Annotated in this window: 25 protein-coding genes, 1 tRNA gene and 1 pseudogene (1 of these 27 running past the window's edge); 11 read left to right on the top strand and 16 right to left on the bottom strand. The window is 63.9% G+C overall.

Annotated features, from left to right (window positions below):
- Positions 1 to 122: 122 nt before the first annotated feature.
- Entirely contained in the window at positions 123 to 1,202 is a 1,080-nt protein-coding gene (locus GGR62_RS16185) for a hypothetical protein (RefSeq protein ID WP_184408875.1), read from the top strand.
- A gap of 113 nt (positions 1,203 to 1,315) precedes the next feature.
- Positions 1,316 to 1,797, top strand: a pseudogene (locus tag GGR62_RS16180) (IS5 family transposase); the annotation flags it as partial.
- A 63-nt stretch (positions 1,798 to 1,860) separates the two neighbouring features.
- On the opposite strand, the gene GGR62_RS16170 reads toward GGR62_RS16180, so the two are convergent.
- The 4 genes from GGR62_RS16170 to GGR62_RS16155 all read right to left on the bottom strand — a co-directional run bounded on the left by GGR62_RS16170 (position 1,861) and on the right by GGR62_RS16155 (position 7,640).
- Positions 1,861 to 2,954 (bottom strand): IS3 family transposase gene (locus GGR62_RS16170; RefSeq protein ID WP_184408873.1). Its coding sequence is split into 2 segments (ribosomal slippage): positions 1,861 to 2,693 and positions 2,693 to 2,954, totalling 1,095 coding nucleotides; the frame shifts between segments, so codons are not numbered across the junction.
- Positions 2,955 to 3,401: 447 nt separating this feature from the next.
- Positions 3,402 to 5,930: a tetratricopeptide repeat protein gene (locus tag GGR62_RS16165; RefSeq protein WP_184408872.1), complete on the bottom strand. Its 2,529-nt coding sequence runs from the start codon at positions 5,928 to 5,930 to the stop codon at positions 3,402 to 3,404.
- 718 nt (positions 5,931 to 6,648) lie between these two features.
- The gene (locus tag GGR62_RS16160; protein WP_260306183.1) at positions 6,649 to 7,467 is read right to left on the bottom strand and encodes a 4'-phosphopantetheinyl transferase superfamily protein; all 819 of its coding nucleotides are present in this window, start codon (positions 7,465 to 7,467) and stop codon (positions 6,649 to 6,651) included.
- Positions 7,468 to 7,556: 89 nt separating this feature from the next.
- Positions 7,557 to 7,640 (bottom strand) — tRNA-Leu (locus GGR62_RS16155).
- A gap of 144 nt (positions 7,641 to 7,784) precedes the next feature.
- Between GGR62_RS16155 and GGR62_RS16150 the strand changes: the two genes are divergently transcribed.
- Entirely contained in the window at positions 7,785 to 9,077 is a 1,293-nt protein-coding gene (locus GGR62_RS16150) for a nucleotide sugar dehydrogenase (RefSeq protein WP_184408871.1), read from the top strand.
- Here GGR62_RS16150 and GGR62_RS16145 read toward each other — a convergent pair.
- Together GGR62_RS16145 and GGR62_RS16140 are read right to left on the bottom strand one after the other, a co-directional pair.
- Entirely contained in the window at positions 9,061 to 10,323 is a 1,263-nt protein-coding gene (locus tag GGR62_RS16145; RefSeq protein ID WP_184408870.1) for a TIGR03862 family flavoprotein, read from the bottom strand. The genes GGR62_RS16150 and GGR62_RS16145 overlap by 17 nt on opposite strands.
- Before the next feature lie 11 nt (positions 10,324 to 10,334).
- On the bottom strand, positions 10,335 to 10,766 hold the full coding sequence (locus GGR62_RS16140; protein ID WP_184408869.1) for an FKBP-type peptidyl-prolyl cis-trans isomerase: 432 nt from the start codon (positions 10,764 to 10,766) through the stop codon (positions 10,335 to 10,337).
- A gap of 61 nt (positions 10,767 to 10,827) precedes the next feature.
- Between GGR62_RS16140 and GGR62_RS16135 the strand changes: the two genes are divergently transcribed.
- The 3 genes from GGR62_RS16135 to GGR62_RS16125 all read left to right on the top strand — a co-directional run bounded on the left by GGR62_RS16135 (position 10,828) and on the right by GGR62_RS16125 (position 12,847).
- On the top strand, positions 10,828 to 11,193 hold the full coding sequence (locus GGR62_RS16135) for a DUF6164 family protein (RefSeq protein ID WP_184408868.1): 366 nt from the start codon (positions 10,828 to 10,830) through the stop codon (positions 11,191 to 11,193).
- A 35-nt stretch (positions 11,194 to 11,228) separates the two neighbouring features.
- The gene (locus GGR62_RS16130; RefSeq protein ID WP_184408867.1) at positions 11,229 to 11,990 is read left to right on the top strand and encodes a sulfurtransferase; all 762 of its coding nucleotides are present in this window, start codon (positions 11,229 to 11,231) and stop codon (positions 11,988 to 11,990) included.
- Positions 11,991 to 12,199: 209 nt separating this feature from the next.
- A complete protein-coding gene (locus tag GGR62_RS16125; protein WP_184408866.1) occupies positions 12,200 to 12,847 on the top strand; it encodes a response regulator in 648 nt (215 codons plus the stop codon).
- Positions 12,848 to 12,957: 110 nt separating this feature from the next.
- Here GGR62_RS16125 and GGR62_RS16120 read toward each other — a convergent pair whose 3' ends face one another.
- Together GGR62_RS16120 and GGR62_RS16115 are read right to left on the bottom strand one after the other, a co-directional pair.
- Entirely contained in the window at positions 12,958 to 14,520 is a 1,563-nt protein-coding gene (locus tag GGR62_RS16120) for a DUF1963 domain-containing protein (RefSeq protein WP_184408865.1), read from the bottom strand.
- A gap of 404 nt (positions 14,521 to 14,924) precedes the next feature.
- Entirely contained in the window at positions 14,925 to 18,452 is a 3,528-nt protein-coding gene (locus tag GGR62_RS16115; protein ID WP_184408864.1) for an Rne/Rng family ribonuclease, read from the bottom strand.
- Positions 18,453 to 18,855: 403 nt separating this feature from the next.
- Between GGR62_RS16115 and GGR62_RS16110 the strand changes: the two genes are divergently transcribed.
- Positions 18,856 to 19,842, top strand: coding sequence for an RluA family pseudouridine synthase (locus GGR62_RS16110; RefSeq protein ID WP_184408863.1), 987 nt, complete (start codon positions 18,856 to 18,858; stop codon positions 19,840 to 19,842).
- Positions 19,843 to 19,875: 33 nt separating this feature from the next.
- Here GGR62_RS16110 and GGR62_RS16105 read toward each other — a convergent pair whose 3' ends face one another.
- The 4 genes from GGR62_RS16105 to GGR62_RS16090 form a co-directional block, all read right to left on the bottom strand.
- Entirely contained in the window at positions 19,876 to 21,645 is a 1,770-nt protein-coding gene (locus tag GGR62_RS16105) for a DUF3300 domain-containing protein (protein WP_184408862.1), read from the bottom strand.
- A 130-nt stretch (positions 21,646 to 21,775) separates the two neighbouring features.
- Entirely contained in the window at positions 21,776 to 22,594 is an 819-nt protein-coding gene (zupT, locus tag GGR62_RS16100) for a zinc transporter ZupT (RefSeq protein WP_184408861.1), read from the bottom strand.
- 260 nt (positions 22,595 to 22,854) lie between these two features.
- Positions 22,855 to 23,277: an energy transducer TonB gene (locus tag GGR62_RS16095; protein WP_184408860.1), complete on the bottom strand. Its 423-nt coding sequence runs from the start codon at positions 23,275 to 23,277 to the stop codon at positions 22,855 to 22,857.
- Positions 23,274 to 23,630: a 4a-hydroxytetrahydrobiopterin dehydratase gene (locus GGR62_RS16090; RefSeq protein WP_184408859.1), complete on the bottom strand. Its 357-nt coding sequence runs from the start codon at positions 23,628 to 23,630 to the stop codon at positions 23,274 to 23,276. Before GGR62_RS16090 ends, GGR62_RS16095 begins: the two co-directional genes overlap by 4 nt.
- Before the next feature lie 87 nt (positions 23,631 to 23,717).
- Between GGR62_RS16090 and GGR62_RS16085 the strand changes: the two genes are divergently transcribed.
- On the top strand, positions 23,718 to 24,317 hold the full coding sequence (locus tag GGR62_RS16085; RefSeq protein WP_006450396.1) for an NfuA family Fe-S biogenesis protein: 600 nt from the start codon (positions 23,718 to 23,720) through the stop codon (positions 24,315 to 24,317).
- Positions 24,318 to 24,330: 13 nt separating this feature from the next.
- Positions 24,331 to 26,148: a transmembrane repetitive protein gene (locus GGR62_RS16080; protein ID WP_184408858.1), complete on the top strand. Its 1,818-nt coding sequence runs from the start codon at positions 24,331 to 24,333 to the stop codon at positions 26,146 to 26,148.
- A 322-nt stretch (positions 26,149 to 26,470) separates the two neighbouring features.
- Here GGR62_RS16080 and GGR62_RS16075 read toward each other — a convergent pair whose 3' ends face one another.
- Positions 26,471 to 27,721, bottom strand: a complete 1,251-nt coding sequence (locus GGR62_RS16075; protein WP_184408857.1) for an aspartate aminotransferase family protein — start codon at positions 27,719 to 27,721, stop codon at positions 26,471 to 26,473.
- A gap of 315 nt (positions 27,722 to 28,036) precedes the next feature.
- Here GGR62_RS16075 and GGR62_RS16070 point away from each other — a divergent pair, with 315 nt between their 5' ends.
- The gene (locus tag GGR62_RS16070; RefSeq protein ID WP_184408856.1) at positions 28,037 to 29,173 is read left to right on the top strand and encodes an alpha-hydroxy acid oxidase; all 1,137 of its coding nucleotides are present in this window, start codon (positions 28,037 to 28,039) and stop codon (positions 29,171 to 29,173) included.
- 123 nt (positions 29,174 to 29,296) lie between these two features.
- On the opposite strand, the gene GGR62_RS16065 is transcribed toward GGR62_RS16070, so the two are convergent.
- Together GGR62_RS16065 and GGR62_RS16060 are read right to left on the bottom strand one after the other, a co-directional pair.
- Complete coding sequence (locus GGR62_RS16065; protein WP_184408855.1) at positions 29,297 to 30,613, bottom strand: PLP-dependent aminotransferase family protein; 1,317 nt, start codon at positions 30,611 to 30,613, stop codon at positions 29,297 to 29,299.
- Positions 30,614 to 30,643: 30 nt separating this feature from the next.
- Complete coding sequence (locus tag GGR62_RS16060; RefSeq protein ID WP_184408854.1) at positions 30,644 to 31,150, bottom strand: VOC family protein; 507 nt, start codon at positions 31,148 to 31,150, stop codon at positions 30,644 to 30,646.
- Between the two features lie 498 nt (positions 31,151 to 31,648).
- On the opposite strand from GGR62_RS16060, the gene GGR62_RS16055 reads away from it, so the two are divergent.
- The gene (locus GGR62_RS16055) at positions 31,649 to 32,659 is read left to right on the top strand and encodes a helix-turn-helix domain-containing protein (protein ID WP_260306181.1); all 1,011 of its coding nucleotides are present in this window, start codon (positions 31,649 to 31,651) and stop codon (positions 32,657 to 32,659) included.
- 703 nt (positions 32,660 to 33,362) lie between these two features.
- Here the strand turns inward: GGR62_RS16055 and GGR62_RS16050 are convergent.
- On the bottom strand, positions 33,363 to 40,792 hold the end of the coding sequence (locus GGR62_RS16050; protein ID WP_184408853.1) for a non-ribosomal peptide synthase/polyketide synthase. 15,241 nt of this gene lie beyond the right edge of the window; 7,430 of the gene's 22,671 nt are visible here — the last part of the coding sequence; the start codon falls outside the window, past its right edge — the gene reads right to left on this strand; it ends in the stop codon at positions 33,363 to 33,365.

Raw genomic sequence — 40,792 nt, 5'->3', positions numbered from 1 at the left:
ATGACACCGGCTGCGTATGCCCAACATCTGGCAAACACCGATATCATCAGCCCTGGACTCTAAACCAGGCCGCTACTCAGGGCGGGGGGATGTCGTGATAAATTAAAAATAAGGAGCGAGTAATGGAAAGAGATTTTTTGGCGAAAAATGTGGAGGCAGATGTCTTGCAAAAGATAAAAAGCATCTATGCCCTCGCCAGTCAAAAAAAATCAACTCATGAGGTATGCTTAGATAATTTTTTAAAGTTCAGAAACTCCAGCTCCGATAAGGAGGTGGAAATCCTGGATCAAGCTCTAAATGACGCCCTCTTGAACTCAATGGCGACGCTGATAGACTACTATTGCATTTATTGCATGATAAATATTGGAGTTGATTTTGAAAAAATAACAAGAGTTCAGTACCGCCTCATCGGAAAAAAATATTTGATAGAAAATAGCACTCTAGAGAAAGAAGAAAAGGATATTCTATCATTAGATCTCTTCAGGCGAAAATTTGAAGAACGACTGTCTGCTTCATGCGGAATGGATATTGGTCAAGTTAATTTACATGACTATTGGACTGGCTATGTGGCGGATGCCATCTCAACAACACTCAACGCATACGGAGTTCTGAAAAATAAAAGAATTGAGCTTAAATTCGATCAAGTTAATAATTGTTTCATTTTTGATGATAAGATATCTGAGTATCATCATTGCATGAGATTCCTGTACTGCAATCCATCGTCTAACACTGGTGTAAGATATAATATTTACCTTGATATAAATAACTATCTTAAGCACAACTCTATTCCTAGAATTATGCGTAGGATAGAAGAGTTTCCAGATCCTCAAGAACGGAGAATTTATTCCTTTTTTGAAATTAGCAGCTATAAGTCAATTTTTTTGAAGGATGGGTTTTTGCGGGATATATTGGAAATGGACTTCGACAGCCTTGGTGAGAATTTAAAAATCAAATCAATTGAGGGGCGTCTTGAGTTATGCCCTTTGGAGCGGCGCTGGGAGATAGGCCCAATTATTGCTGTCGACAATAGCAATGGCTTCATCAGTGATGATGGTGAAACATTATTTTTCTTTGTTGATAGTGTTTTTCTTGCAAAAACAAAAAAATCAATATTGATTGACTCTGAGTCAAGCTTTAGAAGTGTTTTGGGTTGTTTAATTGAAGGAATAGAAGGAGGGCTTGAGTACTTCAGGCGGAAATGATTTATATTGAAATTGCCTAGGAGTTGTTGAGAATCAAATCAATTGCGTGGAAAGATGTGATGCAATCGGAAGATGACATCCGATGGGTATTAGCAGGCGCGCAGTGGGCAAAGATGGAGCCCAATTGCCTAGGCAAAGCAAGCGATCCAGATCGCAGTGGAACGGACAAACGGCGTTTCGTGGAAGCGGTGCTGTGGATTGCCCGAACGTGCAGTCCGTGGAGAGACCTGCCTGAGGAGTTCGGAAAGTGGAACACGGTGTTCAAGCGCTTTCGGGACTGGGTCAAGGCGGATGTATTCCAAGCTCTGTTTGATGCGGTGAGTGAGCAGCCGGATATGGAATATGAGATGGTGGATGCCACCATTGTGAAAGTGCATCGACATGGCCAGGGTGCAAAAGGGGGACTTCGGGCCAAGCCATTGGTCGTTCACGCGGGGGGCTGACCACGAAGATTCTGCCCTTGACGAATGCGTTGGGCAATTTGGTGAAGTTCATCCTGATGCCCGGGCAGCGCAACGACATCACCGGGGTGAAGGCGTTGATCGCGGACGTGCGCTTGGATGCATTGCTGGCTGACAAGGCCTTCGATGCAAATTGGCTGATCCAGGAGTTGCAGCGACGGGGCACACAGGTGGTGATCTTGTCGACTCCCCGCAATTCAATGCCAGCTAAAACTAGAGGTCTGCGGTTGATGTTGATCGCGGAACTCGGCGGGCGTTAGCCCGCCCAGGCTGCCGTGCGGTATCTGTTGGTTGTAGTCGGCCAGCCAGTGCTCGGGCTGTTCGCGGACCTCGCTCAGGGTGCGGAAGAGATACATGTCCAGCACGCCGTGCCGGTAGCTGCCGTTGAAGCGTTCGATGAAACCGTTTTGCATCGGCCGTCCCGGCTCGATGAAATCCAATGCGATGCCTTTGCGCTCAGCCCACTCGGCCATGGCCAAAGCGACAAATTCCGGGCCATTGTCCAGACGAAGTTTGCTCGGATAGCCGCGCCACGCCGCGATACGTTCCAACGTGCGGATGACTCGAGCAGCCGGGAGGTTGAGGTCGACTTCGATGGCCAACGCTTCCCGACTGAAATCGTCGATGACATTGAACGTGCGGAAACGCCGACCATCCCACAGCGCATCGGACATGAAATCGATCGACCATCCAGCATTGGGTCGATCATGTGAATGACGCGTCGTTACCCGGCGCTTGCTGCGGCGACGTTGATTGAGTTTCATCAAGCAGTACACGCGCCAGACCCTCTTGTGATTCCACAGATGTCCGCGACGACGGATGATCTGAAAAAGCTTTCCAAATCCGTGCTCGGGAAAACGCTCGGCCAACTCGGACAACAGCGCAATAACCTCCTCATCCCGATCGGGACGGCGCCGATAACGTGCTGTCGAGCAAGCCACGCCAACCACCGCACAAGCCCGGCGCTCGCTCCAGCCATGCTGCTCGATGAGCCAAGCAAGAAGCGGGCGCTTATGCGCCGGGTCTACAGCTTTTTTGCGATGACATCCTTCAATGCATGGTTTTCCATCGCGAGATCGGCGTACATGCGTTTGAGCTTGTTGTGCTCAGTCTCCAGGTCGCGGAGGCGTTGCACGTCAGCGGCCTCCATGCCGCCGTACTTGGACTTCCAGACGTAGTACGTCGCATCGGAAATGCCCAGCTCGCGACAGACATCCTTGACCTGGCGACCGCCCTCGACCTGCTTCAGCGTGGCGACGATCTGGCTCTCGGTGAACTTGCTCTCGCGCATTGGTGGTCTCCTTGGTGGCTAGTGCGCCGGAGACCTCTAGTTATGGCTGGATCAATTTTACGGGAGGCTGACAATTCCTATGGGGTGGAGTCCAGGGACAAGGGCAACCTAGAATTGAAGCGCAACGCGCCACCGGTCATTGTTACCGTTAGCATTGATTGCCGTTTGTCAGATGACCGTTGACGTCGCTCCTCGGTCTTGGAAGCCATATCGAGTCGCCTACTGTTGCAGAAGTCCGGAATAGCCGCACGTGAGGCGCGTACTCCAGCGAAGCCGACGATCAAACCCAGCAACATAAACATCGTGTCAGTGATCGGCCTATATCTTCCTGGTATGGGCCAGAAGTTCCCATTAGTACTTGAATGGTTGTCACACAGGTGTGGGCCGAGGAACCGTTCCAATCCATCATTTGCAGCGGTCGTTGGGCAGTATGCTAATTTTGGAAGACTACAGCAGGGTATATACCTGGTACGCGCCGTAGCAAAACGGCTGCTGCCGCAATGTATCCATCTGCAACACCAAACCCGGCGAGAGTTGCGTCCCCGTTGGTAATGCGCGAAGCAGCAGGGCCGCAAGCTCTTGGACTGGGAGGTCGACGAGCTTGGCCAGTGCGGTACTCGCGGCCTGCGAGGGATGAACGTCGCGCAGCCCTGGTGCGAAGAGCGAAGTGAACAATAGGTTGAATCGGTCCATGATCGCCCACGACGCGGCCAGGGCTTCCGAGCGGCCATTCAGGAGGAAAACGACCGGAAAGCCCATCAATTCGTGCGCGCGAAATCGCTGCTGCTGGTTGCGGTTGACGAGGCTTCCGCTGTGGCAGGTGCCCAGAACCGCGAGGCGATGGGGCCACCGAAAGGTCGCGCCCTGGAGTTTCATCAGGCTCATGACGCTCTTTTTGCCATGCCCTGCCATGTCCGCGAAGAACGGATCCGTGTACAGGCCGACGGAGACGCCGTGATGGGACAGAAAAAGCGCATCCGTCGAGGCCATCCGATCCGCGAACGCATCCCACCCCGGATTCTCCAGCACAGTCCCGGCTGTGCCGGCGCCCCGGAAGAATTCCTCGACGTCCGTGCGGTCGTATTGAAGGTCGGAATCGCTTCCGACAATGCCCAGGCAGGCATCGGGCGCACTGGCAACGCGCTGAGCGGGATACAGCGCGATGCAGGTGCGCACATCGAATCCACCAGCAGCCATTCGGGCCCGAATCCGCGGATCGCCCACCATCACTAGGTTGATCGGCGTCAAGTCCATCCCATCTGGAAGGAAAATGACACCTTTGCAGTTGGACACCGCTAGTTCGTCCAGCACGGGGGCGAGTGCGTCCAGCAGCGCTGTTTGGTAACCGTCGATGGTTTGGCCGAGCGCCTTTGTGGTTGCCTTGCCCGGGTCTTGGCGGTGCCGCGCCAGCGCCTCGTAGAACTCACGGGTCTGCACCTCTGGCAACGTGCACAGGACATACCGTTCTCCGAGCAGCAGCAGCAGCTTATGGTCGGCGGTGAGCAGGTTTACGAGGAGGGCGTAGCCTTCGTTCAGCCTTTGCACAATGACGGCTACGCTGCGCTCGGACGTCGCGTTTTGAAAGGGCCGGCCGATGCCATGCCTGGCACTCGCCCTGTCCGCGTACTCGGCGATGTCGCGCCAGGGATCGGGCTTCGCAATGGCCGACATCGGATCGTCGTACTTCTCGTGATAGCCCATCAGGTGTGGCGACCCATGGTGTGCGAGGTGATCAACCAAGCGCTCGAGTTCTTCGCGCTCGTGCGGGGCGAGCTTGGCAGCCAGGGCCGCCGCCCATTCTAGGAAGTTCAGCCAATCCGACACGCGGTTGGCGCGCGTGGCGGCGATCACGCCGACGACATCCGCGGCACGACCGGCGACGGGGAGGTCGGAGAGCAGCCGTTCCATTCGTCGGATATAGCGGTCGCGGAATCCGCGCCGGTAATGCAACTTCTCGGCCAGGGCAACCCCCGCCTCCAGATGTGCAGCGGCACGCTGTAGGCATGCGACGGCCTCGGCGGGATCGCCTCCGGCAATGGCATTCCGTGATGCGATCAGCTCCATCTCCAGACGATGCTCAGGATCAACGTTATCGAGCGACAACATCAGCGTGCGTGCATCGCACATCCGCGCTCTGGCGAGACCGGGCTCGTCCAGGTCGCGAAGGCATGCCGACAGGTTCATGAGCACAGCGGGCCGCGCGGCATCGCGCGACGACATCGCTGCGAGGATATCCTCATAGGCTATCCGGGCCGCGGCAAGGTCTCCGGTCTGGAACAGAGCCGTTGCGCGATTGACGGCCAGATGTGCCGGCACGGGCGTTCCCAGTTCGGCGTACTTTTGCACCAGCGTCGGCCAGACCTTTTCGGCGTAGACGTGGTCCTCCTCCTGCAGGCAGATCGCGTGAAGCGCACCGATGGCATCCGCATACGGCTGGAGCAAGCGGTAATCGCGCGCCAACTCCTCCGCTTGCCCCAGGGACTGGTAGGCCGGCTGGAATGCGCCGAAGTCGGCGAAAAGGTTCGCAGCGGCAATGAGGTTCTTGATGGCCTTGTCAATTTGCCCCAGTTGCTCGTACAACCGAACTACCTCGTAGAGCACGTGGGGCACGTGGTCGGCCTTGGCGTTGCCCGGCAGCAGGCGGCCGACGTTCTCCGCAGCCGATAGCGCCGCCATGTCGACGCCGCCCACAATGGTCAAGTCGACGAGTTGTGCAAGGTATCGCCTGACGCGCTCGGTGTCCCCGGACATGCAACTTGCGCACACGGCAGTGTTTAAAGCGTAGGCCAAGGCCTCTGGACGGTTTTCGCTTGATAGCACTTCGACGGTAATGTACGCGCAGGCTCTCGCGTCCTCGGATTCAACCGTTGCCTGCTGGAGCGCATCGTCAAGCTCGTCCAGTTCGAGATCCGAGTCGGGATGGGCCACCAAAGCTCGGAAATGGAGTTCGAAGGTCGCGGGATTGAAATCGATCATCGGCGGTGAACTGTGGCAGAGTTGTGAGCGATCTATGGCTTGGGATGGAACATTGCGAGTTGACCTTCTTGTCTTCGGTGACCAACAGCGTCACGCCTGAACAAGCGTTTCGTTGAGCATCAGATTGCCTTTAGGTGCAAATCCTTGTCTTAAGCCACGAATCGGTACCGGGCAACGCGCATGAATAACAAAGTATTGACTCCCTTGCCCAGCGGTTTCAGCGATTCCCGCCTCCTTGCGCGAACACTTGCCGACCGTGGAGGCGGCGCAGCGCCCCGTCCAAGATAGGCTGGACCAGTTGGAGTCGATCAACCAACGCCGCGCACTGGAGCTGCAGGCCACGGATCAGCAACGTACGCAGGATCAGCAGCGCGCTCCGCAGCTATCTATGTAATGAGAAGTGAGGCACGAGGCCTCAGCTTGTAGTGAATTTGAGCCCGAGGCGGGGTGCGTCGAATAGATTTGATCTGGTGAGTTGGCCAGTCTCGCAAAAGTAGTACATAATAGAGGTCTTCCAAAGGAGGGGTGTCTGACAAACCTCTTATGGATCAAGGAGTTAGGTCGGGAGCGAGCATCTCGTTTCCCGCTCCAAATCAGAACGACTGAATTTGACGATTCAGTTGATCACTCAAAAGGGCCTCACGGCCCTTTTTTGTTGCGTCGGATTTGTGCAGGCACTCTGTTCCCGCGCCTGTGGCTCGACGTTCTTCGGCCAGACTCACCAGACTCGATAGGTGATCACCGTCTGCGAATCGACAAAACCGAAACTGATATCGCACAGATGCCCGCTCGGTAGATCCGGGCAGAGCTGCTCGCTGAGCTGAAAACGGACGACTCCCGCAATGGGATCCAGTGCCACCAGGTGCGCACAGGAAAAATCGAAGTAGCGGCCTACTGCAGAAAAACTCGCCTTGAACAGACTCTCCTTGGCAGAGAAGACGATGGTCAGCAACACTTCCAGCGGCACGTTGGTGGACGCGCAGATCGACTGCAGCAACACCAGCTCCGAGCTATCCACGACAGTGCTCAACAACGCCTCGCGTGCGTCAGCGCCGACCACGTGCTCCAGGTCGATGCCGATCCCGCGCCATCTGCCAAGTGGTGCAACCGCCGCTGCGGCCAGCTGATTGGTGTGCGAGATGCTGCCGATCACCTGCGCTGGCCATAACGGTTCGCGCGAGCTGCCGGTGGCGATATCGGGACACGTGCCGGCGGCGATCAATCCCTGATGCTGCAAGGCCTGTCGCGCAGCCAGCCGGCCGAAGAAATACTCGGCCTGGCGTTTGCGAACGCTACGCGCAATCGTGTCAGGGCATGCGATGTTGCAGATACCAAATGCTTCGAGCGAAAACTGCTCGAGTTCGAATGCCAGCATCTGCACGATCAATCTGCCGCCGTCCAGGCAGGGCAGGGCATATTGCCAACGCGCGCGTAATGCCTCGATCGAAGCGATGCCTTGATCGCCGGCCGGAGGCAGGCCTCTTGTCAACATGGCGAACTGCAGGCTGTCATCGGGCTGGTCGCCTCGCGTGGACATCCTCGACGTCTCCAACTTAGTCCGACCTAGCTGTCCTAGCGACATGTGCCAACGTCTTCGTGCCAACCAATGGAGATGGATGAAGCGTGTGCCCGGGGCGGGAATCGAACCCGCATAGCCTTGCAGCTGAGGGATTTTAAGTCCCTTGCGTCTACCAGTTTCGCCACCCGGGCATAGCGATAGCGTGCCTGATTGCGCGCCGATTGTGAATCTCCATGCGGGGGGGCGTTGCTGCACTGACGGCTGGATTGCCGCCTGCGCTATGCTGCCGCCGCACAGCTGCGCGGTAACCGACCGCGCGCGACCGAAGGAACCGCATGTCCAGCACCACGCTTCTCGCCCCGCTTCAGTCACGCATCGCCGTCATCGGGCTGGGCTATGTCGGTCTGCCGCTGGCTGTTGCATTCGGTGAGCGGCGCGACACGCTGGGCTTCGATATCGATGTGCAGCGGGTCGGACAGTTGCGCGAGGGCCACGATGCCACGCTGGAGCTGGACGACACCGAGTTGGCCGTTGCAACACAGTTGCGCTACAGCGCAAACGCTGCCGATCTGGCGACATGCAGCATCTTCATCGTCACCGTGCCGACGCCGATCGACAGCTTCGAGCAACCGGATCTGCAGCCGCTGCGTAGCGCGACGACATTGATCGCTGCAGCCCTGAAGCCGGGCGACTTGGTGATCTACGAATCCACCGTCTATCCGGGCACCACCGAAGAAGTCTGCGTGCCCTTGCTCGAAGCAGCGTCCGGGCTGCGGTTCAACCAAGATTTTTTTTGCGGCTACAGCCCCGAGCGGGTCAATCCGGGTGACCGCCAACGGCGTCTGCGCGATATCCGCAAGATCACCTCGGGCTCCACCGCCGCTGCCGCCGATACGGTCGATGCGTTGTACGCCAGCATCATCACCGCCGGCACCTGGCGGGCGGCTTCCATGCGCGTGGCCGAGGCCGCGAAGGTCGTTGAAAACATCCAGCGCGACGTCAATATCGCGCTGGTCAACGAGCTGGCGCTGATCTTCGACAAGCTGGGCATCGATACGCTGGATGTGCTGGAAGCCGCAGGAACCAAATGGAATTTCCTGCCGTTCCGGCCTGGCCTGGTCGGTGGTCACTGCATCGGCGTTGACCCGTACTACCTGATGCACAAGTCCGAAAGCATGGGCTATCACCCGGACCTGATTCACACCGCGCGGCAAGTCAATAATCGCGTGGGTCGGCACGTGGCCGAGCGTGTCTGCGGCATGCTCGCCACACGCGGTGTGGTACTTGCGCAGGCGAGGGTGCTGGTGCTGGGCGCCACGTTCAAGGAGAACTGCCCGGACCTGCGCAATAGCCGTGCGCTTGAATTGGTGCAGTTGCTGCAGGCCGCTGGTGTGCAGGTCGATACCTGCGACCCCTGGGCAGACCCGGCGGAGGCGTTTCAGCATGCGGGCGTGCACCTGTGCGAGGCAGCGGACGAGGGCGCCTACGACGCAGTGGTGCTGGCGGTGGCGCATGCACAGTACCGCGACTACGACGCGCAACGCATTGCCGCGCTGGGCAAGTCCGGCGCTGTGATCTACGACGTCAAATCGGTCTGGCCGCGCGAAGCGGTCAACGATCGTCTGTAACGCACCCGTCTTGCTGCTGCAGCCAGTGCACCGCGCCATGTGCGGCACGTAATCCGCTGGCGAAGCAGGCGGTCAGCAGATAGCCGCCGGTCGGTGCCTCCCAATCGAGCATTTCTCCGGCGCAAAACACGCCAGGTTGTGCGATCGCCATCAGCCCATCGTCCAGCGCTTCCAGCCGCACGCCGCCGGCCGAACTGATCGCCTCGGCAAGCGGGCGCGGCCTGAGCAAGCGCAACGGTAACTGCTTGAGCGTGCGTGCCACCTGCACAGGATCGTCGCCGGCCTGTTTGCCCAGGTGTTCGTACAGCAGTGCGGCCTTGACGCCGTCGATGCCGACCTGTCGGCGTAAATGCTCGCTAAAACTCCGTCCCTTGCGCGGCTTGTCCAGTTCGGCGCTCACGCGCTCAAGGGAACGTCCCGGCACCAGATCCAGGCCAAGTTCGGCCACGCCTTGCGCATCGATCTGCTCTCGCAAGTCTGCAGCCACCGCATAAATCAGGCTGCCTTCGATTCCGGTGGCGGTGGCCACGCATTCGCCCTGCAGTTCGTGTTGCACGCCATGGCGATCATGCCAATGCGCCACCACCGGCTTGAGCGGCGCACCGGCATGCCGCTGCACAAAATGCGCGCTCCAGTCGATGTCGAAACCGCAGTTGGCCGGCACCAAGGGCGCAACCGCGATGCCGCGTTGCTGCAGTGGCGCTTGCCACAGACCATCCGAGCCAAGCTGCGGCCAACTGCCGCCACCGAGCGCCAACACCACCGCGCCTGCAACGCGCTGGATGTCACCGGTTGGTGTGTCGAAGCGCAACGTACCGTCATCGCTCAACCCAAGCCAGCGATGCTGCACATGAAACGCGACGCCTTGTTCCTTGAGTCGACGCACCCAGCCACGCAACAACGGCGCCGCCTTGCGATCCATCGGGAACACCCGTCCGGAGCTGCCGACATAGGTGTCCACCCCGAGATCACGCGCCCAGGCGCGCAGCGCTTGCGCATCGAACTGCTGCAACCAGGATGCGACAGCATCGGTACGTTCACGATAACGCTGCGCAAAGAGCGGCATCGGATCGGAATGGGTGAGGTTCAAGCCGCCCTTGCCGGCGATCAGGAACTTGCGACCGACCGATCCCTTGGCTTCGTACAGATCCACCGCAAGACCTGCCGCACATGCCACCTCGGCCGCCATCAAACCAGCCGGCCCGCCGCCGATCACCGCCAGCCGTCGCTTGCTCACGTCCGTCATTGCAACGGCACTCAGCGCGGCTGCACGCCAAGCAATTCCACATCGAACACCAGCGACGCGCCGGGCGGAATCACCCCGCCTGCACCGTTGTCGCCGTAGCCGTACTCCGGCGGAATCATCAGGGTGCGCTTGCCGCCCACGCGCATGCCGGCCACGCCATCGTCCCAACCGCGGATCACCTGGTGGCCGCCCAGCACGAACTGGAACGGCTCGGCGCGATCGACCGAGCTATCGAACTTCTTGCCATGCTTGTCGGCGGCTTTTTCGTCGTACAGCCAGCCGGTGTAGTGCACGGTGACCATCGCGCCGGGTGTGGCTTCTGCGCCGGAGCCGACATTGCGGTCGATCCGCTCGAACGTGGCGATGGTGCCCCCGGACGGCGGCAGGGCAGGCGCACAGCTTGCGAGCAGCAGCGCGGCACAAAGCGTCAACAGAAGGCGCATGGGATGGTCCGTCAAGGGAAGTGCGCCATTATCGCACCTGGCTCCCGGTATCATCGCGCCCATGGCCAAGCTGCTGCTCAATCTGCGCAATGTTCCCGATGACGAAGCCGACGAGGTGCGGGCGCTGATGCGCGAGCATCTCGTGCAGATCTACGAAACCCGGCCCAGCAATTGGGGCATCTCCGCTGGTGGCATCTGGCTCAGCGACGATGCCGACTACCCGCGCGCCAAGGCGGTGATGGATGCGTACCAGGCCCGGCGCGGCACGGTCGCACGTGCACAGCGCCAGGCAGCGCTCGCGTCCGGCACTGCCGAAACCTTCGGTGCGCTGCTGCGCAGGCGTCCGCTGTTCGTGATCGCCACGCTGATCGGGATGCTGGTGGTTGCGTCGCTGGTATTGCTGCCGTTTCTGCTGTTGCGCGGCTGATCGCACCTGCGGCGGCATCGGCTTAAAATAGCCGCATGATCACCAATACCGCTGCCTACCAGTTCGTCACCATCCAGAACCCACAGCAACTTGCCGACGCCGTGCTTGCGCATGCCGAGCAGCAGGCATTGAAGGGCTCGGTGCTGGTGGCCGAAGAGGGCATCAACCTGTTTCTGGCAGGCGATGCGGGGCAGATCGGCGCGTTCTACGCTTGGTTGCAGGCAGACCAACGCTTTGCGCAGATGCGCATCAAGTACAGCCTGAGCGCGTTGCAGCCGTTCGCGCGGCTCAAGGTGAAGGTCAAGCCGGAGATCATCAGCTTCCGCCGGGACGATGCGTCTCCGCTGCAGGGCCGTGCGCCGACGGTGACGCCCGCCGTGCTGCGCGAGTGGATGCGCAACGGGCGGGACGATCGCGGCCGCCCGCTGGTACTGCTGGACACGCGCAACGCGCAGGAAGTGGCATACGGTACGTTCCAGGGCGCGTTGACGCTGCCGATCGACAAGTTCACCGACCTGCCACACGCGCTGCAGACACACCGCGCCGGGTTGGCCGATGCCACTGTGGTCAGCTTTTGCACCGGCGGCATCCGCTGCGAAAAGGCCGCGTTGTGGATGCAGGCCGATGGCATGGACAACGTGCTGCAACTGGAAGGCGGCATCCTGGGCTACTTCGAAGAAGTCGGTGGCGAAGGCTATGAGGGCCGCTGCTTTGTCTTCGACGAACGTGTCGCAGTCGATTCCGAACTGCGTCCGCTGGTCGATGCCGAGCGCAGTAGCGAGACGGGAAAAATCTGACCAAGCGCGAGTGAATTGCCCGATATTCGCGCACTTACCTGGCTTGCATCATCTGATGACGCCGCGATGGTGCTTCCAATGCCTGCCATGATAGACAGCGGTAGAACGCTATGGGCTCTGACTCAAAGGTAATACGTCGCATCGAGCTTGCCCTGAATTATTCACGCAGCTAGGCTGCATCAGCCAGCCGCACAGCGAGGACAACAAGGATGACCATCAGAGTTTTTCTGATTGACGATCATGCACTCGTGCGCACAGGCATGAAGATGATCCTGTCCAAGGAAGTGGACGTCGATGTGGTTGGCGAGGCGGAGAGTGGCGAGGCGGCATTGCCGCAGATTCGCCAGCTCAAGCCCGACATCGTGCTGTGCGATCTGCATCTGCCTGGCGTTAGCGGGCTGGAAATCACCGAGCGCATCGTCAAAGGCGATTACGGCACACGCGTCATCATCGTATCCGTGCTCGAAGATGGCCCATTGCCCAAGCGTCTGCTAGAAGCGGGTGCCTCGGGCTATGTCGGCAAAGGCGGCGATGCGAACGAACTGCTGCGTGCGGTGCGCGAGGTCGCGCTGGGTCGGCGTTATCTGGGCAACACCATTGCGCAGAACCTGGCCCTGTCAAACCTGGAGGGCGGCGGTTCGCCCTTCGATGCCTTGTCGCCCCGTGAGCTGGAAGTCGCTTTGCTGCTGACTCAGGGCCTGCGCCAGGAGGATATCGCCAAGCGCTTGAGCCTCAGCGCCAAGACCGTCAATACGCACAAGGCGCGCCTGTTCGAGAAGGTCGGTATCCAGGACAACATCGCATTGGCGCGCCTGGCCAATCAGTACGGCCTGACCGATCCGTCCAGAACCTTGTAACGCGCAGCCTTGAATGCGGCACAGCCGTCGTGCTGCGCAGTCGCATCGACGGCGCTCCGGGAGCACGCGGTTGCTTGCCGGAGCGTAGCGCTCGCCAGCCCGGCGGGGCGTCAGCCGGATTCCACGAAGGCATACACCCGCGAAAAGTCACCTTTCGCGGCGTCCTTGCGATGTGCCATGAAGATGTAATCGCCGTGGTCGGAAAAGCTGAAACCGGCCTGGCCGCCTGACGCCAGCTTGATCAGGATGAACCAGTCGTCAGGCGTCGCGATGTCCGACCAGCCCTGTCTGCTCGCATGCTCGGCTGCCAGCTGCTGAATGGCGGACAGGCCCCGTATGCCGCAAATGCCGAACATCTGGTGCTGCGGGCCGTCGCCGACCTGGAACCGTTCCGCAATCGCCAGCGCGAAATCGGAGAGATCGTCCAGTTCCGCATCCGCGTCGATAGTCGGACGGTTGCTGCCGGAGAGATCGAACGGGGCGCTGAGCGATCGCTCCAGGCGCAATCCCTGTGCCGATTGGCTGATCTCGTATTCCGAGGCGAACACCATCACCGCCCGACCGTCACGCTTGAAGGTCATGCGTCCTTGCGCATCGGTGTCCACCGACAGCCCATCGACGCTGACTCCATTCGCGACGAAGCGGTCCTGGTCACGATCCCATTCGGCCATGCGCAACGCGGACTCGGTGGTGTCGATTGCATCATCGGGCAGGGCATGGGCCACCAGTGCGGTGCCGGGCGGGGTGAACAGCACGCGCCAATCGGAATAGTCAGATCCCGTGAAAAAGGCGAGCAGTCCCGCTTGCGGCAGGATCTCGGCACGCTCCGGCAGCTCGGCGAGTTCGATCTGGGCGAGAAAGTTCAGATGGAAGCCGCTGGCATCGCGTGGCCAGTCCATTCCCTCGGGTAGATCGGGACCGCCGCCAATACGGCTCAAGCCGATCGCGTTCTTGTCCGCCACATCGATTTCGGTGAGGGAGACAGTGGGCACTACGATTTGACGCAAGAGCTCGCGCTTGTCGTCCAGACCGAGCATGGCCACGGCCTTCTCGAAGCGCGTCTCGACGTCGGCCACGGGCGCGCGGGCTCGGGCATCGCCGGTGGCTTTTGCCAGGGCGTTTTCCCGCTCCAGCTGCACGACTGCGGCCGCATCCAGAGCTTTCTTCACCTGCGACAACACGGCGTCCTTTTGTTCGTCGCCCGCCATTCGCGCCCCGCTGGCCGCAGTGCCATCCAGCTTCACCTGGATGGAGCCGAGCAGCCGCTCGAAGTCTGCCTCGATTGCCGCAAGATCGGCATCGCTGGTCATCGCCGTGGCGTGATACCAGGTGCCGCCATCGGCGGCGACCAGCAAAGCCCGCAGCCGGTACCAATCCCGCGCATGCGTCGTTTCCCAGTCCTCGAGGCGACCCTTGAGCTTGACCATCTCACCGTGCATTCCGGCGAAAGCAACGGCTTTGCGTTCGACGAGCGGGTCGTCGTCGCGTACTACATTCGTCAGCCAGTCCTGCGGCGACACGTCCTGCTCCGCATCCGCCGTCCACACGCTCATCTGAGGGGAGAACGTGGTCTGCGGCTGGCATTTGAGACTGATCGAACCGGCGAACACGCGCGCGTTTTCGAACATCGGATTGGCTTGGATGGAAAACTCCTGCGTTTCGACCAGTCGCATCGGCATTCTCCTGTGATGACGCCCGCTGCCACAGAGGGTGGCTCGGCGCGCAGAGCCAGATGATAGCGGTGTCCAGCAGCGGCGGACACTCTGTCCTGGCGGTTGCCCAGGATGATCGATGCTGTGCGCACGGGTGATTTTGCCGCCATGGTTGTTGCGCGGTCGGCGAGATATTGCGCGCGTCTTCACGCTGGTCGCAGCGACGGCTGCGGTCCATTGCAGGCGGTCCACATGCGCGTCTCGACGCATCGTCAATGAACGTTGACCGGAGAGCGAGCTTTCAGACGGTTCGAGGAGACCTCGTTGCGGGCAGGCCGCACCCAAAAAAACAGCGGCCCGAAGGCCGCTGTGTCTGATGCGCATCTTGCCCGAGCACTCGGGCGAGATGCTTCATGCCCAACCGATCAGTGATCGCTACGCGGCTTGCCTGCTTCGTCCTTCGATGCGTCCACTTCAGCATCACCCGGTTGCGGAGTCGTCGGCTTGATCGGCTCGGAGACAGCGACCGCCGGCTTGGGCTGTTCGGCCTGTGCCTGCGTATTGACCGGCGTTGCGGTCGCGCTTCCGGTCGGCACCGCCGCAGTGTGCGTGGAGATCGGCGCTTGCGCCTGCGCTGGCGACAAGGCATCGAGCAGCGTCGTCTGCACCGGGGCATACGGCGTGCGTACCGGTGCTGCGGGGGCGGCCTCGGTGGTCGGCAGGCTCTGCGGCGACGTCGCCGTGGAGCTCATCGCACCCTCGGAATCGGCATCGCCGGACGTCGCTGCATGCGGCGCGGTGACGGTCGCCACGGCGGCATGCACCGCCGGGGCGTTTGCCGATTGCGTCGGGGGCGGCGTCTGGACGTCGGACGGCCTGGCTGTCGCCGTGTCGGCTTGCACAGGCTGCGTCGGTCCATGGGACGTTGCCGCAGGCGCTGCCTGCTGCGGGCCGGTCGAGATCGGTGCCTCAGGTGCGGGCGCAGCCACCGGTGCAGCCTGGGGCTGTGCGACAGGCTCGGAGACTGAGGATGCCGGGTCGGCACGCTCGGCTACGGACCTCGGTGCTGCCATCGGAGCAGCAGGAGCCGCCACCGGCGCGACCGGTGCCGTTGTTGCAGCGCGTTGTGTCGGCTCGGCTGCAGCGGTAACCGGCGCAGTCGCAACATGCTGTTCCGACGACGGCGAGGTGTTGGACACCGGCGCAGTGGTCGCTGTCGCGTCATCGGCCCCCCGAACTTCCTGACGTTCCTTGGGGATCGGACGCGGCTTCACTGCGACCGGCGCACTGTTGTCGGCCTTCGAGGGCGCCGAGGTCACAGGCGTGGTGGCGTCATCGTCGAAGTCGAACTCCGGCTGTCCGGCGCGCGGCGCAGCAGCGGACGACGACTGCGTCGCGGCCTCGTCGTTGTCGCCGTCCAGATCGCCCTCGCCATCGCCGTCCAGATCGTCCGTCTCCAGAACATCGGCACCGGTGCCGCCTTCGCCATTGGCACCTGCGCCACGACGACGACGACGACCGCCACGACGACCGCGACGACGACGGCTTCCGCCTTCGCCATTGGCCGAATCATCGCCCGGGGCATCCGGCGTCTGGCCATCCGCGATTGCGTCGCTGCCGCGATCGGCATGCGACTCGCTCACGATGCCATCGACCGGGTGTGCCGGCGTTGCTTCGCTTGCGGCTGCCTGCGCTGCGACAGGCGCAGGAGTGGAGGCCATTGCCAACACTGCACTCTCGGTTGCGGCAGTGGCGGTCAGCGTCTGTGCGGAGGCGGTGCCTTCGTCCTGACGCGCAGGACGCGGCTGACGCTCGGGCGTCGCACCATCCTGCTGCTGTGCGGGTGCACGCGGCGGACGCGGGGTCTGGTTCTGCGGCTTTTGCTTCTGCTGCTGGGGTTGCTGGGGTTGCTTCGGCGCCTGCGGGTCATTGCGCGGCGGCTTGGGCACCTGCACCTGCTGTGCCTGAGCGCCGTTCTGCGCGTTCTGGCCGTTGCTCGGCTGGCGACGCTCGTCACGACGTTCCTTGTTGGCGCCATTGCCGTTGCCATTGCCGCCATTGCCACGCTGCTGATTGCCAGCGTTGCCAGCGTTGCCACCGTTGCGGGCATCGCGGCCGTCACGACGTTGGCCGCCGCGATCGCTACGCTCGTTACGGTTGCTGCGGCCGGCATCGTTCTGGCGCGGGCGCGGGGTCGATTCCGGGGCTGGAGCGACCGGCTCGACGCCACCGAAGATCCGCTTCAGCCAACCGACCACGCCGGTGACCGGGGCCGGAATCGGCAACGCGACGACCGGCGTCGGTGCGGGTGCCGCAGCGACCGGGGCAGGGGCTTCCTCACGCACCGGCGCCGGCTGGCTCGGCTTGATCGAGGTCACTGCCGGAGCGGCCGGGATATTCAACTGCGCCTTGGTCAGCGCATGCACCGGCAGCTTGCGCGGGGTGCCGCGCTGGTAGCTCGGCTTGCCGCTGTCTTCGCCCAGCTCGTTCTCGCGCAGGCGGGTGACTTCGTAATGCGGCGTACGCAGCTGCTCGTCGGCGACGATGATGATCGGCGAATCGTGGCGCTGCTCGATCTCGCGCAGCGCGCTGCGCTTTTCGTTGAGCAGGTAATTGGCGATCTCCACCGGGGCCTGGACCAGCACCTGTCCGGTGTTTTCCTTCATGGCATGTTCTTCGGCCACGCGGATGATCGACAACGACAGCGATTCCACGCTGCGCATGCGGCCGTGGCCATCGCACAGCGGGCAGACGATCTGGCTGGACTCGCCCAGGCTCGGACGCAGGCGCTGGCGGCTCATTTCCATCAGGCCAAAGCGCGAGATGCGGCCCAGCTGCACGCGCGCGCGGTCGTACTTGAGCGCGTTCTGCAGCTTGTTTTCGACTTCGCGCTGATGCTTGGTCGAGGCCATGTCGATGAAGTCGATCACCACCAGGCCGCCGAGATCGCGCAGGCGCAACTGGCGCGCCACTTCTTCGGCCGCTTCCAGATTGGTCTGGAAGGCGGTCTCTTCGATATCGCTGCCCTTGGTGGCGCGCGAGGAGTTCACGTCGACGGCAGTCAGCGCTTCGGTCTGGTCGACCACGATCGAGCCGCCCGACGGCAGTCGCACGTTGCGCTCGTAGGCGCCTTCGATCTGCGATTCGATCTGGAAGCGGTTGAACAGCGGAATGTCGTCGGTGTAGTGCTTGAGCTTGCGCAGGCTCTGCGGCATCACCTGCTGCATGAACTCCTGGGCGTCGGCGTACAGCTCCGGCGTGTCGACCAGGATTTCGCCGATGTCGGCGCGCAGGTAGTCGCGCAGGGCGCGGATGATCAGGCGCGATTCCTGGTAGATCAGGAACGCGGCCGGCTTGCTCAGCGCCGCCTCGGCGATCGCCTTCCAGGTCTGCAGCAGATAGTCCAGATCCCACTGCAGTTCTTCGGCGTCGCGGCCGACACCGGCAGTGCGGATGATCACGCCCATGTCGTCGGGGATGTCGAGCTTGTCCAGCGCTTCCTTCAGCGCGGCACGGTCTTCGCCCTCGATCCGGCGCGAGACGCCACCGGCGCTCGGCGAATTGGGCATCAGCACCATGTAGCGGCCGGCCAGCGAGATGAACGTGGTCAGGGCGGCGCCCTTGTTGCCACGCTCTTCCTTGTCCACCTGGACCACGATTTCCTGGCCCTCACGCAACAGTTCGCGGATGGTCGACTTGTTGTGGTCGACGCCGGCCTGGAAATAGTCGCGGGAGATTTCCTTCAGCGGCAGGAAGCCATGGCGCTCGGCGCCATAGTCCACGAATGCCGCTTCCAGCGAGGGCTCGAGCCGGGTGATACGGCCCTTGTAGATATTGGACTTCTTTTGTTCCTTGGACGGCTGTTCGATGTCGATGTCGTACAGGGTCTGGCCGTCCACAATCGCCACGCGCAGTTCTTCTGCCTGCGTTGCGTTGATCAGCATTCGCTTCATTGTTGCGTTCCTCACGCGCTCTACCGCGCGGAACGCCGTGACGTTTCGCCTCTGGAACAGCTTGTCGGCCCTTCGCGCAACGCGCGGACAGGCCTGACCAGGGTTTCCAGCGCTGCAACACCACGGCAGGCCGCGGGAGCGCTTGTCTTTAAGTTTTATAGGTGTTTCAGGGCCGGCAGCCGCGTCCGGACGGACCGGGGCAGCGCACGGGACATGTTCAGCGCAACGGTCTAAAGACCGCCGGCGATGGCCGGGTAGGCCGGTGAGCCGCTAACATGGCCGCCCCGGGGGCGGTGGTCGCGCACTGTGCCGGACTCATCGGAAGGCAGGCTTCTGGCCAATCAACTTCCAACGAAATCAAACCCTTATCTCGCTCGCCGAGTGTAACAGAATAAAGAGCCGGATGACCGACCCCCAGCCCCCCAAGCCGCCCACCGACCGTGTGGGCGTGCGTATTCTCAAAGTTCCGGAAGACCGTGCTGGGCAGCGGCTGGACAATTTCCTGCTCGGCCAGCTCAAGGGCGCGCCCCGCAGCCTGATCTACAAGCTGGTGCGCAGCGGCCAGGTGCGGGTGAACGGCGGCCGCGCCAAGGCCGAGCGCAAGCTCGAAGGTGGCGAGGAAGTGCGGATCCCGCCGGTGCGCGTTGCCGAAGAAGGCGACAAGGCGGCGCCACCGTCGTCGTTCCTGGCCCGGCTGGAAGCGGCGATCGTGTTCGAGGACGCGCGCCTGCTGGCGCTCAACAAACCCTCCGGTGTCGCCAGTCACGGCGGCAGCGGGATCAGCTTCGGCGCCATCGAGACCTTGCGGGCGCTGCGTCCCAATCAATCGTTGGAACTGGTGCACCGGCTCGACCGCGATACCTCGGGCCTGTTGATCGTGGCCAAAAAACGCTCGGCGCTGACCGAGATGCAGGCCTTGATGCGGGAGGACGACCGGGTCGAAGGGCGTGGCATCACCAAGCGTTACCTGACCTTGCTGGTCGGACGGATGCCGGACGGAGTGATGACGGTCGATGCGCCGCTGCACATCGGGCTGCGCCAAGGCGGCGAGCGGCATGTGCAGGTGAATGCGATCGGCAAACCGTCGCTCAGCCACTTCAAGCTGCTGGAGCGACGCGGCGGGCACTCGTATTGCGAAGTCCGCATCGAAACCGGCCGCACGCATCAGATCCGCGTGCATGCCCAGCACCTGGGGCACCCGGTGGCGGGCGACGACAAGTACGGCGAGGCGGAGGTCAACAAGCGTTTGCGCGACCAACTTGGCTTGAAGCGGCTGTTCCTGCACGCAGCGTCGCTGGAGTTCGCATTGGATGCCGGCAAGACACCTTATGTACTGAGTGCACCGCTGGCGCCGGAACTGGCCGACGCGCTGGACCGTCTGGGGCGCTGAAGCAGCCTTGGTGGCGGCTCCAGCGCCAGCGGCTCAGCCTGCGTGCCGGGTGTCATGGTGGCCGTCGTGATGTTGCTGTGGAGCGCGCGGCCGGGCGGGATGCGGTTCCATCGACCGGGCTGGGGCGGCGCGTGGCGGTGTGAAGGAAGCCATCCGCTGCATGTGCTGTTGCGGTTCGGCCTTCACTGCAACGCGTTGCTCTGGTCGTGGGGGAGTCAACTGTTGCGGGCGTTGAATGCGAGCGGGGCGCGCAAAGGCTGCCTGCGACAGTGCCGACGTGCGTTGCTGGTCGCGCACGGGTGGCTTCCAGAGCGGCGGCTGTGTTGATGCCCGGGGCTGGTTATCGCGCACGTCCCGCATTGCGGCCGCATCATGCGTCGGCATCGCTGCGCGTTGCTGCTCGACGGCTGCCGGACGGTAGGGAACGGTCCGCGATAACGGCCCGGTTGCGCGGGCGGCTGGACGCGCCGCCTGCGCTTGCATCTGCGGCACATAGCGCGAAGCCGGCGATGCCGATGGCATGGTCGCCGGCAATGCAGCCGGGGCGCGCAGTGCCACCGGACGACCGGGCTGCAGCATCTGCGCATTGAAGCGCGGCGTGGACAGATGCGCGTAATCCGGTGCGCGGCGGAAGCCAGCGGGCGAGGGCGTTGCTGCGGTGGGGCCGGGCATGCTGCGGGGGGATTGCGCGCGTGCCGTAGACGTCATTGCCTGAACGGCTTGCGCTGCAGCGCCGTGCTGCGGCGCCAACCCGGCAGCGGGCGCGGATACCGGAGCCGTAGTGAACCAGCGCCGCTGGTCCTGGCGCACGTAGGAGCTAGCGTCGATCGAGGTGGTGCGGTTGTTGATGATGGTGGTGCGCGGCGCATAGACATGGTTCTGATAGACCACGTAATGCGGTGCGGCAGGCGGGGCATTCCAGTCCACGCCCCAGGTGTTCCAGCCCCAGCGATGCCAGGCCGGCGCTGGCGCAGCCCAACCGAACCAGCCGTGGTGATGCTCCAGCGCACTGCCGACCAACACGCCCACGCCGAACGACACCACGCCGGTGGTCACCAGGTCTTCCTGGCGGTACCAGCGCACCGGGCGATAACCGTAATCGCGGTAGACATCGACCGGCGTGCCGTAGACCACGCCGGGGTCGTAGCGTGGCACATAGACCACGTCCGGCTGGGCCGGCTCGATCGTGATCACCTGTGGGGGAGGCGGAATACGGTCCTCGTCCAGGATCGGTGTCACCACGACATGGCGCGCGACCTGGACCTGTTGTTGCGGCGTGCTGCGCAGATGGCCGCTGGCCTGGGCGCGTTGGCGCATGACCTGCACCGCATTGAGCACGTCGTTGGGGTCGTGGGCGTAGGCATCGCCGAGCGCACGCGTCCAGTCGAGGTTGCCGGCCAGTTGATCCACCACATCCGGAAACGCGGTCAATGCCTTGACGCTGGGGTCCCACGGCTGCGGCACGGTGGCCTGCGCACGGTTGGTGGCAGTCAGATTGCGATTGCTGCGCAGCCAGTCCTGGGCGGTGAGCACCTGATCCGGATAAACCGACGCAGCCAGGGTCTGCGCCAGGAGCTTGTCCGGGAACAGTGCGATCGGTGCGACCAGCTGATACAACTGGTCCGCTGTGGGCGGGGTATAAGCCGGCGCGGGCGGTGGCGTCACGGCGGTAGAGGGCTCGGCTGCGGTTGGCGCAGTCGGCGGCGCTGCGTCGCGCTGGCACCCGCCCAGGACCAACATGCTGCTGGACGCGATGGCCAGCGCCAAGGCAAGACGCTGCTGTGACCATGTGTGGCGTTGCATACGGCACCTCGCTGTGTGCGCGTGGAGGACGCGCGTACCATGCGCCGCCTTCAATGTCTGGGAGCTTGCTGAAAGACGCCTTGCAATGGCCGAGCACAGCTGCGTTCAGGCATCGTGCAAACAGCGCACCCTAGGGCGTTGCGAAGCGGAACAACACCAGGCTGATCGCAAGGGTTCCCATTCCGGCCACCAGGCCGTAGACCGTCTCGTGGCCCTGCGAATAGCGCTTGGCGGCTGGCAACAATTCATCCAGCGCCAGAAACACCATCACCCCGGAAATCAGCCCGAAGACTGCACCGAATACCGCTTCTGACAGCACGTTGGACAAGGCCAGATAGCCGATGCCGGCACCGATGGGTTCGGCCAATCCGCTCAGCAGGCTGGCGCCGAAGGCATAGAACTTGTTGCGCGTGGCGAAGTACACCGGCACCGCGATCGCAATGCCTTCGGGGATGTTGTGGATGGCGATGGCAAACGCCAGCGGCATGCCCACTACCGGGCTTTCTAGCGTCGCAAAAAAGGTCGCCAGGCCTTCGGGGAAATTGTGGGCGGTGATGGCGATGGCCGTCATCAAACCAACCCGGCGGATGTAGGCGCGGTTGTCGTCGCGGAACAGCGGATCGTCGCTGGACAGGCTCTGGTGTGGATTGGGGACCAAGCGATCGATCACCATGATCAACAACATGCCGGCCAAAAAACTCAGCGTGCCGAGAGTAAAGCCGAGTTTGTCGTTGTAGGCGTTGGAAAATGCGGAGATCGACTTGTTGAGAATCTCCGACAGCGACACGTACACCATCGCACCGCCAGCGAATGCCAACCCGAACGCCAGCAGGCGCGGATTGGGCTTTTTGGAGAACACGACCATCAGGCTGCCGAGTCCGGTCGCAAGACCTGCCGCCAGCGTGACCGCAAAGGCGGTCCAGACATTATGGGATGACACTTCGAGCATGTGACGCAACGACCTTGTGGAATAAGGAACGATCCGGCGAGGCGCGTGGCGACGGCAACGACGCACACTCCGCCCGGCCACCGGCAGATGCAGGATGGCCATGCCTGGATGACGGACGCGTGGTGTCTGACGCGGCCTGCGTGCCTATCTGCGCAGCGAATAGACGCGTGCGCCTGATGTGCTCAGTGCGCGATTGCCTGCATCGCAAGAGGACATCGGCGCAGGCCTGGACCTGGACTCGTGCCGCTACGCACGCCGCATCAACTGCCGCGACGTGCGCGCTCTTCGATGGCAAAACATTCGTCCGGGCGCGGCACCGGTGGCTTGAAGGCGACCGGCACCTGGATGGTTTGCGGCACCGGCTGGCCGTTGCGCGTGGCGGCCCGGAATTTCCATTCGCGCACGCGCGTCTGAGCGGCTTCGTCCAGCACCGGCTGGCCGCTGCTCTGGGTCACCGACACATCGGTGGGCGTGCCTTCGGTACCGATCACCACCCTGAGGACCGTGGTGCCGCCGATACCGGCGCAGGCCAGTTGCGGCGAATAGTCCGGCGGTGGCGTTTTCAATGCCGCCAGCTCGGTCGGCGCAGCGGCCGGGGCGGTGGCCTGCTGCGGCGACTTGCCACAGCCGCCGAGGCCGGCAGCGACAAACAAACCGGCGAGGGCGGCGCGATACCTGGTCATGCCGTGACTCCTTGATCGTAGAGTTGCGCCGTCTTGGCCGCGCAGATGAAGTCGTTCTCGCTGAGCCCACCGACGTCGTGGGTGGAATAGCGGACCACCACGCGGTCGTAGTGCACCCCCAGATCGGGGTGATGGTCTTCGCGGTGGGCAATCCAGGCCAGCGCATTGACGAAGGCGAGGGTGCGGTAATAGTCGGCGAAACGGAACGTACGGGTAATGGCCGTGCCGGCTTCGCTCAGCTCCCAGCCGGGCACCTGCGGCAACAGTTCGGCCAGGCGCGCTTCGCCCAGCCTGTGGTCGCTGCCCTTGCGCGGAAGGCAATGGGCCTGCTCCAGGGGAATCAGATCGGTCATGTCGGTCTCGCAGGGGTGGCGGACGGTGCGCCGTCAGGATCACGGTGTTCCATGAGCGGGGGCGCAATGAGCGCTAGAATAACCCGCATGATCCAGATATCCGACAAAGCCCAGACCTATTTCCGCAAGCTCATCGAACGGGAGGGCGTGCCCGGCATGGGCGTGCGCCTGAGCGCGGTGGACGCGGGCACCCCGCGCGCCGATGCGCGGCTCGAGTTCGCCGAGCCGGCGGATCTGAGTGGCGACGAATGGGCGATCGACTGCGACGGCTTCACCCTGTATATCGTCGCCGCCAGCGTGCCGTGGGTGGATGGCGCCGAGATCGATTACGTCACCCAATCCACCGGCAACCAGCAGCTGACCATCAAGGCGCCCAAGATCAAGGGCGAAGCCCCGGCCGATTCGGCTTCGATGGTCGAACGCGTGCGCTGGGTGGTGGAGAACGAGATCAACCCGCAGCTGGCCTCGCATGGCGGTCGGGTGGCGGTCCAGGAGGTCTCCGCTGACGGTGTGGTGTTGCTGCGTTTTGGTGGCGGTTGCCATGGTTGCGGCATGGCCGATGTCACCTTGAAGCAGGGCATCGAAAAAACCCTGATGGGACGTGTGCCGGGCGTGATTGCAGTCCGTGACGCCACCGACCACGCCACCGGCGACGCGCCGTACATCCCGCGCGACAGCGCCGCCTGATTCCGCGTCACCCGTGATCACTGCCGCCGATCTGCTGCAGGCGCTGCTGGCGCGTATGCCGGGCAGACGCATTCTGGATCGGCGCACTGGCTTGCCTTATGGCTGGGCAAGCTGGATGAGCGGCCGCAACGTTGTGACGGCGCCGTTCGACGATGCTGCGGTGACCGGCGTCCTGCTGGCGCGGCCGCTGCCTCCACGCAGTGCCGGCGTCGCTGCAATCCTCTCGCCATTTCAGGCATTTCGCAGCTTGTGGTGGCAGCACTGGGAGCCGCGACCGCGCGATCAGCGTCCGCAGCATTGGCTGGCGCTGCTCGGTAGCCTGTTGATCCATCTTGGTTTTATTGCACTGCTGATCTGGGTGGTCAGCGTGCGCTGGGCGCCGGACGAATCGACGCAAGCCGACGAAGCACGCGTGCGCATGACCTTTATCGGCGACGGCGCGGCGGAGCAGGGCGGTGGCGAGGGTCAACCTGCAGCGCAGGCGGCTGCTGGTGATGCATCGGCGGCGGCGCAATCCAGTGCGTCTGCTGCAACCGCCAACCCGACCGCGCAGGCAACGCCGACGTCGACGCCGACGGCATCCCAGCGGACCGACAGTCCCGGTGTTGCCCAGCCGCAGGAGATCGCAGCTGCACAGGAGCCATCGGTTGCAAGCGAACCAGTGACGCCGGACGTACCGCAAGTCAGGGTCCAGGTGCGGCCGGTGACGATCGAATCGCCATTGCAGGTCACCGAAACGCCGGTGGCCACGAACGATTTCGTCGTGCCGCCGCCCCCCACAATGACCCTGACGCCACGAACGAGCACGCCGGCAGCGCCGCAGGTCGAAGTCCGGCAACGCGACATCGACCCGGTGACCGAACGGCCACAGCTACGCGAATTGCAGCGTCCCGCCACAACCGTCGCCGTCCGATCCGCCGATGCCCCCGCCGTGCGCGAGCGTGAAATCGTCGTGCCGGAGCGACCGCAGATTGCTGCGCCGGCAGTGCGCAGTCGAGCGATCAGCCCAACCGTTCGCATGCCGGATGTCGCAATTCGAACTGCCGAATTGCCGAACGTGCGGGATCCGGCACCAACGCCCGCGCCGGTTGCATCGCAGCCCGAGCCGAAACCGTCACCGGCACCGGTAGCTGTACCTGCGACGCCATCGCCGACCGTTGCCGCTGCAGCGCAGAGCACGCCAGCTGCCGCGCAACCCGCGCCGCAGGCCAATCCGACGCGATCCCAGCCCGCCGCCAACGCGGCAGCGACGACAACGTCATCGCCCAGACCAGCAAGCGGCGGCAACGCGGGCCCGAAGCCCGCCGACCGCAGCGGCGGCTGGGATGTCGCCGCCAACGCTGACGACTGGAGCAAATCGGACCGCAACCGCAGCGGCGAAACCACTGGTGCGAACGGCCAGCGCAATGGCATGTTCAAGACTGACGGCAGCGTCCGCGTCGCCGGAGCCGGTGCGGACGGTCACGGCGCAGACAATCGCGGACCGCCAGGCAGCGAGACCGACACCTGGACCCGCGACCAGATCGCTAAAGGCGGCACCTGGCTCAAGCGTCCGCCAGAGGGCTACACGCCAACGTCGTTAGACAAGTACTGGATGCCGAACCAGTCGCTACTGCAGGAATGGGTCAGCAGAGGCTTGAAGAAGATCGAGATTCCGATTCCCGGAACCAACACCAAGATCAGCTGCGTGGTTTCGCTGCTGCAATTAGGTGGCGGCTGCGGCCTGAGCGACCCGAATCTCAACGATCAGCCCGCAACGGCAAGACCGCCGCCGGACGTACCGTTCAAGCGGGAGTTGCAGGAAGACAATGGGGCTGTAGCTAACCCTTGAACCATGTTGCGCGGCGTATTTTTCGCAACGTATTGAATGCATAGTCTTTCGTGGATCTTCGACAGCTGCGGTCGAAGCAGGACTCCTGGCGCGCGGCAACCGGGATGGCCATCGGGGCCTGACCGGTATGCGCGAACGTGCGAGAATTTTGCGGCAACGCTATCGGCGAGATCCAGGCCGGCGAGGGGCACTGCGGTACGGCTGCGCCCGCCACGTTGGCGCGTGGTGAGAGGTATTGGAGTTCAGGGTGGGTCTTGGCTCTAACCGCTCAACGAGCAAATTCGTGGAGATCAGCGAGAGCCTGACGCCTTGCTTTCGCAGGTTATCCGCGTGCCGAGAGCACCGCATGCGACAGGATTTCCAGGCCCTCGTGCAGCAACGCATCCGGCGTGGTCAAGGGGGCCATGACTTTCAGCACCTCGCCGCGCGCCCCTGCCGTTTCGATCACCAGTCCGTTGCGGAATGCGTCCGCGCTTGCGCAGGCAGCACGTTCGCGCGTGCGCAGGTCGAGCCCCATGAACATGCCGCGTCCCTTGACCCGGGCTTCCGGCACGTGCTCCGCCATGCGTGTCAGCGCCTGGGCCACGATCTGGCCACGCCTGTCGATCTGCGTGCAGAGCGCATCGTCTGTCCAGAATTTGCGCAGCGCCACCGTCGCGGTGAGCATGGCATGGTTGTTGCCACGGAAGGTGCCGGTGTGCTCTCCGGGACGCCAGCTGTCGTGCTCGGGAGCGACCAACAACAGGGAAAACGGCAAGCCGAAGCCCGACAATGATTTGGACAATGTAATGAGGTCGGGGACCAGTTCCTGGCCGTCAAAACTGAAGAAATTTCCGCAGCGCCCGCATCCGGCCTGGATATCATCGACGATCGTCAACGCGCCATGACGGCTGGCGGCCGCGAACACCCGCTGCAACCAGGGTGTGGACGCGACGTTGAGTCCGCCTTCGCCCTGAACCAGTTCCAGCACGATCGCCGCAGGTGGGTCGATCCCGCTGGAAGGATCGTCGAGCAGCGCCTCGAGCAAGGCGGCGCTGTCGACTCCGGTGCCGAGATAGCCATCGTACGGTAGCCGGGTGACGCCGCCATGCGGCAGGTCCATGCGGTGGTGGCGGCTACCGGTGACGGCCAGCGCTCCCATCGACAGGCCGTGGTAGGCATTGCTGAAGGCGATGACGTTGTGACGTCCGGTGCGCTTGCGCGCCAGTTTGAGTGCAGCCTCGATCGCATTGGCGCCGGTCGGGCCGGTGAACTGCAGCCGGTGCGAGAGCCCGCGCGGCTGCAGGATATGCGCGACGAAGGCGTCGATGAAGTCGTGCTTGGTCTGCGAATGCAGGTCCAGCGACATCGCCAGGCCGCCATCGCGCAGGTGCGCCACCAGTGCCTCGGTCATGTCCGAATCGTTGTGACCGTAATTGAGTGCGCCGCAGCCGGCGAGAAAGTCGATGTAGCGGCGTCCCTGCGCGTCGAACAGCTCACTGCCAGCAGCGCGGACGAACAGCGCGTCGAACGCGCGGCAATAGCTGCGTACGTTGGATTCATGCTGCTGAAACAGTTGGCGAGGGTCGTTCATATCTGTCTCGATTCGTCACGGCAGCATCCCGCCCCAGCCAGGCCAGATGCGTCGATCCCGCTTCCGTGCTGCCTGCCCGATGCTCGCGGCGAGCGACGTTGTGGGCCACGTCGCATCCGCCAGCGGGCGACGGTTGCCGTACGCCGCGCCAGGCGCTGCTGCCAAGCGGTGGATGCGCGCTTTTTTACAGCGATGCTTGGCCGGCAACTTGACTGGCCGTGACGCGCGTTTGTCTGCGGCGTCGCCGGTGGGCCTGCCGCGATGCATGGGCATGTGCGACGTATTGTGGTCATCTGCGCGCGTTAGGCTCGTACGATGCAGACCCTGACCTGCCTGGACGATATTCAAGCCTTGGCGCGTAGTCGGGTGCCGCGCATGTTCTACGACTATGCGACCGCCGGTAGCTGGTCGCAATCGACAGTGCAGGCCAATCGCCGCGATTTCGATGCGCTTGCGCTGCGCCAGCGCATCGGTTGCGATGTTTCGCTGCGTAGCACGGCCACGCTCATGCTCGGGCATCCGGTGACGATGCCGGTGGCGCTGGCGCCGACCGGACTGGCTGGCCTGATCCGCGCCGATGGCGAGATGCTCGGTGCGCGCGCGGCCGAGGCGTTCGGCGTGCCGTTCGTCCTGTCGATGATGAGCATCTGCTCGCTGGAGCAGGTCTGCGCGAGCGTGCGCCAGCCTTGCTGGTTTCAGCTTTATCCGCTGCGTGATCGAGGCATCGTGGCGGCGTTGATCGAGCGTGCGACCGTTGCCGGTTGCAGCGCGTTGGTGGTGACGATGGATGTGCCGTTCCTGGGCCAGCGCCATGCCGATCTTCGCAACGGACTGAGCGTGCCGCCCCGCTTGCGGCCCGCTGTGCTGCTGGATTTCCTGAGCCATCCGCGCTGGGCACTGGGAATGTTGCGCACGCCCCGCCGTTGCTTCGGCAATCTGCTCGAGTACGCGCCTGATCGAGGCGATCTGCAGACGCTTGCGGAGTGGACTGCTCGCCAGTTCGACGCCAGCCTGGGATGGGACGACCTGGCCTGGATCAGAAGCCGCTGGGGTGGGACGCTGGTGGTGAAGGGCGTGCTCGATGCGGAAGATGCGCGGCAGGCATTGGCGGCCGGCGCCGACGCATTGGTGGTCAGCAATCACGGAGGGCGACAACTCGATGGGGCCGTGTCGAGCCTTCGCGCGCTGCCTGCGATCGCCGAGCTCGCCGCCGGCCGCGCCGAGGTGCACATGGACAGCGGCATCCGCTGTGGCCAGGACGTGCTCAAGGCGCTGGCGCTCGGAGCGTGCGGTACCTATATCGGCCGTGCGTGGCTGTATGGGCTCGGCGCACTCGGCGAGCAGGGCGTGACGCGGGTGTTGACGTTGATCCAGCGCGAACTGGAATTGACGATGGCCTTGTGCGGGCGGACCCGGATCGCGGAGATCGATCGCTCGATCGTGCTGGATTGATCGCATCCGGCTGCGCGCTGGCAGCTGGGGGGCAGGAACCGCGTCTTCCTCACCGCAATGGAGATCGCGTGGCGGGTCTGCTTGTTGCGCCTGCCCTGCTCGAATGCGCAGCGCAGCGGGCCATTACGCAAGGCTGGGCGCCATCTGGCGCAGGCCATTGCCTGCATGCAGTCGATGGCGCACGAATCGCGCGAACCGCGCGATGCCTTCGGCGATCCGGTCGGTTGCCACGTTGCTATAGGCAAGGCGTACCTGTTGGCGGCAACTGCCATCGATCGCGAAGAAGCACAGCGGCATCACCAGCACGCCGCATTCGCGCGCGCAACACGCGGCTTCTTCGGCGGCGAACACGAACGGCAGCGTAACGACCAGGAAGAAGCCGCCTGCCGGAACGTTCCAATGGATCTGCGGGCTCATCTCGCCCAGTTCGTGCGCCAGGCATTCCAGCATGCGGTCGCGATTGCGCCGGTACAGGGCACGCGGCGCCTCGATCAGGCTCGCCAGGCTGCCACCATGTTCGATCAGCACGCCGCCGACGATGGCTTGGGTGACCTGGCTGGTGTTGAGCGTTCCGAAACTCTTGCGCCGTATCAGCGCCTGGTGCAGGGCGCCTGCCGCTGCCGCACTGCCGAATAGTGTCGGTGGCAGCAGCAGGAAGCCCACGCGCAGGCCTGGGCACAGTGTCTTGGAGTAGGTGCCCAGATAGATGACGCACCCATGGCTGTCCAATGCGCGCATCGTGGGTACGCGCTCTGCTTCGAACGCAAACAGCCCGTAGGGATTGTCTTCCAGGATGAGGATGCCGTGCGCGGCGCACACGGCCATGATCGCCTCGCGCTGATCGTAGGGCAGCACCGTTCCGGTGGGGTTGTCGAAATCCGGCACCAGATAGAGCAGGCGCGCACGCTGCCCGGCGGCGTTCAGCGCGTCCAGCGTCTCGGCCAGTGCCTCGGCGTCGGCGCGGCCGTCGCGATTGAACGCGGTGATGGCAATGCCGTGGCTGTCGGCGACTCCGGTGATGCCGATATAGGCAGGATTGCGGACCAGCACGACATCGTTCGGCTGTCGGCAAAGTTCGGTGACGCACAAATGCAGCGCTTCCTGGCAACCGGCGGTGATCAGCAGACGATCGGTGCTGGCCGGTACGCCTTCGTCCACCGCCAGCTGCGCCACGACCAGGTCGTCAACGATGCCCTGGGTGGTTCCGTACTGTGCGATCAGCTCGAGCGCACCTGCCTGGCTGATGTGGTGACGCTGCGCCAAGTGCGCGGCGAAGCGCGGGACGGTGCGCATCCAGGCATGTAGATCGAAGCAGCTGTCGGTCGGACGTCCTGAAACGAACGAGATGGCGTTGGAGTGTCGTGAAGAAACTTCGTTGAGAAAGTTCATCACGTCCAGACGATCGCCGCCGGCTGCTGGGGAGGCGTTTGTGTTGGGCATCGGCTGGCTCCTGAGCTGCGAGATGTTCGGTCAATAGGCGCCGCTGCGCTCCAATTGCGCGAATAGCTCGTTGACCGAGGCATCCTGGAAGCCGACTTCGCCGCTGCGCTCGATGAACTCGAAGCTCAGGCCAGTGACCTCGTCGCGCTTGGAGAAGGTCTGCCGCAGCCCCTGACCTTCGATCACGTTGGTGTCGAAGGCCAGGCCGCGCTCGCGCAGGTGCTTGGCGGTGGCATGAGCATCGTCGACGCGCAGTGCGATATGGGCGACGCCCACGCCGTGATTCTCGATCAGTCGCGACACCTGCGATTGCGGTTCGGTGCCTTGGCACAGCACGAACATGAGGTCGCCATGCTGCATCTCAGCCGAAAGCATGCCGGTTGTCTTGCCACTGATGTGGCGTCGCCCTGTCAATACAAAGCCGAGTTGGTCGCGGAACAGTGTAATGGCCGCTTCAAGATCGTTTACGGCGAGCGCGATGTGATCGATCTTGTGATAGCGCGGTGCATTATCGAGTTGTTGGACAATTTCAGTCATCGAACGCTCCGTATGACATCGGGGAATCTACTGGGTTGCCGACGAAAATCGTATCTTGGCAGGCGTGTGTGCGCAGACTTGCAAGACGGGTCAGTCTGTATCGCTGCAGATATTGGGGGATTTCAGGCGCATGCAGCGCTTGGAGTTGGGGGTTGAAAGTAGTCGGCAAATAAGAAAGCGCTGTGACAATGCATAAGTCGATTTAGTTAACCCGAGTTCATGCCGGGAAATTGGAGGTATAAACATTTCTGTTTATGAAAATAATTTAGTTATACATTTCTTCAAGGAAGTTTATTCCCCGTGAAAATATTGCATAAATACTTTTATGAGCCCGGTTTAAGATTTTAAGTTAAATAAAATTCAATGATGTATGGTTCCATATCTACGGTTTTTTTTTTGATGTTGTCACGAAAAGTACGCAATGCCTGCCTAGCATCCCGTGCCCACAACTTGATTCCTGAGGGGCCGGATGGGATGAATAAGTCATGCCGAGCACAAATGGAACTTTCACGTTGCGCACCGGATGTGCGGCCTGCGTCATCGTTGGAGATACTTAATTCGTTTTCTACCTCGCAAGTTCACCCAGGCGAGCGCGTGCTTCGCTGGCTTGAGTGGATGTCACGCTCGGTCGGTGCGGTCGTTGACGACACGCCCGGTCGACACACGTTTTCCTTCATTCCTTCTCAACCGGCGTTCCAGGGGGCTGTTACCCAATTACGCCTGGGCGATCTACATGTTTCCAAGGTGTCGGCCAGCGGGCATCAGCTCGAGTTGACGCTCGGCGGCGACGCCGAGCGTCATTCCCACGTGCTGATTGCGCTGCAATTCAAGGGTATGAGCACGTTCGTGCACGATGGCGTGCCATTGGAGTTGCGGGCCGGCGAGATGGCGGTGCTGTCGATCCAGCGGGCGTTGAGCATCGTCAGTGAATCCAATGTCGAACAACATTTCATCTGGTTCGAGAAGCCGCGGCATGCGATCAGGATGATGGATGGCGTCGTCTCGCATCGGCGTTGCAGGCCGGCACCGATGCAGCGCCTGGCATGCAGTTTCGTCGAACGCTTGTTCAATGAGCCAGATCTGTGCAATCCGGAGAGCGGGCAATTTTTTGCGCAGGCGATGATTAAACTGCTGGAGCTGGCGTTCAAGGAAGCCGCGGTGGCGAAGCCTCAGGTGGAACCCAACCGGCCCTCGCGCGAGATGGTGTTGCAGTTCGTCGAACGCAATCTGCGCGACCCGAAGTTGTCCCCGGACACCATCTCGCGCGCGCTCGGATGGAGTAAGCGCACGGTTTATCGCGCATTCAAGGGAGGTAACGGCGAGAGTCTGAACGGTTATCTGTGGCGGCGACGAATAGAGCAATGTGCGCAGGAGCTGCGCGGTTCCAGTAACTTGAGTATTACCGGGATCGCCTATTCTTTCGGTTTCAGCAGTTGCCCGCATTTCAGTCGTCTATTCAAGCAGCAAATGGGTGCGTCGCCGCTGCGGTATCGCCGTGGCGATTATTGATCGGCGCACGCATCACGGTCGATAGCGAAGAAGAGCAGCTAACAAAACCTAACGAGCGCCTGTCAGTGAGTGCAGTGGTTTTGTCGGCCGTATCTTGGTGGATGCAGTCAGAAGTCCAGATCAAACACTGAGTGGGTCGAATGCGCAGTGCCCTCGCTGCTCGCGGGACACGCCGTGAATCCATCCCTGGAGGCTCGGGGGCGGCATCCATGCCGCCACACGGTCCCGCAAGCGGCGAGGACACCGCACCAGAGACTCCGCTGGTTGCTGTGTTTAAACCCATGCATGCCGACCATCTCGACTGGTCCTTGCCCGTCCAGCGTCGCGTAAGAGCTACATGGACGTACTTGCAGCGTGTCCCGCGACGCTGGGCGGGCAGGGCCCTGCAGCCAGGCCGCAGATCAGCCGGCCTGCAGTAGGCTGACGCGAAGTCGTTTTGTTAGCCGCTCTAAAGCTGCTCGGGCCAGCATGCGCGATATAGCGGGCGAGATCGCCCGATGCGCACTCTGGTCGCGAGCAGCGACCGTTGCGTGGCCGCCATATTCCGCAAGTGCGCATTGTTCGGACCGGCATTGCACGGGTTTCCCGTCGCGGCATGCCAGGTGCATCCTGCGCAGCGTTGATAGAAAGCGCGCGGGGCAGCGTTGCCGTCGAGCTGGGCTGCGCTCGACGGCGGACACGGGTGTATGCGGATCGAACCGACTCATGTGGAGTAGTCCTCGCGGTCGCCGGTCGTGATCATGTCGTCGCTGTGCATCTCGCTAGCGTCCAGCAGGACCGCGAGCGCGGCCACGCTGGAATGGGCGAACAGTTGCGAAACGGCGATGCGTCGCTGCAGCTGCGACTCGATGCGTGCGATCAGTTGCACCGCCAGCAGTGAATGACCGCCGACCTCGAAGAAGTCGTCATGGCGGCCTATCGTCTCCAGGCCGAGCAGCTCGCACCATAGACGCGCCAGGGCCTGCTCGCTCGCGCCTTGCGCCGCTTCGCCGCTGCGCGCCTGGCCGGTGTCGCTCGGCAATGCGTTGCGGTCGAGCTTGCCGTTGACCGTGAGCGGTAGCCGTGGCAGCGGGATGTAGGCGGCCGGTTGCATATAGTCGGGCAATCGGTCGATCAGCCAGGGGCGCAGGCGCTGGCACAGCGCGGTTTCTTCGGCTGCGGCGTCGGCGACGATGTACGCCAGCAGGCGCGGTTGATTGGCAAGGTCGAGTTGGACATGCACCACCGCCTGCGCCACCTGCGGGTGGCTGCCGAGCACGGCCTCGATCTCGCCCGGTTCGATGCGGAAGCCACGCAGCTTCAGTTGCGCGTCGGCGCGCCCGAGGAAGTCCAGGCTGCCGTCTTCCCGCCAGCGGGCCAGGTCGCCGGTACGGTACATGCGCTCGCCGGGTGCGGTGGCATGCGGATCCGGCACGAACCGTTCGGCGGTCGCGCCGGGGCGCCCGACGTAGCCCTGGGCCAGGCCGGCACCGGCCAGATGCAGCTCGCCGGGAATGCCGATGGGCACCGGCTTGCCGCGGGCGTCGAGCAGACGCACCTGCATGTGGCGGATCGGCTGCCCGATCGGAACACGCCGATCCGGCGGCGGTGGCTGGCGCAGGGCGAGGGTGGTGGCGAACTGGGTGGTCTCGGTCGGTCCGTAGGTCTGCAGCACTTGCTCCGGCGCCTCGGCAGAACCCAGTAGCAGGGACAGCGCATGTGGATCGGCAACATCGCCGCCGGTGATCAGATAACGCAATCTGGGCAGGGAGGTTGCCAGTTGCGGTGCGTACGCCCGCAACACACCGGCCACCAGGATCAGGACGCTGATCGCTTGTGTGCGGACGAAGCCCGCCAATGCGTTGGGATCGAGCACCACCGCCTGCGGCACCACCACCACGCAGGCACCGCACAGCAGCGGCGCCCAGACTTCCAGGGTGGTGGAGTCGAATGCCGGGTTGGAGGCGAAGGCGAAGCGGTCCTGCGCTTTCCAGTCGGCGTAGTCCGGCGCGGCAACCAGATTGAGAATGCCGCGATGGGTGATGACCACGCCCTTGGGCACACCGCTGGAGCCGGAGGTGTACATGACGTAGGCAGGCGCGTTGCCCGGCACCGCCGCAGCAGAGAACCGCTCCGCTGTGGCGGTCGGCGCATCCACGTCGACCGCCAGGCAGTGCAGTGCGCCGGCCCAGGCCGGACGTGCCTGTGGTGGATGCAGCAGCGCGGTGGCGCGGCAATCCTCCAGCAATTGCGCCAGGCGCAGGGCGGGCTGTTGCGGGTCCAGCGGCAGGTAGGCGGCGCCCAGCTTGAGGATGGCCAACTGCGCGATCACCAGGGCCGCACTGCGCGGCAGTACCGTCGCCACCGTGGCGCCGGCGCCGATGCCGGCAGCACGTAGCTGCTGCGCCAAGGCGTCCGAGCGCGCATCCAGATCGGCGTAGTCCAGCTGCAGCGTCCCGTCGCAGACGGCCGGCGCAGCGGGCGTGCGTTGCGCCTGTTGCGCAAAGGCGGCATGCACGCTGGCCGGCAGCGGCTGCACCGCTTCGCAGTGGCTATCGTGCGCCAGCCGCTGCGGCGCGTGGGTATGCAGCGGCAGGTCGTCGGCCACCTGGGCCTCGCCGGCATCGGCGAGGGCGCTTAGCAGCGCCTGGTAATAGGCCAGATGCCGCTGCAGTGTGGCGCGTTCGAACAACGCCGTTGCATAGACCAGCGAACCGACGATGCCGTCGCGGCCGACGCGCATTTCCAGGGCCAGATCGGCCAGCGCGACCGGGTTGCCGCCTTGCAGCGGCTGCAACTGCAGGCCGGGCATGTCCAGTGCGCCCGACGGCGTGGTGTCGGACGAAAATAGCGCCTGGCACAACGGGGCGTGCGCGAGCGTGCGGGTGGGCTGGACCGCTTCGATGACGCGGTCGAACGGTAGCTCCTGGTGCGCCTGCGCGCCGAGCACCGCGTTGCGGACGCGTTCCAGCAATTGCGCGACGCTGGGACGCCCGGACAGGTCGATACGCAGCGCAACGGTATTGACGAAGAAACCGATCAAGGGTTCGAGTTCGCTGCGATCGCGGCCGGCAAGCGGGGTGCCGATCACGACTTCCTCCTGGCCGCTGTAGCGGTGCAGCAGCAGCGCCCAGGCGGCGAGCAGGGTCATGAACGGCGTGACCCGATGGCGCACGCTCAGGGCATGCAGGCCCGAACTCACCGTGGCGGGAAGCGAGAAGGCGATGCTGTCGCCGTGGAAGTCCTGCCGTGCCGGACGCGTGTGGTCGGTTGGCAGTGCCAGTAGCCGCGGTGCGTCGCGCAGGCGCTCGCGCCAGTAATCGAGCTGACGCTGCAGAACCTCGCCCTCCAGCCAGCGGCGCTGCCACACCGCGACATCGGCGTACTGCAGCGGCAAGGGCGGCAGCGGATCGCACTCGTGCTGGGCATAGGCCGTGTACAGCGCACCCAGTTCGCCGATCAGCACGCCCATCGACCAGCCATCGCAGACCAGGTGATGCAGGGTGATCAACAGCACGTGCTGCTGCGGCGCCAGACGCAGCAGATGGCCGCGCACCAGCGGGGCCGCCGGATCGAAGGCGGTCTGGCGTTCGTCTGCGCACAGTTGCTGCACCCGCGAGGCTGAGTCATCCAGCGCGGACAGGTCGCTCTGGCGCAAGACAAATCCGGTGTCGGCCGGCAGCACCTCTTGCCGCGGCTCGCCAGCGCTGGCGACGATGCGTGTGCGCAGCGTTTCGTGGCGCGCGACGATCCGGTCCAGGGCCTTGCGCAGCGCCGGCAGGTCCAGCGCACCGTCCATGCGCATGCCGGTACAGACCAGATAGGCGAGGTCGGTTTCGGGGTCCAGCTGCGACAGGAACCACAGCCGCTGCTGGGCGAAGGACAACGGCAGCAGCGTGTCCCGTGCGACCGGCAGGATCGGCGGCAGGGTGTCCGCTGCGGCGGCCGCGACGCAGCCGGCGAAGTCGGCCAGACGCGGATGGGCGAAGATGTCGGCCAGGCCGACATCGACGCCGAAATGGCTGCGCAGCCGCGAGGCCAGGCGTACCGCGAGCAGGGAATGCCCGCCGAGCGCGAAGAAGCTGTCCTCGCGGCCGACGCGGTCGCAGCCGAGCAGTTCGGCCCACAGCGTGGCCAGCGCCTGCTCGAAGGGTCCGCGCGGCGGCACATGGCCTTGGGCCTGGATCTGCATGCCGGTGTCCGCCGCCGGCAGCGCGTGGCGATCCAGCTTGCGGTTTGGCGTCAGCGGCAGTGCGTCCAGGCGGACATAGGCATTGGGCAGCATGTAGTCGGGCAGGCGCTGTGCGAGGTGCGCATGCAGGCTGTCCGGATCGAGTGCGTCGGCAACCACGTAGGCCACCAGGCGCGTCGCCGCGGTGGCGTCCTGGCGCGCGCAGACCACCGCCTCGCGCACGCCCGGATAGTCCAGCAGCACGTTTTCGATTTCGCCCAGTTCGACCCGGAACCCGCGCAGCTTGAGTTGCTGGTCGTTGCGGCCGAGAAACTCCAGGCTGCCGTCCGCGTTCCAGCGCGCCAGGTCGCCGGTGCGATACATGCGCTGGCCAGGGCCAAGCGCGAACGGGTCGGGCAGGAACCGTTCCGCGCTCAGTGCCGGCTGCGCGTGGTAGCCGCGACCGACCTGGGCGCCTGCGACATACAGCTCGCCGGCCACGCCGATCGGCAGCGGACGGCGGCGCGCATCGAGCACATACAGGCGCGCGTGGCGCAGCGGCGTGCCGATGCCGATGCGGGCGGTGCTGGCATCGGCGGCGCACAGGCGGGCGGCGGTGCAGGAGATCGCGGTCTCGGTGGGGCCATAGGTGTTGACCAGGACGATCGCCTGTAGGCCCAGGTCGTACCACTGCTGCAGGTGGAATGGCGACAGCACGTCGCCGGTGATGTTGATCAGGCGCACCTGCTGGAGCTGCTGGCGGGCCTGCTCGGGCGCCTGCGTCCATGCGCTCACCAGCGCATGCCAATGCGCGCTGGTCAGATGCAGCACGCTGGCGGGCGTTGGGGTGGCAGCCGCGTCCAGCGGCAGCGGCGCCAGCCGCAGGCAGGCGCCGGCGATCAGCGCCGGCAGCAGTTCTTCCAGCGACAGATCGAAGTTGATCGAATTCTGCTGCAGCACGCAGTCCTCGCCGCTCAGGCCGAACAGTTCGGCGGCGGCGACACAGTAGGCGGCCAAGGCACCGTGCTCGATCATCACGCCCTTGGGACGTCCGCTGGAGCCGGAGGTATAGATCAGATAGGCCAATTGCTCGGCGCGGGGAGCGGGCAGGGCGGTCGGCGCGGCGATGGCCGCGTCGTTGCCGTCGTCGTAGCACAGCAGCGGGACGTCGGCCTGCGGGGGCAGCGTGTGTGCGCACGCGGAGGTTGTCAGCAGCAACTGCGGCTGGCAGTCGCGCAGGATGTCGGCACGGCGTTGCTCGGGATACTCGGGGTCCAGCGGCACGTAGGCCGCGCCGGCCTGCAACACGCCCAGCAGCGTTGCCACCAGATCGATGCCGCGCGGCATGCACACCGCCACCCGCGCTTCCGGCCCGATGCCCAACGCACGCAGGCGGCAGGCCAGATGCTCGGCGCGTTGCGCGAGTTCTTCATAGCTGAGGGTGGTGCCGTCGGCATCGATCAGCGCCGGTGCCTGCGGAGTGCGCGCCGCCTGCATGGCGAACAAGTGCGATACGCCAGCGTCGGGTGCGTCGGTGGGCGCCGGGTTGAATCCGGCGACGATGCCGGTGCGCATGCTCTCCGGCAGGATGTCGAGGTCGTGCAATGCGGTGCCTGGCGCATCGGCCAGCGCTCGCGCGAGTTGCTGCAAGGCTTCGAGCATGAGATGCCCGACCGACTCCGGTGCGACCGCTGGGCCGGTCTGGACATCCAGCCAGAAACCGCGGTCGTCATCGTTCACCGACAACGACAGCGGATAGTTGGTGCGTTCGCTGGCGCCAAGCGATTGCATGCCACCCCAATCCGGCACCTGGTCCAGCACCTGGCTGCCGCCGACGTGGCGGTAGTTGAGCAGGGCGGTGAACAACGGTGCCGGTGCGGCGACGCCGCTGCAGCGCTGGGCCAGGCTCAACGGCGCGTGTTCGTGCTGCATGAGCATCGCCAACAGGGCCTGCACCGTGCCTGCGGCATCGGCCACGCTGGTGGCGTCGATGCGCAGGCGCAGCGGCAAGGTATTGAGGAACATGCCCAGCACGCGGTGGATGCCGCTGCCGCCCTGCATGCGGCCGAACAGCGTGGTACCGAACACCACGTCGTCGCGTCCGCTGGTCGTGGCCACCACCAGCGCATAGGCCAGATGGAACAGGCTGGCCATGCCTACGTCCAGCACCCGCGCCTGCGCGCGCAGCGCCTGGGTCAGCGCGTCGGGGACCGGCAGGCGCGCTTCGCGCACATTGCTGCCGTCGCCGTGCACATCGAGCATGCCGTACGGCGCCGTGGTCTGCGCGACGTCGCCCAGCAGTTCGCCGAAGAACGCTTCCTGCGCCTGTGCCGAACCGCCCAGCCGCGCACGGGCGACGAACTCGCGGAACGGCAGCGGTGCCGGCAGGGACTGCTCCTGGCCGGCCAGGAACGCGCCGACTTCCTCGATGGCCAGATCCATCGAGGTGTGGTCCATCACCAGGTGGTGGTAAAGGAGGCCGAGCAGCCAGCGCTGGTGAATGGTGTCGTGGAGCAGATGTGCATGCAGCAGTGGTGCCTGCTGCGGGTCGATCCGCGCCTGCGGCGATGTGAGGCAGCGCTGCAGTTGCGCCAACGCGTCGCTGCCGTCGAGGACATGGGAATGCAGCCGCAGCGGAGCGTGTCGCCAGACCACCTGCACCGCTTCGCGGACCCCATGCCAGACGAAGGCGGTGCGCAGGATGTCGTGGCGGGCGATCACGCTGTTCAGTGCGGCCAGGAACCGATCCAGCTCGGCACGCGTGGCGAACGCATGCAGGCCGGGCATGACGTAAGGGTCGCTGTCGGTGTGTTGCAGATGGTGGAACAGCAGGCCTTCCTGCAGCGCGGCGAGTGGATAGATGTCCTGCACGTTGGCGGCGCCGCCTGCAACGGTCGTCACCACCGCATCGATCTCGGTCTGGGTCAGGACCACCAGCGGCAGATCGTCGGGCACGATCCGCGCGCAATCGCGCGTGATGCGGTTGGCCGGCACCGGCACGACCGCCGCCGGACGCAGCGCATCGGCCAGCGTGGCCAGCACCGGTGTCTTGAACAGGTCGCCGACGTCCAACTGCCAGCCCGACTGCTGCAGGCGTTCGATCAACAGGATCGCCAGCAGCGAGTCCCCGCCGAGAGCGAAAAAGCTGTCCTGGCGGCCGACCCGGTCGATCTCCAGCAGCTCGCTCCACAGCGCGGCCAGCAGGGTTTCCCGCTCGCCTTCGGGGGCCGCATAGGCCTGCGCGGCGCGCGCGTCCGCGCCCGGCGCCGGCAGGGCGCGGCGATCGAGCTTGCCGTTGGCGGTCAGCGGCAGCGCGTCGAGTCGCACATAGGCGGTCGGCAGCATCACCTCGGGCAGGCGTATGGCCAAGGTGTCGCGCAGCGCCAGCGGGTCGGCCTGGTCGGGCCGTTTGGTGAGCAGATAGGCGACCAGGCGCGGCTGGCCGGGGGTGTCTTCGCGCAGCAGCACGGCGGCGTCGTGCACGCCGGGGCAGGCGCGCAGGGCGGCGGCGATTTCGCCCAGCTCGATGCGGAAGCCGCGCAGCTTGACCTGATCGTCGTTGCGGCCGAGGAAGTCCAGCGTGCCGTCGGTACGCCAGCAGGCCACATCGCCGCTGCGGTACATGCGCTGGCCGGGCTGTTCTGCGAACGGATCGGGGACGAAGCGTTCGGCGGTCAGGTCGGGGCGGCCGAGGTAGCCGCGGGCGAGCTGCGGGCCGGCGATATGCAGGTGGCCGCTGACACCAATCGGGGCCAGTTGACCGTGCGCATCCAGGACATAGAGCCGTAGATGATCTATCGGTCGGCCAATCGGCACCCGGCCACTCGGGGCCAGGGCATCGTCGGCGGTGGTGGCGTGGACCACGCAGCCGACCACGGTCTCGGTGGGGCCGTATTCGTTGATGATCCGCGTGTGCGGTACGAGCGTTTGCCAGCGTTCCAGGGTCGCTGCAGGCAGGGCTTCGCCGCCGATCACCATCACTG

It is taken from the genome of Xanthomonas sp. 3075 (assembly GCF_014197275.1).
Taxonomy (GTDB): Bacteria; Pseudomonadota; Gammaproteobacteria; order Xanthomonadales; family Xanthomonadaceae; genus Xanthomonas; species Xanthomonas campestris_B.
Note: the sequence above shows the minus strand (reverse complement) of the source record. Positions and strands in the feature narration are given on the sequence as shown.

Excerpts from the sequence above, each read along its gene's own strand:
- GGR62_RS16185 (WP_184408875.1), top strand. The coding sequence starts at position 123 with ATGGAAAGAGATTTTTTGGCGAAAAATGTGGAGGCAGATGTCTTGCAA.
- GGR62_RS16165 (WP_184408872.1), bottom strand. The coding sequence starts at position 5,930 with ATGATCGATTTCAATCCCGCGACCTTCGAACTCCATTTCCGAGCTTTG.
- GGR62_RS16160 (WP_260306183.1), bottom strand. The coding sequence starts at position 7,467 with ATGTCCACGCGAGGCGACCAGCCCGATGACAGCCTGCAGTTCGCCATG.
- GGR62_RS16150 (WP_184408871.1), top strand. The coding sequence starts at position 7,785 with ATGTCCAGCACCACGCTTCTCGCCCCGCTTCAGTCACGCATCGCCGTC.
- GGR62_RS16145 (WP_184408870.1), bottom strand. The coding sequence starts at position 10,323 with ATGACGGACGTGAGCAAGCGACGGCTGGCGGTGATCGGCGGCGGGCCG.
- GGR62_RS16140 (WP_184408869.1), bottom strand. The coding sequence starts at position 10,766 with ATGCGCCTTCTGTTGACGCTTTGTGCCGCGCTGCTGCTCGCAAGCTGT.
- GGR62_RS16135 (WP_184408868.1), top strand. The coding sequence starts at position 10,828 with ATGGCCAAGCTGCTGCTCAATCTGCGCAATGTTCCCGATGACGAAGCC.
- GGR62_RS16130 (WP_184408867.1), top strand. The coding sequence starts at position 11,229 with ATGATCACCAATACCGCTGCCTACCAGTTCGTCACCATCCAGAACCCA.
- GGR62_RS16125 (WP_184408866.1), top strand. The coding sequence starts at position 12,200 with ATGACCATCAGAGTTTTTCTGATTGACGATCATGCACTCGTGCGCACA.
- GGR62_RS16120 (WP_184408865.1), bottom strand. The coding sequence starts at position 14,520 with ATGCGACTGGTCGAAACGCAGGAGTTTTCCATCCAAGCCAATCCGATG.
- GGR62_RS16115 (WP_184408864.1), bottom strand. The coding sequence starts at position 18,452 with ATGAAGCGAATGCTGATCAACGCAACGCAGGCAGAAGAACTGCGCGTG.
- GGR62_RS16110 (WP_184408863.1), top strand. The coding sequence starts at position 18,856 with ATGACCGACCCCCAGCCCCCCAAGCCGCCCACCGACCGTGTGGGCGTG.
- GGR62_RS16105 (WP_184408862.1), bottom strand. The coding sequence starts at position 21,645 with ATGCAACGCCACACATGGTCACAGCAGCGTCTTGCCTTGGCGCTGGCC.
- zupT (WP_184408861.1), bottom strand. The coding sequence starts at position 22,594 with ATGCTCGAAGTGTCATCCCATAATGTCTGGACCGCCTTTGCGGTCACG.
- GGR62_RS16095 (WP_184408860.1), bottom strand. The coding sequence starts at position 23,277 with ATGACCAGGTATCGCGCCGCCCTCGCCGGTTTGTTTGTCGCTGCCGGC.
- GGR62_RS16090 (WP_184408859.1), bottom strand. The coding sequence starts at position 23,630 with ATGACCGATCTGATTCCCCTGGAGCAGGCCCATTGCCTTCCGCGCAAG.
- GGR62_RS16085 (WP_006450396.1), top strand. The coding sequence starts at position 23,718 with ATGATCCAGATATCCGACAAAGCCCAGACCTATTTCCGCAAGCTCATC.
- GGR62_RS16075 (WP_184408857.1), bottom strand. The coding sequence starts at position 27,721 with ATGAACGACCCTCGCCAACTGTTTCAGCAGCATGAATCCAACGTACGC.
- GGR62_RS16070 (WP_184408856.1), top strand. The coding sequence starts at position 28,037 with ATGCAGACCCTGACCTGCCTGGACGATATTCAAGCCTTGGCGCGTAGT.
- GGR62_RS16065 (WP_184408855.1), bottom strand. The coding sequence starts at position 30,613 with ATGCCCAACACAAACGCCTCCCCAGCAGCCGGCGGCGATCGTCTGGAC.
- GGR62_RS16060 (WP_184408854.1), bottom strand. The coding sequence starts at position 31,150 with ATGACTGAAATTGTCCAACAACTCGATAATGCACCGCGCTATCACAAG.
- GGR62_RS16055 (WP_260306181.1), top strand. The coding sequence starts at position 31,649 with ATGGAACTTTCACGTTGCGCACCGGATGTGCGGCCTGCGTCATCGTTG.